38 protein-coding genes are annotated in these 53145 nt (G+C 42.0%); 22 read left to right on the forward strand and 16 right to left on the reverse strand.

What is annotated here, in order from left to right:
• The first annotated feature begins 221 nt into the window (after positions 1-221).
• Entirely contained in the window at positions 222-644 is a 423-nt protein-coding gene (locus tag HUJ21_RS03550; RefSeq protein WP_291367362.1) for a Dabb family protein, read from the forward strand.
• A 111-nt stretch (positions 645-755) separates the two neighbouring features.
• Here the strand turns inward: HUJ21_RS03550 and HUJ21_RS03555 are convergent, their stop codons facing one another.
• From HUJ21_RS03555 to HUJ21_RS03580, 6 genes are all read right to left on the reverse strand, one after another.
• Entirely contained in the window at positions 756-2486 is a 1731-nt protein-coding gene (locus HUJ21_RS03555) for a capsule assembly Wzi family protein (protein ID WP_291367364.1), read from the reverse strand.
• An 11-nt stretch (positions 2487-2497) separates the two neighbouring features.
• Positions 2498-2788, reverse strand: a complete 291-nt coding sequence (locus HUJ21_RS03560; protein ID WP_291367366.1) for a thiamine-binding protein — start codon at positions 2786-2788, stop codon at positions 2498-2500.
• 3 nt (positions 2789-2791) lie between these two features.
• Positions 2792-3352, reverse strand: coding sequence for an aminoacyl-tRNA hydrolase (gene pth, locus HUJ21_RS03565; RefSeq protein ID WP_291367368.1), 561 nt, complete (start codon positions 3350-3352; stop codon positions 2792-2794).
• 142 nt (positions 3353-3494) lie between these two features.
• Complete coding sequence (locus HUJ21_RS03570; RefSeq protein WP_291367370.1) at positions 3495-4085, reverse strand: 50S ribosomal protein L25/general stress protein Ctc; 591 nt, start codon at positions 4083-4085, stop codon at positions 3495-3497.
• A gap of 27 nt (positions 4086-4112) precedes the next feature.
• Positions 4113-5042: a ribose-phosphate pyrophosphokinase gene (locus HUJ21_RS03575; protein ID WP_291367372.1), complete on the reverse strand. Its 930-nt coding sequence runs from the start codon at positions 5040-5042 to the stop codon at positions 4113-4115.
• Between the two features lie 119 nt (positions 5043-5161).
• Positions 5162-9175, reverse strand: coding sequence for a response regulator (locus tag HUJ21_RS03580; RefSeq protein WP_291367374.1), 4014 nt, complete (start codon positions 9173-9175; stop codon positions 5162-5164).
• A 402-nt stretch (positions 9176-9577) separates the two neighbouring features.
• Between HUJ21_RS03580 and HUJ21_RS03585 the strand changes: the two genes are divergently transcribed.
• From HUJ21_RS03585 to HUJ21_RS03600, 4 genes are all read left to right on the forward strand, one after another.
• Positions 9578-10381, forward strand: coding sequence for an endonuclease/exonuclease/phosphatase family protein (locus tag HUJ21_RS03585; RefSeq protein ID WP_291367376.1), 804 nt, complete (start codon positions 9578-9580; stop codon positions 10379-10381).
• A gap of 76 nt (positions 10382-10457) precedes the next feature.
• Positions 10458-11417, forward strand: a complete 960-nt coding sequence (locus HUJ21_RS03590; RefSeq protein ID WP_291367378.1) for a glycosyl hydrolase family 18 protein — start codon at positions 10458-10460, stop codon at positions 11415-11417.
• Between the two features lie 49 nt (positions 11418-11466).
• On the forward strand, positions 11467-12426 hold the full coding sequence (locus HUJ21_RS03595; RefSeq protein ID WP_291367380.1) for a nitrilase family protein: 960 nt from the start codon (positions 11467-11469) through the stop codon (positions 12424-12426).
• Between the two features lie 4 nt (positions 12427-12430).
• Positions 12431-12853, forward strand: coding sequence for an NUDIX hydrolase (locus tag HUJ21_RS03600; protein WP_291367382.1), 423 nt, complete (start codon positions 12431-12433; stop codon positions 12851-12853).
• An 11-nt stretch (positions 12854-12864) separates the two neighbouring features.
• Here the strand turns inward: HUJ21_RS03600 and rocF are convergent, their stop codons facing one another.
• Positions 12865-13815 (reverse strand): arginase, encoded by a 951-nt coding sequence (gene rocF, locus HUJ21_RS03605; RefSeq protein ID WP_291367384.1) that lies wholly within the window; start codon positions 13813-13815, stop codon positions 12865-12867.
• 215 nt (positions 13816-14030) lie between these two features.
• Between rocF and HUJ21_RS03610 the strand changes: the two genes are divergently transcribed.
• The 3 genes from HUJ21_RS03610 to HUJ21_RS03620 all read left to right on the forward strand — a co-directional run bounded on the left by HUJ21_RS03610 (position 14031) and on the right by HUJ21_RS03620 (position 18795).
• On the forward strand, positions 14031-15365 hold the full coding sequence (locus HUJ21_RS03610) for an aminotransferase class V-fold PLP-dependent enzyme (protein ID WP_291367386.1): 1335 nt from the start codon (positions 14031-14033) through the stop codon (positions 15363-15365).
• Complete coding sequence (locus tag HUJ21_RS03615) at positions 15365-16786, forward strand: NAD(P)/FAD-dependent oxidoreductase (protein ID WP_291367388.1); 1422 nt, start codon at positions 15365-15367, stop codon at positions 16784-16786. The genes HUJ21_RS03610 and HUJ21_RS03615 overlap by 1 nt, the downstream gene beginning before the upstream one ends.
• A 134-nt stretch (positions 16787-16920) precedes the next feature.
• The gene (locus HUJ21_RS03620) at positions 16921-18795 is read left to right on the forward strand and encodes a tetratricopeptide repeat-containing sensor histidine kinase (RefSeq protein WP_291367390.1); all 1875 of its coding nucleotides are present in this window, start codon (positions 16921-16923) and stop codon (positions 18793-18795) included.
• A 176-nt stretch (positions 18796-18971) separates the two neighbouring features.
• On the opposite strand, the gene HUJ21_RS03625 is transcribed toward HUJ21_RS03620, so the two are convergent.
• The 3 genes from HUJ21_RS03625 to HUJ21_RS03635 are packed head-to-tail and all read right to left on the reverse strand — an operon-like array spanning position 18972 to position 23999.
• Positions 18972-20273, reverse strand: coding sequence for an acetyl-CoA hydrolase/transferase C-terminal domain-containing protein (locus HUJ21_RS03625; protein ID WP_291367392.1), 1302 nt, complete (start codon positions 20271-20273; stop codon positions 18972-18974).
• The gene (locus tag HUJ21_RS03630) at positions 20263-22923 is read right to left on the reverse strand and encodes an HAD-IC family P-type ATPase (RefSeq protein ID WP_291367394.1); all 2661 of its coding nucleotides are present in this window, start codon (positions 22921-22923) and stop codon (positions 20263-20265) included. The genes HUJ21_RS03625 and HUJ21_RS03630 overlap by 11 nt, the downstream gene beginning before the upstream one ends.
• On the reverse strand, positions 22920-23999 hold the full coding sequence (locus tag HUJ21_RS03635; protein ID WP_291367396.1) for a site-2 protease family protein: 1080 nt from the start codon (positions 23997-23999) through the stop codon (positions 22920-22922). Before HUJ21_RS03635 ends, HUJ21_RS03630 begins: the two co-directional genes overlap by 4 nt.
• Positions 24000-24243: 244 nt before the next feature.
• Here HUJ21_RS03635 and HUJ21_RS03640 point away from each other — a divergent pair, with 244 nt between their 5' ends.
• The 4 genes from HUJ21_RS03640 to HUJ21_RS03655 are packed head-to-tail and all read left to right on the forward strand — an operon-like array spanning position 24244 to position 28805.
• Positions 24244-24660, forward strand: a complete 417-nt coding sequence (locus HUJ21_RS03640; protein WP_166151693.1) for an OsmC family protein — start codon at positions 24244-24246, stop codon at positions 24658-24660.
• The gene (locus HUJ21_RS03645) at positions 24657-24896 is read left to right on the forward strand and encodes a hypothetical protein (RefSeq protein WP_291367399.1); all 240 of its coding nucleotides are present in this window, start codon (positions 24657-24659) and stop codon (positions 24894-24896) included. The genes HUJ21_RS03640 and HUJ21_RS03645 overlap by 4 nt, the downstream gene beginning before the upstream one ends.
• 26 nt (positions 24897-24922) lie before the next feature.
• The gene (locus HUJ21_RS03650; protein WP_291367401.1) at positions 24923-25924 is read left to right on the forward strand and encodes a cache domain-containing protein; all 1002 of its coding nucleotides are present in this window, start codon (positions 24923-24925) and stop codon (positions 25922-25924) included.
• Positions 25917-28805 carry a PAS domain-containing hybrid sensor histidine kinase/response regulator gene (locus HUJ21_RS03655; protein ID WP_291367403.1) on the forward strand — a complete coding sequence of 963 codons (2889 nt, stop codon included), beginning with the start codon at positions 25917-25919 and terminating at the stop codon, positions 28803-28805. Before HUJ21_RS03650 ends, HUJ21_RS03655 begins: the two co-directional genes overlap by 8 nt.
• A gap of 133 nt (positions 28806-28938) precedes the next feature.
• Here the strand turns inward: HUJ21_RS03655 and HUJ21_RS03660 are convergent, their stop codons facing one another.
• The 6 genes from HUJ21_RS03660 to serA all read right to left on the reverse strand — a co-directional run bounded on the left by HUJ21_RS03660 (position 28939) and on the right by serA (position 36726).
• Positions 28939-30234, reverse strand: a complete 1296-nt coding sequence (locus tag HUJ21_RS03660) for a dihydrolipoamide acetyltransferase family protein (RefSeq protein ID WP_291367405.1) — start codon at positions 30232-30234, stop codon at positions 28939-28941.
• A gap of 83 nt (positions 30235-30317) precedes the next feature.
• Positions 30318-31577 carry a competence/damage-inducible protein A gene (locus HUJ21_RS03665; protein ID WP_291367407.1) on the reverse strand — a complete coding sequence of 420 codons (1260 nt, stop codon included), beginning with the start codon at positions 31575-31577 and terminating at the stop codon, positions 30318-30320.
• Between the two features lie 102 nt (positions 31578-31679).
• The gene (locus HUJ21_RS03670) at positions 31680-32180 is read right to left on the reverse strand and encodes a dihydrofolate reductase (RefSeq protein WP_291367409.1); all 501 of its coding nucleotides are present in this window, start codon (positions 32178-32180) and stop codon (positions 31680-31682) included.
• Positions 32181-32199: 19 nt separating this feature from the next.
• Positions 32200-33144, reverse strand: coding sequence for a DUF4412 domain-containing protein (locus HUJ21_RS03675; protein WP_291367411.1), 945 nt, complete (start codon positions 33142-33144; stop codon positions 32200-32202).
• Positions 33145-33228: 84 nt separating this feature from the next.
• A complete protein-coding gene (locus HUJ21_RS03680) occupies positions 33229-34152 on the reverse strand; it encodes a universal stress protein (RefSeq protein ID WP_291367412.1) in 924 nt (307 codons plus the stop codon).
• A 681-nt stretch (positions 34153-34833) separates the two neighbouring features.
• A complete protein-coding gene (serA, locus tag HUJ21_RS03685) occupies positions 34834-36726 on the reverse strand; it encodes a phosphoglycerate dehydrogenase (RefSeq protein WP_291367414.1) in 1893 nt (630 codons plus the stop codon).
• A gap of 424 nt (positions 36727-37150) precedes the next feature.
• Here serA and HUJ21_RS03690 point away from each other — a divergent pair, with 424 nt between their 5' ends.
• The 10 genes from HUJ21_RS03690 to HUJ21_RS03735 all read left to right on the forward strand — a co-directional run.
• Positions 37151-37354, forward strand: a complete 204-nt coding sequence (locus tag HUJ21_RS03690; RefSeq protein WP_166151874.1) for a hypothetical protein — start codon at positions 37151-37153, stop codon at positions 37352-37354.
• Between the two features lie 12 nt (positions 37355-37366).
• On the forward strand, positions 37367-37750 hold the full coding sequence (locus tag HUJ21_RS03695) for a DUF983 domain-containing protein (protein WP_291367417.1): 384 nt from the start codon (positions 37367-37369) through the stop codon (positions 37748-37750).
• Positions 37751-37870: 120 nt separating this feature from the next.
• Positions 37871-38548: a TetR/AcrR family transcriptional regulator gene (locus HUJ21_RS03700; RefSeq protein ID WP_291367419.1), complete on the forward strand. Its 678-nt coding sequence runs from the start codon at positions 37871-37873 to the stop codon at positions 38546-38548.
• Entirely contained in the window at positions 38541-40253 is a 1713-nt protein-coding gene (locus HUJ21_RS03705) for an ATP-binding cassette domain-containing protein (protein WP_291367421.1), read from the forward strand. The genes HUJ21_RS03700 and HUJ21_RS03705 overlap by 8 nt, the downstream gene beginning before the upstream one ends.
• Positions 40254-40258: 5 nt before the next feature.
• On the forward strand, positions 40259-41614 hold the full coding sequence (locus HUJ21_RS03710) for an HlyD family efflux transporter periplasmic adaptor subunit (RefSeq protein ID WP_291367423.1): 1356 nt from the start codon (positions 40259-40261) through the stop codon (positions 41612-41614).
• 220 nt (positions 41615-41834) lie between these two features.
• A complete protein-coding gene (locus tag HUJ21_RS03715) occupies positions 41835-43229 on the forward strand; it encodes a TolC family protein (protein ID WP_291367425.1) in 1395 nt (464 codons plus the stop codon).
• 167 nt (positions 43230-43396) lie between these two features.
• Positions 43397-44440, forward strand: a complete 1044-nt coding sequence (locus HUJ21_RS03720) for a phosphatase domain-containing protein (RefSeq protein WP_291367427.1) — start codon at positions 43397-43399, stop codon at positions 44438-44440.
• 384 nt (positions 44441-44824) lie between these two features.
• On the forward strand, positions 44825-46024 hold the full coding sequence (locus HUJ21_RS03725) for a helix-turn-helix domain-containing protein (protein WP_291367429.1): 1200 nt from the start codon (positions 44825-44827) through the stop codon (positions 46022-46024).
• Between the two features lie 593 nt (positions 46025-46617).
• The gene (locus tag HUJ21_RS03730; protein ID WP_291367431.1) at positions 46618-46818 is read left to right on the forward strand and encodes a hypothetical protein; all 201 of its coding nucleotides are present in this window, start codon (positions 46618-46620) and stop codon (positions 46816-46818) included.
• A 496-nt stretch (positions 46819-47314) separates the two neighbouring features.
• A partial coding sequence (locus tag HUJ21_RS03735; protein WP_291367432.1) for an MBG domain-containing protein occupies positions 47315-53145 on the forward strand: 5831 nt, incomplete at its 3' end.

Below are 53145 nucleotides of genomic sequence, written 5' to 3' on the forward strand. Positions count from 1 at the left end.
TAAATAAATTTTTTATAAAAGTAGCATAAAAAATTGAATATGACTTAAATTAAAACAAGAAAGCCAAGCTTTAAAAAATCAAGATTTCACCTAATCATCAAGGTTTTTCAAAAATAGACAGCCACCAAAGGAACAATTAAGATGGTTGTTTGCATTAAAATGATTTTTTTTCATTTATTTTACTGATTAATCGTTCAATTGATAACCAAAATAAAAAAACCATGAACAAATTTTTTCCAATCGCCATACTGGTATTGTTGGCTTCAGCCTGTCAATCCGGAAACACATCTAATGAAACAGAAGAAAAAGTCATAGAAATGGAGCAAAATGTAACCGAGAAAGCCATGTTGAGACATGTGGTGCTGTTGTCCTTTAAGGAGGATTCCAGTCAGGAAGATATCAAAAAGGTGGAAGATGCATTTATCGCCTTAAAAGATAAAATACCTCAGATCAGGGACTTTGAATGGGGAACAAATAATAGTCCTGAGGGCTTGAATAAGGGATTGACGCATTGTTTTTTAGTAAGCTTTGAAAGTGAAGAAGACCGGGAAATTTATCTGCCACACCCCGACCATAAGGCTTTTGTGGAAGTGTTAAGTCCACATATGAAGGATGTAACCGTAGTGGATTATTGGGCAGAATGAACATTGAAAAGCAGGCTTTCCTGGGTGAAAGCCTGCGTATTTTTCACGATGAAAGGATTAGCACCCACCATTCCAATTGTTTTTAAATCCAAGGGTATTACCTAATTGAGTTTAAAATAGGTAGGCCAAATTGATTCTGGAATGAAAATTTAGCCGCTTCTCTCCAATGACTCCCAGGGAGTTGCTTTGCTTGATCCCATAATTGTAATTGTGAGAACGAATTAGCCGTGCCCTGCCTGAAAAAAGAAAATGCCCCACTTTTTTTTCCCAATGGGCACCCAGGCTTAAATCTACCCAGGGAAGCAGCTCCAGCCCGTTGGCCTGATTGAAATTATAGAAATTATTGTCTCTGGACAGCCGTTCCAGGGAGAATCCCCAGGTGTTAAGGCCATTTACCTTGCTGACAGTAAAGCTGGCACTGTTGCCGCTGTGCCCAAGGCCGGATCCGATTATTTGTCCTTTATGGGTCAGGCCATGGACCACCTGAAAATTCTCGTAAAGCCCCAGCCCACCATGATTAAAATTAAAATTGCTGCCTTCGTATTTTACCAGGTTGTTGATACTGTTTTCGGTTTGGGTCATTTCGAGGTTGATAAAAACCTGTTTTTTTTCCCGAAGGGGCACTATTTTGCTGAACCCCAGGGTATAGCCCCGTGCATGTTCAGGGTTGAGTATCAGTTCTCGCCAGTTTAAGGCGTGATCTGTCCGGATAAATTCTCCATAAATTTCCATTTTCACTTTTGGTAAAACCCAACGTCCAAAAGCAGAAAAGTGCTGGTCTGTTTCACGGGCTCTAGATGCATTCAGCCCGACACGTTCTTTTTGCAGACCTTCAAAAACAGGAAACCAGGCAGCCCAGCCATTTTCAGCCAGTTTTCTGCTGTACATCATAAAAGTTCTCCCCACACCAATGGATAAGCCATTCACCCATTTTGGGGAATAGTTTAGTGTAATTCCCGTAAAATAGCGCCAATCATCCGGAAATGTTCTAAACCGTTCAAAACTGCTGTCGCTATAGTAGGGTAAGTGGGAATTTTCCAATTTGCCCATAAAATATTGACCTTCAAAGTGGCCTATGGCGGTCCTGGCAGGCTTTCGTGTATGGATGGTGGCATGGGGAAAGCCTTCTGCATTGTCGCTGATTAGCAAAGCCTGTTGTATTCCCGGGCCCCACCAGAGGTTTTCCGTAGATATTCCTGCTGCAAAAGCACCGAAATTAACTTTTAAATGAGAATTACCCGGCAAAGACCGGCGAATGGGTCGGTTGCCGTGTCTTACCGGAATATCCAGCCGGCCGATAAAATTGCTTATCCGAATAAAAAAGATCTCGGGAAGGGAGGTGTCATATTCCTGGAATGGCAGGTTTTGTGCATGGAAAAATTGGGGGTATAGCTGCAGGCTAACAGGGCCAAAATTGGCCTGAAAACCTACTTCGAGTAAATGCTGAAAGCCCCTTGCGGGCAGTACGGGACCTTCTCCCCAACCATAGGGGTAAGCAGCATTGAAATTTTGGCTGAGTAGCAGCGGCAAAAGACGAAACTGGATTCCGCTTTTTCCAGGTAATAAGGGTTTGGCAAATCCCAGGTTGGTGTTGCTGTCTGCTAAAATGGGTAGTTTTTCATTAAATTCGGCTTGCAGGGGTAAAAGCTGAAAACTATGTTCAATAGGAAATTCCCCGGCAATTTGTTGTCTTCTCAGGTAGTCCTGATACAAGGGAAAGTTTACGGGCAGACTTTGTCCAGATAGATCAGCGTAGCATAAAAACAAAAAAAACACCAACACCGGCCGCTCCATCCATTTTAATGGATTGATGCATGGCTTTTTCTTGGCTTGCCGGGTCATAACTGGAAAGTTTATCGATGAGGACTGGTTTTTTCCTCCATACTAACGTCACTGTCAGGTCGAATCTGCATGCGGTAATAAACCAATATTTCATCAGCGCCTGCAGCAAGTACTGCTTCCTGAGCCTGTTTGGCTATTGCCATCAATTGATCCTCAGGGCCTTCCATTACTGTTTCGAAAGGGGTTACTTCGTATTTGACACCCGAAGCAGCAATGACGGCAATGGCTTTGTCTACTAAGGGATAGCTTTCCATTGTTTTGCTTTTTGGGACTATCTGTATCCCGAGATTGATGTGAGGCATGCTTTATTGGTTGTATTTATTCATGGTTTTTTCAAGCCCGATAGTGCAAAAGGCAATAATCATCTCTGTTGCCCTATCCATGGCTTCTGGCAAAAAATCTATCTCTTGTTGAGACCACCTGCCCAGAACATAATCAATTTGGCGACCTGCGGAGAAATTGTTGCCAATACCAAATCTAAGTCTGGCGTAATTTTGTCCTCCAGTGAGTTCGGCGATATTTTTCAATCCGTTATGGCCTGCATCAGATCCTTTTGACTTCATCCGCAATTTACCAAAAGGTAAGGCAATATCATCAACCACCACCAAAACATTTTCTTTGGGGATTTTCAATTCCTTCATCCAGTAATTGACCGCCTTGCCACTGAGATTCATATAGGTGGTCGGTTTTATAAAATGGATTTGCCTTCCCTTGTGCTTTAAAAGTGAAGTGAAGGCCAGGCGGTTACTTTCCCAGTTTAGTTTTTCCTTGTCCGCAAGTCTATCCAATATCAGGAAGCCTACATTGTGGCGGGTCAATTCATATTCCGGTCCGATATTTCCCAGGCCTGCGATAAGGTATTTCATTTTTTAAGTCTATTGCTTTTCTCTAAGATTTATTTGTACAGTGTACCAAATGTTTTCCGATACCAAATGGTTTAGCAAGAAAAAATCCTGCTCTGTGAAAAAACAGGGCAGGATTGGGAATGTTTTGCAAAGAATAAAAGGATTAAACTTCTCCTTCTTCCTCTTCACCTTTTTTGCCTCTCAATGCTCTTGGAATACCAACAGTTGCGATGGTCACATTGGGACTATTCAGCAACTCAAACTTTTCTACATTCAGATCGGCTACTTTCACTGATTTACCCAGTTCAAGAGAAGAAATATCTACTGGAATTTCATCGGGCAGGTCATTGGCCAAACCTTTAACCAAAAGGGTACGGGTTTTTATTTCCAATTTACCACCTTTGATGATACCGGGAGAATTCCCGAATGGTTTAACGGGTATTTCCATTTTGATGGCTTTATCACTACTGAAAGCCAAAAAATCGGCGTGTAGCAATACCTCACTCACCGGGTGAAACTGCGCCTCTCTGAGGATGGCTTTTATGGTAGTGCCTTCAATGTTTAGGTCTACCATGTGAACTTCCGGGGTATAGATCAAGTCCCTGAATAAAATTGCAGGTGAATGAAAATGTATCTGCTCTTTGATACCGGGGCCATATACTACACAGGGGACATTGCCTTCATCCCGAAGGACATCCAGGGATTTTTTGTCGAGATTTGCTCTTTTAAACCCTATAATCTCAATTGATTTCATGAATATATTTGGTTAGAATTAAAATTATTACTGAATAAATAATGAACTGATTGAAGTGTTTCCCGTGACTGCATGTATGGCCTGGGCGAATAAATCCGACACAGAAAGCACTTTGATTTTTGAAGACTCCTGTTTAGCCGGAATAGTATCTGTAATGACCAATTCCGACAACTGAGAATTTTCTATGTTTTCGTATGCATTCCCTGAAAGTACACCGTGTGTGGAGATGGCTCTAACGGAATTGGCTCCTTTGTCTAAAAGGATATTAGCAGCTTTACACATAGTGCCGGCCGTATCTACCAGGTCATCGATTAAAACCACATCTTTTCCATCTACATCTCCGATCACCTGCATGGAAGCCACTTCATTGGCCCTCTTTCTGTGCTTGTCACAGACGACCATATCTACTTCAAAATGTTTGGCATAAGCCCTGGTTCTTCCTACCCCGCCTACATCAGGTGAAGCAAAAATCAGGTTGCCTAAATCCAGGCTTTTCAAATAGGGCACAAATATAGCTGAACCGTTTAAATGATCCAAAGGAATATCAAAAAATCCCTGGATTTGCCCTGCGTGTAAATCGCAGGTCATTATCCTGTCAGCACCTGCAGAAGTTAGCATATTGGCAATTAACTTGGCCGCAATGCTAACCCTGGGACGGTCCTTGCGGTCCTGTCGGGCGTATCCAAAATAGGGAATAACTGCGCAAACCTTATAGGCACTTGCCCGTTTGGCTGCATCGATCATGAGGCAAAGTTCAAGGAGATTGTCAGCTGAAGGGTTTGTAGACTGAATGAGGAATACATTGCAACCTCTGATAGATTCGTTATAACTGGGAGACATTTCTCCATCACTAAACTTGGCAAGGGTCAGGTCGCCGAGGGTTTGGCCGTAGGCTTTGGCAATGCTTTTGGCCAAATAGAGAGTATTTGAACCTGAGAAAATTTTGGTCTCGGGCATAATTGGATTTTTTTGTGGTTTGTTTTTTAAGAGCACCAAAGGTAAGAAAAAATGGCGGTTCTCTTTTCGCCCTACCTAAAAGGATTTAAAGCAGTATTTTTACCTTAGCCGGATTTTGGTTACAACGTGAAATCGCTATAATGTTCCAGCAAGTAATCCAACTCCTTCTCTATCTGTTGGCCCAATTCAAAAAGTTCCTGATTCTTTCCTGAATCAGCTCTTTTTTCCAATTGATCTGTTAAAGGAAGTAACCTAAAGAATCCGGCAGTTGCTGCCGATCCTTTTAGTTTGTGACCTACTTCCAGCAGGATTTTTTCATCTTTACTTTGAAGTGCCTCTCTGAGTTTCTCACTGCTTTCCTCTAAAGTGGATCTGGCAATTTTCAGCAGTTCTCTTCCTATGGCTTTTTCACCATCAAACAGGCTAAGCAGATGGATTTTATCGAAATGTTTGCTCCTGAAGTCCTGAAATTCTTCCGTTTGTTTTTTTTCCTTAACAGATTGCTGTTCGGGTAGCAGCCATTTCATAATCATGGTGGTTAGACTATTTTGCACGAGTGGCTTGCTTAGGTAGTCATCCATACCAGCTTCCAGGCACCGCTCCTTTTCTCCTTTGACGGTGCCGGCTGTAAGTGCAATAATGGGGAGGTCTTTGCCGTTTTTGACTGACCGTATGGCTTTGGCCGTTTCATATCCGTTCATAATAGGCATCTGCACATCCATCAATACCAAATCCGGCCTTTGTCGGATGACATATTCGTAGGCCTTTAGCCCATTGTCTGCTTCCACGATTTGAATAGTGGGACTGATTTTAGACAGTATGATCTTGGATAGTTTCATGTTGATCGGATTGTCCTCGGCGATCAGCACAACATGTTTTTTGTTGGCCAGAAGGTTTTGCTGTACCTGAAGATCTTCTTCCATTATTACTTCATCTCCTTCTGAAGATTGGGTGATTTTCCTGAGCACCTGCGCAATCTGCTGGATTTTTATTGGTTTTAAAATGCGGTGCTGGATTTTTAAAGTTTCCATTTTACCCCGATCCAAGGCATCATCACTGGAGCTGCTGAGCAAAACTACTGGCAAACCGGACAATTTAGGGTGTCTTAATTTCCTGATTTTTTCTGTTACCTCGATACCGTCCAGAAAGGGCATGCGCAAATCCATAAATACAAGGTCAATATTTTTTTTCGTCTCAAGAAGTTGTAAGGCTACCATCCCGTTAGGAGCTTGATGACAGGATATATTCCTGGATTCCATGATTTCCCGAATCAGATTGCGGTTGGTGCCATTGTCATCTACTACCAGTACCTCTTCTATATGGTGATTATCAGGCCACTGCTCTTCTTCCCCTTTTTCGGCCATGAGATGGATATCAAAAAAGAAAAGGCTTCCTTTTCCAGGCTCGCTTTCGAGTTGCAATTGACTGCCCATCAATTCCAATAACTTATTGGATATGGTCAGTCCCAGCCCGGTACCCCCAAACTTTCGTGTAGTGCTGGCATCCTCCTGAGAGAAGGCTTCAAATATTTTTCTTTGCTTTTCATAAGGTATTCCCATTCCTGTATCCCTTACAGAAAACCTAAACAAAGTTGGAGAACTTTCACTGTTGCCTTTATCCTTCATCTCAACCTTTAGCTCTACTTCTCCCAATTCCGTAAATTTTATTGCGTTGGTCAGTAAGTTCACTAAAATCTGCCTAAGTCGAACATCATCGGCGAAAATGAATCGAGGTAAAGCGGGAGAAAGATTGACCAGTAGCTCCAGCCCTTTGGAATGGGCCTGATATTTAGTAATATCTGCAACCTGTGTGCCCAATTCATAAAGGTCCGATCGCTCAATGGACAGTTCCATTTTGCCTGCTTCTATTTTAGAAAAATCAAGAATGTCATTGATCAGATCCAAAAGGGAATGAGCGGATTGATAAACTGTATTCATGTATTGCAACTGGGTGTCTGAAAGGGGGGTCTTCATCAGCAAGTCAGTGAAGCCTATGACACCGTTCAAAGGAGTGCGTATTTCGTGGCTCATGTTGGCCAGGAATTCAGATTTTGCTTTGTTGGCATTTTCAGCACTATGTTTTGCCTCTTTAAGTTGGTTTTCTATTTCTTTCCTGGAACTGATGTCCTGATGTGTTCCGTACATCAGTGAAGGTTTTCCGGTTTTTGCATCCCAGGTAAAAACCTTGCCCCGATCCTGAATCCAAACCCAGTGGCCGGTTTTGTGCCGTAGACGTATTTCACTTTGATAATGGTCAGTTTTTTTGTCAAAATGTTTTTGCAGTAGATGCTCCCGGTGAAGGAAATCATCCGGGTGGCAAAGTTCATTCCACTGTTTGGAAGTGAATTCCAAAAGCTCATCTGGGGTATATCCTAGCATTCCTGCATACCTCTCATTGATGATGATTTCATCTGTTTTGATATTCCATTCCCAGGTGCCTGCATGAGTTCCCTTAATGATGGCATCGAGTCTTCTGCTTTTTTCCAATAAGGCGATTTCTGCCTTTTTTCTTTCACTGATATCATGGGTAAGGCCGACCATGCCCATAATTGTGCCTGAATCGTCTTTCAAAGGTATTTTTGATATCAGACAATATCTTTTCTTTCCGTTTTTTTGTTCCTGGACTACTTCCTTATTGATAATGATCTGGCCGGAAGAAATGACAGACTCGTCTTCTTCCTGGGCTTCTTTGGCACTCGCATCGGTAAAGAGCATCTTATCCGTAGATCCCAAAACTTCTTTATCGTCCTTGAATCCCAAATAGTCCAGCTCAGCTTTATTTACCAGTGTTTTTTCATATCGGGTGTTTTTTACATAAATATTGGTGGGAATGTTATCTATAATGGTGCGAAGCAAAGCCCTTTCTTCAGAGATGGCCCTGGCAGCTTCCTCCAGCTCATCATGAACCTTATAATACGCAGACATGTCCAGACCATTGCCTAAAATATAGGATTCTCCAATTTGCGATTCAAAAAGCACATTGTTGAAATGAAAGGTTATGGGTGTGCCTTTTTTTGATACCAACCTTCTTTTGCCGTTGAATTTTTTTTCCTTGAGTATTTCTGCAAGGTATTGCTCAAATAATTCAGGTCTTTCAATGAGGTTTTTCATGTTTAAGCCCAATACCTCTTCTGAAGTATATCCCAGCATGGCAGCACCCTCCTTACTAACCTGTAGGATTTTTCCCTGCAAATCATGTTTGAACATCATTCCCTGAGCCTGCTCAAAAAATTCTTTAAACTCTTTTTCCTGATCTTTTATCTTTAATTCCTGCTGCTTTTTTGGACTAATTAAGTTAATAATACATAACACCTCTTTTTTGTCTTTGAAAAGGGGTTCGCAAGTAAATTCATACCACTCCCTTTTTCCGCGAACATCAAGAGAATATTCATTGTAAAGTTTTTGCCCTTTTGAAAATACCTCTTCGAGCATGCTTTCGAACAATCCCACAAGGTTTTCAGATAATCCGGAATTTTTGATGGTTTTATTCAAAAAACCCTCAGAGGGAAACATCAAATGGTTGTTTTTAATGGAGAAATATTCCCGGATCACGAAATCATGATCAATCAGAAGTACCAGGTCCCCAACATTTGTCAGAACTTTTTCCAGTTTGCGGTTCAACTTTTTAAGTTTGATTCGCTCTACCTTCAATTGTATCAGTGTCTCTATTTCAAGAGAAAGGGTTTTAAGAGCCTTTACTTGTTTGTCCGTCAGTGTTCTGGGTTTTTTATCCAATACACAAAGGGTGCCCAAATTCATACCCGTTTCAGATTTTATGGGGAATCCGGCATAAAACCTGAATTTTTCTTCGCCTTTAACGTATGGGTTTTTTTCGAACCGCGGGTCTTTTGAAGCGTCTTCTACCAAAAAAACGTCATCTTGCATAATGGTATACTGGCAAAATGAATCTGACCTTTTGGTTTCATAAATATCCAGACCTACTTTGGATTTGAACCACTGCCTTTCCTGATCCACAAGGGTAACCAGAGCTATGGGTGTTTGGCAGATTTCTGCGGCTAACTCTGTTAATTTGTCAAAGGAAGATTCAGGTAGGGAATCCAGAAGTTGGGTGGCGTATAAAGCTTTTAATCTTTCGCTTTCATTTTCCGGAATGTGGGCAGCACTGCTGTTCATCTTTGATTTATAACTGTGAAATTGAGGTTGATTTTAATTAAAAAAGTACCCATATCCTAAAAATAATCATGCAATTTTCCCTTGAATTACTTTAAAAAAGCTAAAACAATATGTAAAAATCAAAAAATAATGTTTAAAATTCATTTTTTAACAGATAAATGGTTTAGCCTGAAAGTCTTATTCTTAATATGGGCTGCCTTTTGATTCAATATTTTGCAATCTTAAAATTGCCTGAGCCCATTTGTAATATAAAATTGATAAATCATGAGGTAGCACAAATTTTTTGGGCAGGTACTTGTAAGGGTATTATTTTAGGAAGTAAATTGAAAGCTAAACAAAAACTATATTTTAAAACCGATTTCCTATCTTTAAATTTTATTAAATTTCTGAACACATTATCCTATGAAAATTATCTTTTTTGTCTCCTGTCATTTTCTGTATTGCCTGTTGTTTTGCCTGTCAATCTTCGGGCATTCTACTCCCGTATTTGGCCAAAGTGAAGTGAAAGTTTTGGCTTATAACATTCACCATGCCAACCCACCATCTATTCCGGATTCTATAGATCTTCCGGCCATAGCCAAAGTAATCAAAAATAGCGGGGCTGATTTAGTGGCCTTGCAAGAAGTGGATGTGTATACCCAACGCTCAGGTTCCGGGCTGCACCAGGCCAAAATGCTTGCCGAAATGACCGGGATGTATTTTTATTTTGAAAGATCTATTTCTTTCCAGGGAGGTGAATATGGAAATGCCATTCTGTCCCGGTTTCCCATCGAGGAAAAAGAAAAATTACAATTGTCCTCAGCAGAGAATACTGAACCCAGGGCTATGCTTGTAGTGCAGGTTACCTTACCTGACGGAGAGAAACTAAAATTTGCCTCTACCCACCTGGATTTTAGCAGCAATACCAATGCGGCCAATCAGGCAAGGGACATTACCGCTTATTTTGAAAAGGAAACCTTGCCGGTTATCATGGGAGGTGATTTCAATGCGGTAATTGGATCAGAGGCCATTAATCAATTGGACCGTCATTTTACCAGGACTTGTCAGGAAGATTGCCCACCTACCATTCCAGTGATAGATCCCAAAAAGGCCATAGATTTTATATTTTACAGACCAGACACTGAGATTTCGGTAAAGGACCACCGGGTGATCCCAGAAACCTATGCCTCAGATCATTTGCCAGTGGTCGCTTCCCTGGTTTGGTAAAAAAGAAAATTTCCTGCTGAATTATTGTTATTTGAAGGATGAACATTAAATTGTTACATCAAACAATACGCACGACATGATGATTCGCCTGATAATTACATTTATCGGATTCTTTTCCTGTTCCATTGCACCTATGGAAGTAATGGTTTCTGATCCGGATTTCAAAGTATTGGGTTACCTGTATAGTGAAGATGACTGGGAGCAGGGGCTTAGAGAAGTTGATTGGTCTGTTTACACTGATATCAACCTGGCTTTTATTCAGCCGGACCATCAGGGCAATTTTGAAGGAAATGAAGCTTATGAAAAGTTAGTAAAAAAGGCAAGGGAACATGGCGTTCGGATTTTTATTTCTATTGGAGGTGGTGGGCCCCCTGAGTATCTGGCCGATTTGATAAAGCCTGACAAAAGAAACCACTGGGTGGAGGAGATTGTGAAGTTGGTATTGACTTATGATTTTGATGGCGTAGATGTGGATTTGGAAAATAACCTGATCAATGAAAATTATGCCCCTTTTGTTAAGGCTTTGTCCACAGAACTGAAGCGTTCCGAAAAATTAATGACGGCAGCATTGGCCACCTGGAATGGTGATAAGGTCCCAGATGAAGTATTGGCTCTCTATGACCAAATAAATATCATGTCCTATGACGCCACCGGGCCATGGGATCTGGACCTGCCAGGGCAGCATTCTCCCTATGAAATGGCAGAGGAGGATATTCATTATTACCATGTACAAAGAGGAATACCTGCGGATAAATTGCTCCTTGGTTTGCCATTTTTTGGATATGGTTTTGGACCAGGCGCTCACAGGGGTTTATGGTACAAACAGATTATAGAAGCTTTCCCCACTGCATACCTGCAGGACAGTGTGGTCTATCCGGATGGAGGGATATTGTATTATAATAGTCGGGAACTCATCAAGCGAAAAACCGCCCTGGCAAAAGCAAGAGGATTGGGAGGCGTGATGGTCTGGCATGTTCAGGCAGACAGCCAAGATGAATTTTCATTGTTATCCGCTATAAAAGAAGAATTGCGTTAACAGCCCTGGGGTCTATATTTTGCCCAATAAATTTCACTGGATTTTGATTATGGAAGAGTTAACGGTAGCAACCGCACAATTTGAACACAGAAGTGGAGATAAAACGTATAATCTGGAGATTATTGAAAGTTTAAGCCATAAGGCTGCCAGCCAGGGAGCAAAGGTAATTGCTTTTCATGAATGTTCCATCACCGGGTATACATTTGCCCGCAAATTAAACCGTGAACAAATGTTGGGTTTGGCTGAATTTGTTCCAAACGGCCCCAGTGTTGAAAGGCTGATCCAAATAGCCCGGCGGTATGAAATTACCATTTTGGCAGGGCTTTTTGAAAAGGATAAAGATGAACGGATGTACAAATGCTATGTCTGTGTGGATGGAGACGGACTGAAAGCCAGGCACCACAAGCTTCACCCATTTATCAATCCCCACCTCACTCCTGGATCTGCATATACTGTTTTTGATATACAAGGTTGGAAATGTGGTATACTGATTTGCTACGACAACAACATTATAGAAAATGTAAGAGCTACCAGCCTATTGGGTGCAGATGTGATTTTCATGCCGCATGTAACCATGTGTACCCCTTCTTCCAGGCCTGGGGCGGGATTTGTGGATCCCTTCCTTTGGAAAAACAGGCACAAAGACCCTACTTCCCTGAGGATTGAATTTGATGGGATGAAGGGCCGCCAATGGCTCATGAAATGGCTCCCGGCAAGGGCCTATGATAATGCCATATATGCTGTTTTTTCCAATCCAATTGGCATGGATGATAATCAGTTGAAAAATGGGTGTTCGATGGTGATTGACCCTTTTGGAGATATCATCACAGAATGCCGGAAATTGGATGATGATTTTGCCCTTGCTACCCTAAACCCGGAAAAGCTAGAGCAGGCGGGTGGGTTTAGGTACAAAAATGCACGCAGACCGGAACTTTACAGAGATATCCTGGGTCGTGAACATGTGCCCGTCCAGAAAGTTGCCTGGCTCTCAAACCAGAAAAATAACTGAATTCATGAAATTGGAAATACCGGAATGTTTTTACCGTGTAAGTGTAAAAGCACTCATCCTGGATGAGACCCAACGTTTTCTTTTGGTCAAAGAGGACAATGGCATATGGGAGCTGCCCGGTGGAGGATTGGACCATGGAGAATCTGCTCAGGAGGGAATCAAAAGGGAGATATGGGAAGAGATGCAACTCAAAACAAGTGCAATCGCTGATCAACCTTGTTTTTTTTTCACGGTAAAAAACCATAAAGGGATTTATATTGCCAATGTCATATACCTTACGGAACTGGAACACCTGCGCTTCGTCCCTTCACCTGAATGTTGTGAAGTCCGCTTTTTTTCTGCCGTTGAAGTGCTCGAAGAAACCAGCATGTATCCTAATGTTACAGCATTCGCCAGGATATTTATGGAAAAGCATCCGGGATTATAAATTTTGGCAACTTAGAAGTTTTGTACCAGGGACCTGGTGGTAGATTCCAATATCTCGAAGGCATTTTCAGCCATGGCATTTTCTGTATCCAGCGTAGGATTAACCTCTACAATTTCCCAGGCACACACCCTTTTATCTTTGATCAATGCTTCATTGAGTTGCACAGCTTCAGATAAAGTCAATCCGTCGGGCACGGGTGTGCCGGTTCCTTTCGAAATAGAAGTGTCCAGGCTGTCTACATCAAAGGAAATGTAAATTTGATCGCAGGCTTTCAGCCTATCCAAAACTTTGGATGCTGCTGCAGGGATGCCGGAAGTGCGCAATTCTGCCACGGAAATATTGGTGATTCCGTACTTTTCTATAAGGTAGTTTTCCGGATATTCAGTATCCCTTACGCCGATAAATACAATGTCTTCGGCTGAAATTTTTGGTTTTTCTCCTCCTATGTTTTTGAGTTTATCCCAATAGGCTACAGTTCCCGGAAGGGGATCGTTTAGTTTTTGTTCCAGATTATCAATTCCCAGGCACATGGCCAATGGCATGCCGTGCATGTTTCCGGAAGGGCTTGTGAAAGGTGAATGCAGGTCTGCATGTGCGTCTATCCAGATTACTCCAAGTTTTCTTTCGGGATGGGCAGCTTTAATACCCATTATCGTGCCTGCAGCGGTGGAATGATCTCCGGCAAGGACAATCGGAAATTTTCTTTTTTCTCGCAAGTCCCGGATGGTGGTATAGACGTTATGAATTACCTCATAAACTCCATCGATATACTTTGCATAGGGATGTTCATTGCCCCGCCAAAGGTAATCATTGGCATCTTTTACATTGACAGGATCGAATTTGGTGAAAAAGTCGGATTTCTTATCCAAGCTGGCTACTTTAAGGGCATCAATTCCCATGCTGGCCCCCCTGGTTCCAGCGGCTAATTCCGATCTGACTTCCACCAATTTAATGTCTCTCATCCTCTTATTGTTTGAATTCCAAAATTCCGATAAATTGACACCAGAAGCAAATTTTTTCTCAGGATGAAGCAGGAGATGTAAATGCAGACAATCAGAAAAAACCGATAAATTTGATTATTTTCGCAAAAGTCGATGTCGGCTCCTTATAAAACCAGGAAGATTATTACCTTTTATTTTCATTTATTAACATCAACCACTAACTAAAATCATTTAAAATGAAACCTGAAACCAATAGAAGAGAATTCTTCAGAAAAGCAGCGGTTCTTACCGGAGCCTTTTCTGTCAATAGCCTGTGTCAGCAGGTGTTTGCTGCAGATTTAGCAGCAAAAAGCCAATTATACAAGAATGTGTCTCCGGGAAGAATGGCAGAGAATGAGGATTTTTGGGCCTTCATCCAACAAGGCTATCCAGCCAGCTCATCTCCGGTTTTGAACCTGAACAATGGAGGTGTTTCTCCTAGTCCACAGCTGGTTTTAGATGCGGTGGAGCGGTATAACCAAATGTCCAATCAAGCTCCATCTTATTACATGTGGAGAATCCTGGATCAGGGAAGGGAGCCTTTGAGAGAAAAATTGGCCCTACTGGGCGGCTGTGACCCGGAAGAATTGGCTATCAACCGCAATGCAACAGAAGCCCTGAACACCATTATATATGGTTTGGACCTAGAAAAGGGTGATGAGGTTATAGGTTGCAAGCAAGATTATCCCAACATGATGCAGGCCTGGAGCCAAAGGGAGCAAAGAGAAGGAATTGTTTACAAGCAGATTTCATTTGATTTCCCTATAGAGGATGATGAAACAATAGTAAACGCCTACCGGCAGGCCATTACTCCCAGGACAAAAATCATCCATGTCACTCATGTAATCAACTGGGTGGGGCAGATCATGCCTGTAAAGAAAATTTGCCAAATGGCACATGATAAAGGTCTGGAAGTGATCGTGGACGGTGCACATTCTTTTGGTTTGTTGGATTTTGACATTCCGGATCTGGAAGCGGATTATTTCGGTACCAGCCTGCACAAATACCTTTCTGCTCCTATCGGAACAGGCATGCTTTGGGTTAAAAAAGACAAAATTTCCAAAGTTTGGCCATTGCTTTGTAACGGTGATCCCAGGAGTGCTGATATCCGGAAATTTGAAACTTTGGGTACCCGAAGTTTTCCTTTGGAACAAGGCATAGGGGAAGCCTTGAATTTTCACAATGGGATTGGTGCCAAAAGAAAAGAGGAAAGGGTTCGGTACCTGAAAAATTACTGGGCAGAAAAGGCCCTGACCATTCCCGGTGTGAAAATACATACTTCTCTCAAAGCTGCCTATAGTTGCGCCATTGCAGGTGTATCGGTGACGGGGTTGACGCCACAGGAACTGGGACAACAACTACTGAGTAAATATAAAATACATACCACCTCTATAAGTTACGGCAATATTAACTGTGTTCGGGTTTCGCCTCATGTGTATACCCGTACCGCCGATTTGGATAGATTTGTGCTGGCCTTGTCCAGGCTGGCCACCGAAAATGGAAACCAGAATATAGAATCGAAAGGAGCTTAATGCCTGAAAAAGTTTATGATGCAGTAGTAGTTGGTTCCGGACCTAATGGTCTTGGAGCAGCGATCGTATTGGTCCAACATGGATTAAAAGTTTTATTGATTGAAGGCAAAGACAAGGTGGGAGGGGGGATGCGCACCAGTGAACTGACCTTGCCTGGTTTTCACCACGATATCTGCTCTGCCATACATCCGATGGCAGTGGCGGCCCCGTTTTTTAAAAGCCTTCCCCTTGCCGAACACGGATTGGAGTTTCTTCATCCGAAAGTTCTTGCAGCCCATCCCATGCCCGATGGTTCGGCTGTTTCGCTGTACCCATCTTTGGAGAAAACAGCCAATCATTTGGGAACTGATGCAAAGCGTTACCAGAACCTGATGCAGCCAATTAAGGACCATTGGGAGGATTTGACATATGATTTTTTAGCCCCATTAAAAATCCCTAAAAATCCTCTCCAGCTAGCCTCCTTCGGGCTTAGTGCCCTGCAACCCCTTACATGGCTTGCCAAATCCTTCCGCGAAGAAAAAACCAGGGCATTGTTTGCCGGAATGTCAGCGCATGGGATTCAACCACTAAGCAATTTGGCTACTTCAGCCATTGGACTGGTGCTGATGGGCGCGGGACATTTTGGTGGATGGCCTGTGGTTAAGGGTGGTTCCCAGGCTTTGGCCAATGCACTTCTTTCTTATTTTTTGGATATAGGGGGGGAATTTAAAACTGGTTGGATGGTAAGGGATATAGGTGAAATTCCTCCGGCAAAGGCCATATTGTTTGATACCAGCCCTAAAAAATTATTGGAGATCGCAGGGGGCAGCCTATCCCGTATCTATAAATGGCAGCTCAACCGATACCGTTATGGCATGGGGGTATTTAAGATGGATTTTGCGCTCGAAGGCCCCATTCCCTGGATCTCTCCGGAAGCCAGGCTCGCAGGAACAGTACATCTGGGCGGTACTATGCCTGAAATCGTACAAGCAGAAGCCGCCATATGGAAGGGGCTTTATCCAACCAACCCATATGTGCTGGTAGCCCAGCAATCACTGGTAGATCCAGGCCGGGCTCCTGAGGGCAAACACACTGCCTGGGCCTATTGCCATGTGCCTGCAGGAAGCACCCGGGATATTTCAGATTTAATAATCAATCAGATTGAAAAGTCCGCACCAGGCTTTGGCAAAATTATCCTGGCAAAGAGGTATATGAATGCCATGGATTTTCAAGCTTATAATCCCAATTATATTGGAGGAGATATCAATGTAGGGGTCCAGGACATTACTCAGATTTTCACCAGGCCGGCTCTCAGACTTTCTCCCTATAGGACTTCAGCAAAAGGGGTTTACCTGTGTTCCTCTGCAACCCCTCCCGGAGGAGGGGTTCACGGAATGTGCGGTTTTCATGCAGCCAATAGGGTGTTGAAAGATTTATTCTAATAGCGTTTTTTTGCCGATAAAATACTTTTATAAGGTTAAATTAATTTTATAGAAATTATATTTGTTTAAAATATTAATTTAACTATTTTTGTTTGTGTATTTTTAATTATTGTATAAATGTCAATATTGATTTCATGCCCTGCAGATGCATCTTTTTTATTCTTCGTGTAGCGATTTGCTTTTCGGTATCATTGGCCCAGGCCTCGGATAGGATTGACTCATTGTTAGAAAAAGCGAGTGCCATACAATACGACCAAAAGGAGGAGTCACTGGCTTTGGTGAAGCAGGCATTAAGCCTGGGAATAGCTACCGATGATCCCTTGCTTTTGGCCAGGATCCATAACCAGGCAGGAAGGGTTCATTATATTTCTGGAGGCTATAACAAAGCCCTTGAACATTTTGCAGTGGCAAAGAACTTTGGAGATCAGGCCAATGCTATAAAAGAGTCTCTCTATGCAACCAATGGAAGGGCACTAATCCAGATGGTGGATAAAGAATATGAGGAAGCCATTCAGCTTTTGAAAGAATGTTTGGAGGGCAATACCTCCCTCGGAGATAGTTTGGGAGTAGCCAAAAATCTTTTCAATTTAGGAATTGCCTACGATGAGTTGGGTGATTTAAAACTTTCTATGGACCATTTAGAAAGAGCGATGGTGTTTTTGGAGGCAGATAGAAAGTCAGTGCTTAACCTCATGGTAAAAAACCGAATGGCCAGGGTATATCATGAAAGGGGAGTTCTGGACCGGGCAGAGGAGTTGTATTTGGAAGTTTTGTATGACGATTTGTTGTTAACCAACTGGGAAAAGTCATTTGCCCTGACGGGTTTAGCGGCAATTCACTTTGACAAAGGGGATATAGAATATGCCCTGGAACTGGGTAAACAGGCTTTGGAGATTGCAGAATCCCATGGGGCACATTGGGATTTGCAACAAATCACGGGATTGCTAAGCCGGATTTATAGTGAACTGGCTATTTTTGATAAAGCCTTTTTTCATTTGCAGGCGCATAAGGCCTACAGCGATAGCCTTTATGATGCCGCCAAAAACCGGCAAATGGCCAGGCTGCAGCTAAACCTGACTCAGACAGATAATCAGCGACTGAGAGCAGAAAAAGAAAGGGACAACACCTTGATACAACAACACTACAAACTGATGGGTTTTTTGGTGGTCTTAGTTGTGTTGCTGGCTGGGATGCTTTATTTTTTCGCAAAGCATTTGCGGTTAAAGGAACATTTCAACCGCTCTTTGGAGAAGAAAAATAATGCTATCAGACAGCAAAAGGATTTGATTACGCAACAAAATCAATCTTTAAAGGAGTTAAACCATGTAAGGACAAGGTTATTGTCTATTATTTCCCATGATTTGAGGTCACCGATCAATGCCATCAAGCAACTACTTGAGATGAAGGGAAAGGGATATTTTAGCGAAAAGGAGGAGCAGGATGTTTTTGCGCTTTTATCCGGACAGGTCCAAAATACGGAAGGTTTGTTAAATGACTTGCTGGAATGGGCGAATACCCAAATGGACGGCATGGATGCCAAACCTACAGGGGTGGATGTGACAGAGATGGTGGATAGGGTATTGGAGCATTTAAATTTTCAGGTAAGAACCAAATTCCTGGAGATCCGGCATCAGGGAGCCTCAGGCCTGCCAGGTCTTGCTTTGGTGGATAAAAACCACCTTAAAATCATTATCCAAAACCTGATCGGTAATGCGATCAAATTCACCCCGGAATATGGCCGGATAAGTATTTTTTATGAGGAAGATGAACGTTTTGTCTATTGTCACATTAAAGACTCTGGAGTTGGCATAGATGAGGTCCATCAAAACCTGATCAATGGAGAGGATGAAGGCCGTATACCCTCCATGGTGGGCACAGCAAACGAGAAAGGCACTGGTTTAGGTTTGCTTTTGGTCAAGCAATTTCTGACCCTTAATGGTGGCAGGATGGATGTGCAAAGCCTTTCAGGTTTGGGGACGCAATTCACCCTTCAGTTAAAAAAAGCATAAATATCCCATGAAATCGAGCATGACGCGTACGTCACACACTGAGATGATTATTAAGCATACGAGATTCCCATTCTGCCGACAGGCAGGCATGTGACCATTAAGAAACAATTATAAACACATGAAATCAGCTGGATGAGTTAATTCAATTCGCTACAGCCAATTCCATGGGTTGTATTTTATTGGAGAGGGTAGGTGAAATTCCCAAACCTTTCAAAGATGGCTTTGTCCAATTCTTCCTGGTGTTCCGGAGCGGCGATTTTTTTAAGTTCGTAGGCACGCTGGCGCAGGTTTTTGCCATAGAGGTAAGCAGCACCAAATTCTGTGACCACATAATGCATGTGGGCCCTGGTAGTCACCACTCCGGCACCCTCTTTTAGAAAGGGAACGATTTTTGATTTTCCTTTTTTGGTACTGGCCCTCAGTGCCATAATGGGTTTGCCATCTTCTGAAAGGGCGGCACCTCTCATAAAATCCATTTGTCCCCCCACTCCGGAATAGTGGTAACTCCCTATGGAGTCTGCGCAGACCTGGCCCGTGAGGTCAATCTCTACACATGAATTTATAGATATGACTTTGGGGTTTTTTCTGATTACAGCCGTATCATTGACATAGGCCGCCTCATGAAAAGAAAAAGCCGGGTTATCATGAATACTGTCATAGACCTTTTGGGTGCCGATGACAAATGAGGAAACCACTTTTCCGGGATGTTTCTTTTTAAAACGGTTGGTTATCGCTCCGCTTTCAAACAGGTCTATAACTCCGTCAGAAAACATTTCGGTGTGTATACCCAGGTCCTTGTGTTGCCCAAGGGATTTTAAAACGGCATCGGGAATACCCCCGATACCCAATTGCAGGGTGGAGCCGTCATCAATCATTTCTGCTATGTAGTTGCCTATTTTATAATCTGCCTCATTGAGTTTAGCGGAATAATCCACCTGGGGAAGGGGCTCATTTACTTCTATCGCCACATCTATATTATTGACGTGGATCTGGCCATCTCCCAATGTTCTGGGCATCTGATGATTTACCTGTGCTATAATATAACGGGCAGTATCTACTGCGGGCCTGGCCACATCTACCGAAGTTCCAAGGGAGCAATACCCATGATTATCCGGAGGAGATACTTGGACCAAGGCTACATCGATAGGTAATATCTGCTTTCTGAAGAGGCGGCCTATTTCACTCAAAAAAATGGGAACATAACCACCTTGCTCGCTGTTCACCGCTTTTCTGACGTTTTCAGAAACAAAAAGAGAATTGATAAAAAAGCTTCCTTTACAAGATTCAGTAGCCAGGGGCATTTCACCTAAAGTGGTGATGGACACAATTTCAACATCTTTTAATTCCTCTTTTCTTTTGGCCAGGGCTTGTAATAATACAGTAGGGGTGGCGGCACTTCCATGCACAAATACCCTTTGGTGACTTTTAATATTTTTTACCGCCTCATCTGGACTTGCTGTATTTAATTTAAATTTCATTTTTAATAAATATAAGTTTATATAATTCATTGATCCACAATACAAAGGAGGATAAGAAGGCCCAACTTAGCAATTCCAAAAAGGAAATACTTTGGAATTCAAAAAGACCCGCAAAATAAGGGACTTCGATAATCAGCACCTGTATGGATATCGAAATGAGCAAAGCATAATTTACCCATTTATTAGAGAATAATCCAACTTTAAAGGCAGAACCTTTTAGGTTTCGCATATTGAATACATTGAAAAGTTGGGTAAATGCCAAAATGATAAAAACAATCGTCCTTGCTTTATTAAGGCCCTGAGGCAAATAAACCATAAAACCGATAAGGGCCAAACCTGTCATAAAAATGGTATTGAGAATCAAGGAAGGAAATACTTCTTTATTGATGATATTTTCTCCGGGGTTCACAGGCGGCTTTTTCAATTCATTTCCTACACCTGCTTCAGTGGCAAGTGCCTTATCACAAAACCCATCTGTGACCAGATTGATCCAAAGGATTTGAGTAGCAGTAAGGGGCAGGGGATATCCCGTTCCAATGGCGACTATTAGCGTAAGAATTTCTGCCAGGTTGGTTGTGACAAGAAAAAAACTTGTTCTTCTGGCATTGTTAAAAACAATTCTCCCTTGTTCTACAGCTTTGACAATGGTGGCGAAATTATCGTCTGCCAAGACTACCAATGAGGCCTCCCGGGCCACATCTGTGCCCATGATTCCCATGGACACACCCACATTGGCCTGTTTTAAGGCGGGGGCATCATTGACCCCATCTCCGGTCATGGCTACCAATTCACCCTGATCTTGCAGGGATTTTGCAATCCGGAGTTTCATTATTGGGCTAAGGCGTGAAAAAATATCTACTTCTTGTATGGCCTTGCCAAAATCCTCTCCTTTTAGTTGCAGCAGGTCTGCTTCTGAGAGCACCTGCTCCCTTCCTGGTAAAACAATACCCACTTCTTTTCCTATGGCCAATGCTGTCTGGGCATGGTCTCCTGTAGCCATAATCACCCTGATTCCGGCTTCGTGACAGGCCTTTACTGCTTCAGGTACTTCCGGGCGTGGTGGGTCAATCATGGCAGCAAGTCCACAAAATATCATTTCACCTTCTTCTTCCTCTTCTTCAGACTTATTTTCATTTAAAGGTTTAAATGCCAAACCCAAAACCCTATAGCTTTTTTTTGACCAATCATCCAGTTTTTTGTGGCTTAATGCCAACTCATTTGCCTCAAGTGGATGATAACCTTCCTTACCCATGAACTGGGTTGAATTTAATAGAATAATCTCAGGTGCGCCAATAAATAGCTTATAAAGACCAGCGGGTTTTTCAATTATGGAAGACCGGTATTTTAATTTTGAACTGAAGGGGAAATCTTCCAGGATTGGCAGTTTTTTTTCTACACCAGCTTTTTTGGCCAGCACAGCAAATGCAGCCTCCGTAGGGTCTCCTGAAATTTGATATTTGCCGCTATCACTGAGGGATACGGTAGCATTATTGCAATGGGCAGCTATCTCCAATAATTGATCCATGGCGGCTATATCCTCCAAACTACCAGTAATTTCCCCTTTGTGTTCCCAACCTTCACCTGAAACAGAAACCTCAGCCCCTCCGATTTGCCAAAGGGTATTGATGGTCATGGTGTTTTGGGTCAAGGTGCCTGTTTTGTCTGTGACGATAGTACTTACTGTACCCAAGCTTTCAGTTGCTGAAATTTCCCGGATAATGGCATTTTTTTTAGACATTCTGTAAGAACCGATGGCCAGTACAATCGAAAGTACGGCAGGTAATCCTTCAGGAATGGCTGATACCAATGCTGCTATGGATATAAGTAACAGCTCATTTACAGGGATTTCCTGAAAAAAGTATCCGGCAAAAAATAAGATAAGTGAGCTTAAAATAGCCACGATGGCCATCTGTTTGGCCAACATGTCGGATTTTTTCTTAAAATTTGAATCTTTGGGAGGGATGGTGTATATGCTGTCTGCAATCAGGCCAAGCTGGGTTTTTAGTCCTGTAGCCGTAACCCAGGCAAGCGTTTCACCACTGGTAAGAAAGGTGCCTTTCCAGACCATGTTTTTTCGGTCGGCTACAAGGCTTGCCTCCGGCCCCGGGGTGGCATTTTTTTCCACGGGAACAGCTTCCCCTGTCAGGGAGGCCTCCATGGCCTGGGCATCATGGGTTTGGAAGATTACACCATCAGCCGGTATCAAGTCACCTGCTGATAAACTCATCAAATCCCCAGGGACGAGTTCTTTTGAAGGGATGGTCGATAATTTTCCTTCCCGGATGACTTTGCATTGCGGAACCATAAAACCTTTTAGGGACTGCATGGCACTTTCCGCTTTATATTCCTGAATAAAACCTATGGCAATATTAATACCTACGATCACAAGAATTACAATCACATCTACCTGATGTCCGGTAAGAAAGGAAATAAAGGCAGCCACCAACAGAATATACACCATGATGTTTCGAAACTGTTTAAATAAAATGCTCCAGAGGGATTTTTTGCTCCTGTCAGGGATTTCATTTAGTCCAAATTGGCGTTTTCTTTGTTCTGCCGAAGCCTGCGATATTCCGGACTCAGAGGTTTCCAGGGCTTTTTTTATTTCTACATGATGGATGCTATGTGGGTGATCAGGTATTTGGATCATCGGGTGATGGCATTTTTTACCATGATAAATTCGGAAATATTTTCCTGATCCAGGATACCTATGAAATGTTGTGCCTCGTAAACCAGTGCGACTTTTTTGTTTTCAGCGGCCATTTTCTTTAGTGCTTCCTCAAGAGGCAAAGTTATTTCAAACTTCAGGGGATTTATGTCAGTGACTTTTTCAATGGATATCTGCGCATTTTGTTCTTGCAGGCCCTGTACGATACCCTCACGGCTAAGGATGCCTATTGGGGAGTCTTCCTTCACCACAACAAAATGGGTTGCCTGACCATCCAAAAGCTTGTCAACTGCCTTCTGCAGGGGTGAATTATATGCCAAAACCGGGAATTTGCTCATCAGCGCATCTCCAACATTAAATCCTTCCAGAAAGGAATGTTGTTTGGTTTGATTGACTTCGGCCTGGGCTCCAAGAAAAATAAAGATGCCGATCAAGACCAAAAGCGGATTGTTAAAAAGCCCGAAAAATACAAATAGGATGGCCATGATCTGACCGGTGCCTCCTGCTATTTCTGTAGCTTTTACCCTGGACATTCTGAAAGATAGCAAAGCCCTTAATACCCTGCCACCATCCATAGGAAAGGCGGGCAGCAGGTTGAAAACCGCCAGGAAAAAATTGGCCGAAGCCAGAAAAAGCCATATACTTGAACCGTTCAGCTTTGGTGCTTCCAACAAATTAAAGTCAAAACCGGTAAAAAATAAAATAACGGATAAGAGTAAAAATAATACCAGGTTTACCAGCGGTCCCGCCAGAGCTACCTTAAGTTCCTCCTTTGGATCTTCCGGTAATTTTTCCAATCTGGCCAGCCCGCCAATTGGTAACAAAATAATATCACGGGTATGGATCCCATATTTTTGAGCCGTGAGTGCATGACCAAACTCATGTAAAATCACACATAAAAAAATCAAAAGAACAAATAAAATTGTCCATCCTGTGTCTAATATTGGCGTTCCGGAGCGGGTGTTGGCTATAATAATCCATAATAAAAGAAGCGAAAAGGTCCAGTGGATGAATACTTTGATGCCACTATATTTGCCTAAATAAAAGGAGAATTTCATTTTTATACTTCTGGTTTACAAATGGTAAAGATCAGTCAATGGTTTTTGTAAAAATAGGATATTGCTCATGTTTTCCAAGTTATACCGGTCGAAATGATAGCTACGTTTATCAGCCAAAGTCTTAGTAAAGACAGTATGGTAATGCTTTCTGTTTTTTCCTTTTCAATGCTTATCTTTGCAAAAGATCAAGTTTTGGTCATAAATTGGTGTCAAACAACCAATTTATGTTATCTTAAAGTTAATCATGAATAAAAAGACAATCACCTTAAAAATGATTGCTGACCATGAATACGAGTCAGTAAATGCCACTGGGAATAAGGTCCATATTGACATGTATGCCGGAGAAGATAAAAAGTACCAGTCACCCATGGAACTTCTGCTTTCAGGATTGGCAGGGTGTTCAGCTGTTGATACCGTCCTGATGATGAAAAAGAAGCGAAAGCAGGTAACAGATTTTAAAATTGAGGCAGAGGGGATCAGGAATGATGGTGTCCCTTCTTTTTATACCTCAATCCACCTGTTATTTGTCCTGACCTCTCCGGATGCCACCCAAGCCGAATTCGAAAAAGTGGTCAGGCTTGCTGTTGATAAATATTGTTCTGTTGCTTCATCTCTCAAGTCGGAGATCGTTTATACCGCAAAAGTAATAAGGCCGGAATGAGGGTAGTTCGAGAAATCAGCAAAGAGGGTATTAGGATCAGTCTTTTTGATTGGAACAATAAGTACCTGCTTAAATTTGACTCCGGTATGGTAGAGCAAACTTTCAAAGTCCCTGCCATGGATGTATTGGATGAAAAGGACCTGGATCAGCTATTGGAAGGGAGTTTTTTTGATAAAGTCAAAGAAAGATTCGATGAAATGCAACAATCCCTTCATATTGCTATGGAAAATATTTAAATTTGAATATATTTAAATATTCAAAGATGAAATATTTATTTTTTATACCCGTTTTGGTTTTATTGATTTCTTTTGCCTGTCAATCGGATAGAAAGATGGAGAGTGAAGACCATTTTTTGCTTTTGGATACCTTGATTCATAAAGCGGAAGCGGACTTAATACCACTTGAGGAGGAGATATCCCAGTTAGCTGTTTTTTCATCAGGATTGTTTGAAAAATCCGATAGCCTGGCTGCACTTGTCAATGCTGATAAATTCCAAACAGATGACAATGGTTTTTTTTACAGCAGGAATAATGAAGATGAAGGGAGTACCGTTTTTATATCCTTGTTAGCTGAAAACAAAAAGCGTTCTGTGAAGGAGGTTTTCGCTACGGAATTAATGGATGTGGAATTCCGGGAAATTACTGAAAACAGGCCGATGGTCAGTCAGGTTTACTTCAATTCGTCCAGTAATTTTAGCAGGTTATACCCTCCTTATGATTTGTTAAATTCCATTGAGCCTGATATTGATATCACAGCTTTCAATTTTTTTTACCTGGCAGATGAAGACAGAAATCCTAACAGGGAATCTGTCTGGGTAGAGGAAGTTTATATTGACCCGGTAGGCAGAGGTTGGATTTTATCCCTGATTCATCCGGTATATCATAATAATGAATTGAAAGGGGTGTTGGGCTTTGATATTACCTTATCGGACCTAATGGATTCATTTCTGGATAAATATGATAAAAAGCTCATGTTGATCGACAACCAGGGTACCGTTGTAGCGGGTAAGGCAGCGGCAATCGAAGCTTTAAGTTTGCCTCCTTTGAAGAATCACGCTTACATTCAAACCATTCATTCAGATAGCTTTAGGAGAGAGGATTTTAACCTTTTCAAAAGCAAGAGCAAGGAAGTCAGGAGAATGGCATCCAAATTTTTACTTGAGAAAGAAAGTATTCACAGTTTTGAAATGGCGGGAAGGCGTTTTATGGCCTATTGCAGAAAGATGAATATTATGGACTGGTACTTATTGGATATCCATGACTAGGAAGACAGAAAGCAAGTTGGATAAATGCAAAAAGGATACCAGGAAGTTTTGGTGGCTTATTGGTCTGAGCATAGTGGCGATTTTATTTACAATCATGCTGGCATTTTTCTTTTACCGCTCCTTGTCGGAAAACCTCATTGAAAACAGGAAGGTTTTCTTAAGTAGGCAGGTAGAACTTGCGGCCAATGAAGCCCAAAGAAATTTCAATAACCTGAATGAAGACCTGATTTTTTACGCCAATAATCAGGAAAAACCATTGAATTATAATCCATCCCTTGATGAAAAGCCGGTTGATGAAACAAGGGTACGTAGACTTTTAAACAATTACATCAACCTTATTGATACGTTAATCATAGAGAAGGGGGAGTTTAGGAAAAAATACCATGTATCCGACGCCAATTATTTTTCGATCATTGAATCCTCAATACCAGTAGGTAAAGAAACCTGCCAGCATTGCTTCAGAATCAGGTCGAGCAGGGGAAATGTGACTATACTGGTCAAGCTTAGCCTGGAAAAATACTTTATCAATCACCTCGCCAATTACTATTTGGGGGCTGATACCCATAAACTCATTTTTATGGACGGTGTATTTTTTGATCTGGCGGAGGATGAGGTCAGGAAGCTAGTTTTGCTGGATGAACCGCTTGAGGGTGTCATAGCCAGGGAAATTGAAGGAGGCCTTAGAGGTGAATATGAGGGCTGGGTAAAGTATGGTGAAGTTGAAAATAAAAGAATAAATTTAATCATACAATATCCTTTTTCCCTAATTAATTTAGATACTTCTTTGGCTTTCGTTTTTTCTCAGGATAAGGCTACCATTGTATCCGGGATTTTTGGAACTTACTTTTACTTTTTTCTTTCGCTTTTTGCTTTGCTTTTATTGTTTGTATTCTTTTTATCGAGGTATTTCCAGGTGACAAGCGAAAACAACCAATTATTAGAAAAGAAATCCAAGGATTTGGATAAACTTTTAAAGCAACAAACTATATTATTGCAGCAGTCCAAGGGATTTATTTATTATCATGATGAAAAATTGATCCCTTATCAGGTGAGTGATAATGTGAAGGAGGTCTTGGGTTACACCCCAGAGGAATTTTTAGCACTTAGCCCTTTTCATTTGATGGAGGAAGATGCAGACGCTTTTTTACTTACTAAAAACAAGGCCATCAAGGAGGAAAAAGATTTTTATTACTTTGAAGCGACCATGACCCGAAATACCGGAAGCCCCGTAAGGGTAAAAATATTTGAAAAATTGATTTACAGTCCGACAGGCCAATTTTTAGGGGATGTGGGCATATGCTCTGATATTCATGATAAATATATCGCTGATCAGGAATTGATCCGAAGTGAGAATAGGCTGAGATCTGTTTTAAACAGTCTTCCTGATATCATTTTTATTTACAATAATCAAGGTGATTTCCTGGATTATTATGTTCAGAATGATGAATTTTTGTTACAGCCTCCTCAGAAATCCCTTGGCAAAAACATCAATGAAGTCCTTTCCGGAGATTCAGGGGATAAGGCCATGAGGGCTTTCAAAAGGGCTGTAATGACCGGTAAAATGCAAACGGAAGAGTTGGATCTGTTGCTGGACATTGGCAGGAGATTTTTTGAGGTCAGGTTTTTTAAACTGGATGAAGGGAGGATGATGTCTGTGGCCAGGGATATTACAGGGCAGAAGCTTTGGGAGAAAGGATTAAGGGATGCAAAAGAAAAAGCTGAAATTGCCAATAAAGAAAAATCTAATTTTTTGGCCAATATGAGTCATGAAATAAGGACACCGCTAAATGGTTTGCTGGGCATCACTGGTTTGCTGAACAAAACCAAGCTATCGGAAGAACAAAAAGAATTACTTTCAATAATTGGTGATTCCGGCGAGTCCCTGCTCCATATTGTTAATGACATTCTGGATTATTCAAAGATTGAAGCGGGTAGGATGGAGCTGTATCCTGTGCTGTTTAATTTGAAACAGGAAATGGAACGGATCATCAATATTTTTTCAGGAATGGTGAAGGAAAAAGCTTTACAAATTCAATTGGAAATAGATGAATCACTGCCAGATGCCATTGTTTTGGATAAGGATAAATTGGCTCAAATCTTTTTCAATATTATCGGCAATGCGGTTAAGTATTCTCAAAAAAGAGGAAAGATTCACATTTCACTGAAAGGAGAAAAATTATTTTCCAATAATCTCATTTTATCCTGCGCAGTACAGGATGATGGAGTGGGGATTGATCAGAAAAAGTTACCCGAACTCACCAAGCCATTTACCCAGGTCGGGGCTGCTTCAAACGGGGAGTACCAGGGTACTGGTCTGGGCCTGGCAATAGCCAATAAACTAATTGAATTGATGGGAGGTGCTTTACAAATAGAGAGTGAACTGGGAGTAGGTTCCCTGTTTTCTTTCACCCTTATCTCCCATATCAATGGAGAGGAAAATACCACTTTACATGTAATGTCAGGTACGGAAGAGGTAACTGACTTTGAAACCCTGGCTGAAGACCATCCCTTAAAAATCCTTGTCGTAGAGGATAATGAGATTAATCTCAAGTTTATGATCATGCTTCTGGAGCAAATGGGATATACCCCTGAAATAGCGATGAATGGTATGGAAGCCGTGAAAATAGTCGAAGGAAAAAAATTCGACCTGATTTTTATGGACAACCAAATGCCAGGAATGAATGGGATGGAAGCTACAAAAGTGATCAGAACCCTTCCATATGGAAAATCAGTAAGTATTGTAGGTTTATCTGCCGGTGTTTTTAAAGAAGATGTGGATGAGGCTTTGAGGATAGGGATGACCGACTACCTTACCAAACCGGTAAAAATCCAACAGATAATAGATAAAATCAAGGCTTGCTCACTGGCCATGTCCAGATAGGCAGTATGATAGCTTTAGGTCCAGCCTAAACTTTCGGATATTCCGGTACACGTATGTGTAATTATCCAGCCTTACTATAAGCCTCTCCTGTTTGTCGGACTTATTGTATCCCGACCTAACTCAAATACATCGCTCATTCAAGCGTTGACAGGACATTGGTATCCATGTCGAAGTTTTCGAGGTAATCTGCTACCTTTTTCACAAACATGCCTCCCAGAGCCCCATCTACCACCCGATGATCATAAGAATGGGATAAAATCATCTTGTGTCTGATACCTATCATGTCCCCGGTAGGGGTTTCAACGACCGCTGGTTTCTTGGTGATGGTTCCTACTGCCAGAATAGCTACCTGTGGCTGAACAATGATAGGAGTGCCCATGATATTTCCAAAAGAACCTATATTCGAGAGCGTATATGTTCCCCCTTTAAGTTCTTCTGCGTGCAGCTTATTTTCCCTTGCACGGATGGCCAGGTCATTGATTTTTTTCGAAAGTCCTTTAAGGTTGTATTGATCTGCATTTTTAATCACTGGTACGATCAGGTTACCATTAGCAAGGGCCACGGCTATTCCTATATTAATGTTGTGTTTTTTGATGATCGTATCTCCTTCAACGGAAATATTGATCATAGGGAATTCCTTTAGTGCCTTTGCGATGGCCATTACAAAGAAGGGGGTGAAAGTAATTCCTTCCCCTTCTTTTTTTCTGAACTCCTCTTTGATTTTGTTTCTAAAAAGTACAACCTTGGTAAGGTCTGCTTCTACAAAAGAGGTAACATGGGCGGAAATGTTTTTGGAATCCAGCATGCGCTGGGCGATCATTTTCCGCATCCTGTCCATTTCAATAATTTCCTCAGTGCCTGATCCAATGGCAGCGGAGGTTTGGCGGAGATCTGAGGGGGATGTTTTTCTTTCACCCACGAAAGCGAGTACATCGTTTTTGGTTAGCCTGCCGTTTTTACCAGTGCCTGGAATTTTTGCCAATTCTTCCGCACTGATTCCCTCTGCTTTAGCGATGCTTTGCACCAGGGGAGAATAAAATCTTTTGTCTCCTGTTTTTTCTTTGGAAGATTCGGATCCAAGGATCAGGGAGGTTAAGGCTGGTACATCCTGCAAAATTTCCTGTTCCGGAGAAGGCTGCTCAGTAATAGGTGCTGCCGCATCTTTTATGCTATCATCTTCCTGGCTATCATTAATTTCAATAAGGGCGATTGGTTTCCCTACCTCTACCACTTCACCTTCCCTGGCAAGAATAGATTTGAGTGTACCGGCATGGGTGGCAGGGACTTCTGTGTCTACTTTATCCGTAGCCACCTCAAGAACAGATTCATCCTGTTCGATAAGGTCCCCTTCCTTTTTTAGCCAGGAAAGTATAGTGCCTTCCATAATGCTTTCCCCCATTTTGGGCATCACCATTTCTACTGTTGCCATAGCTTTTTACATTCTAGTTGAATTCTCCTCAAATATAAAACTAAATTTAAGTCCTTATTTTGCAAAAGGAATCGATTTAAATTTTAATTCGATTCCTGTATCACTGTCTCTCTCAATAAGTTTAATGCAGCTATAGCTGTCAGGTGTATATTTACAGTTCGGTCTTGGGTAAGTTGTAGTTTTCGGGTCTTGCAGGATTTGCCGTCATCACAGGCGATCCAAACCAAGCCCACGGGTTTTGATGCGGTGCCACCCCCGGGTCCTGCCACCCCACTGGAAGACAAACCGTAATCAGCATTAAATTTTAGGCGAACTTGTTTTGCCATTTCCTTAACTGTTTCCTCACTGACGGCTCCATGGCTGACAAGTGTTGTTTCCAAAACCCCTAATATTGATTCCTTAAAAACATTGTGGTAGGGAACCACCGCACCATTAAAATATTCACTTGATCCGGGAATTCCGGTGATCAAATGTGAAATGTATCCTCCGGAACAACTTTCTGCCAAGGCTAGGGTTTTTCCTTTTTGAACAAGTAAATGCCCAATTGCGGAGGACAATGTGTCATTATTGTATCCGTAGACGTACGGCTCAATTAGTGGGAGTAAGCTGCCTATCTGTTCATCGATCTCCCTGGTTATGGCTTCCTGATTTTCTCCAAATCCAGTAAGCCTCAGCTTTACCTCTCCAAGAGAGGGGAGGTATGCCAACCTGATATGTGAAGGCAATTGATCCTCCCAGGTACCAATGATATCGGAAAGCCAACTTTCACCTATTCCTACTGTCTTAACCAGTTTATGATAGATTACAGGCAGTGGGAATTTTTCTTTTAACCGTGGGATCACGGTTTTTTCCATCAGGTGTTTCATTTCATGCGGCACTCCAGGCATAGACATCCATAAAGTTCCCTTTTCCTCAAACCACATCCCAGGGGCAGTGCCTACTTGATTGTGAATATATTGGCAGTTGGAAGGCAGGTATGCCTGAGCACGGTTGGTATCGGACAATTCCCGGCCCCTGCTTTCAAACAATCTTTTGACATCTTCCAACGCCCGCGGGAATAATACCAACTGGGATCCAAAAAATTCTGCCAGAACATTTTTAGTCAGGTCGTCTTTTGTGGGCCCCAAACCGCCGGTCATCAGAACAATATCCACTTTTTCAGAAGCGGCAACAAAAGCCTGTCGCATGGATTCCTTGTTATCCCCTACGGTGGTTTTCCTTACAACCCGAATCCCTATTTTATCCATTTCTTCGCTCAGCCACTTGCTATTGGTGTCGAGAATCTGGCCATAGAGCAGCTCGTCACCTATTGAAATGATTTCGGCAGTTACAGGTTGATACATGGGGTAGGGTTTTTACTAGTGTGGACCAAAATTAAAAAGTTTCCGTTTAGGGAAGGGGAATTTTCAGCTTTATTTCTCCACAAGGGGAATAAATTCCTGATGTTAGCTTCCAATGCGTTTGTAAGTTACAAAGGCATGATCGAATTTGTTTTTGTCATCTTTTTCAATGGTTTCCTTTTGGACAATTTGCCACTCCTTGGAATCGAATTTTGGAAAAAAGGTGTCGGCTTCCGGGCAGGCATCAATTTCAGTGATGATCATTTCATCAGTAAACGGAAGTGCCAGTTTGTAAATTTCTGCTCCACCCAAAATAAATAGTTTTTCAAGTTCCTTTGACCTCCCTATTTGCAGGGCTTCCTCTATGCTGTGTGCCACATAATGCCCCTCCGGAACTTCAAAGCTGGTATTACTGGTAACCACAATATGCGGTCTGCCAGGAAGTGGTTTTCCCAATGAAACAAATGTTTTTCTTCCCATCACCACATGATGGCCTTTGGTAGTATTTTTAAAATGTCTGAGGTCTGATGGTAGATACCAGGGCAATTTCCCATTAATGCCTATGGCATCATTGGATGCCCTGGCTACAATAATTGAAACTATCAATACAACTTTTTTTATAAGGTTATTTGGCAGCTTTCATCGCATTAGGATATTCTGCCAGATCAAAGTTACTCGTTTTGTTGGTGTCAATCTCAATCATTTTCATTTGGGTCCTGCTTTGATCCTCCTTACTTGTAAAATCCATTTCCAGAATGTTCCCTTCCGGTAAATTACTAAAATATTCCTGATTTTCTTCTTTCATCTTTTTGGTGATGAAGGGGCTGTTTTTACTCCAAAATGATTCCATTCCTACTATTGGAGACTGGCTTAACCAATAACTACCTTCCATTTCATCGCTCATCACCCGATACTCGTCACAGGTATATCCCAGAATATCTTTGGTATTTCCTGTTTTTTCAAAGGAAAAATCTTCAGTATTCGGGGATGTTTCGTCCTCTTCCAAATCTACGCCATCCATCATGCCTTGCCAGTCAATGGAAAAGGCCATGCTAGATTTACCATCTTCATTGTCCATCAGCATCACTGTTGCCTGGTTTTTATGGTCCATGATGATAACCGCTTTTTCTGAGGCATTTTTACTTTCTGGATCTATAAATTCCATCCCAAAATAATCTGGATTTTCTGATAAAAAAGAGTTGAAGAGAATAGGGTCCTGGGTTTTACCCTTTTCATCTGTACTGTTTATTTCCATCACGGCCAATCCGGAAAAGCTATAGGAACTTTCTGTTTCCACATCCATATTGATGGAGCCCATGATCTTGCTAAAATCATAATTTCCTTCGGGAGAACCATTCTCCCCACTCCCCATATCCCCGTAAAGGTTACTGAAAGCTTTTTCTAATTGCCTTTGCGTGGCTTTTGCTACTTCTTTTTCCACGGTTCTTTCCACAGCCCTGGAAACTCCCTCAGAAGCTGCTCTTTTTATCCGCTTGAGCAGTTGTGATTGGGCATTCCAACTGATCAATGACAGCAAAATAATGAGTAAAAAGGAGGTCCTTGATTTCATGATTAAATTAATTTTGATTCAAAATTGAAGTTATGAAATATATTTATAAAGTCCTAAAACATGTTTTTCTGTATGTGAAATGATTTATATTTCAAGAATGTACTCAATAATCCCGGCATTTTTCCCTTTTGGACGTGTCACTAAAAGCGGTACCTTGTCATTCATTTGTATCAATCTTTCTGCCATGCTCCCTATAAAAAGAGCTGTGGCCGCAGTTCTTCCCTTGGCACCAATGATGATCATGTCGGCCTTTATCTCCTGGGCTTTGCTTATAATATCCACCACCAGATCATCATCTTCGTCTTTGGTATATAGCGGCTTGATCTTGACAGATTTACTATCGATTTTTCTGATAAACTTCTTGTAGTTTACCTCCGCATTTTTCAGCATGATTTGACTAAATTCTTCATAAGATTTTCCTGTAAAATGGTACCCTGATGGGACTGAATAAACATTTTGACAAAAAACTTCTGATTTACCCTCATTTTTTTCTGCTATTTCAATGGCTTCCTCCAGGGCATCCTTCGAATAATCGGAAAAGTCACTTGGGACCAGCAGTTTTTTTATTTTTGGGAGGCTGTTTTCAGGAACGATCAGCAGGGAGCAGGAGGCCCTTCTGGCCAGGCGTTGGGATATCACACCAGAACCCGGTAATTTTGTTTTTCGCCCTACCAATATCAGGTCTGCGGACTTTTCATTGGCTAACTTCAGGATTTTTTTGGAAAGTTGACCCTCCTTTACAATGAAGGAGGTACTTACTTTAAGATTAGGGTCAAAGTTATCAGCTACTACCTTTTTCATTTGATTCTCCCGCTCTTCTACCATATTGCTGATCAGGTTGGGAAATTCATTCAAAATATCCTTTGGAATAGAAAGGTTGCGGATTACATTCGTAAAATAAATTTTTTTGGATTGGTTGGTCTTTGCTATAAATGCGGCAAATTTCACCAGTGTCTTGTCCATTTCACTCTGATCCAGACAAACAATGATCTTTTTGATTTGATACATTATCAATAGTTAAATTAATGGATTCCTTCAGTTAAAATTTGTCAGGCCCGCTACAAATTATTTTAAAATCAGTAAAATTTAAATTAGTAAAATTAAACTTTAAAACAATCTAAAGTTTGCTGTTTTTGATGGCAATTTACATGAAATTTTTCCAGATTGTTTTTTTCAGGCCAACCATTTATTTCTGATCCCGCGCTAATCTGCTCCTGATTTGAGGTTTGCTGGAATAGGTTGTATATTTGATCAAAGGTTCGGGTCAGCGACATGTTCAAACTTCACAAGTTGATTAAAATGCCGAGTGAAGCACCGCTTCAAAACCAGGCCTCATCTTTCCTTTGGAAAGACCTCGTATTCCTTTTGGATGCAGGTTAACAGTGGAAGGTTGCGGAGATGGTGCAGCTCAAATCCTGTCATATCGGAGGTTTGTAACACTCCATGATCCGGACCCTATTTAAAGGGAGACCGCTCTGCGGCCTCCCTTTTGATGTTTTTTAAGCAGTGAAAAAGAAAATTTACCAAAAAAATGAGGGTAAGGGGCATTTGGCAATGAGTCCCACATTTAGTGTCAACCTTCGTTTCTGGATGACATTTTCATTGCCAGGCAACGCTACAGCTATTCTCGTTTTTTGTGCCATGACCTATATCAAAAAATAAACCGCTCATTCATGCATCGATAGGATTCTAATACAGGACCCTGAAACGTATGGTGCCATTTATGGCCTTCAGTTCATCGATTACTTTGCTGCTGTAGGCCTTGTCTATATCAGTGATCACGTAGCCTATTTTTTCGTTGGTCTTCAGGTATTGACCAACAATGTTGATTTCATAATCTGCCAACACTTTGTTGATCCTTGCCATGATCCCCGGCTCGTTGAGATGGATGTGGATCAGCCGATGTGCATCCTGGAGAAAAGGCAATTGGATGTTGGGAAAGTTGACACTGTTGTAGGTGTTACCGGTGTTGATATATTCAATGATTTTACCAGGTACAAACCGGGCAATGTTTTGCTGGGCTTCCAGGGTGCTGCCACCGATATGGGGGGTAAGGATGGTATTGGGCATTCCTATCAGCTCGGAGACAAAAGGTTCTGAATTGTTTTTGGGCTCACTTGGAAAAACATCTATACTGGCACCTGCCAGATGGCCGCTCTCCAAAGCGTCACGCAAGGCAGGTACATCCACCACGTGTCCCCTGCTCAGGTTGATCAGGTAGGACCCTTTTTTCATCAATGCCAGCTTTTCCTTGTCAATGAGCATTTCATTGCTCTTTCTTCCGTCTACATGTAAGGTGATGACATCACAGGTACTGAGCAACTCATCCAGGGAATCGGCCTTGGTGGCGTTACCCAATGCCAACCTTTCTACCACATCATAATAATAGACATCCAGTCCCATGTTTTCTGCCAAAACAGAAAGTTGAGAACCGATATTTCCATAGCCAATAATGCCCAGTTTTTTGCCCCTGATTTCAAAACTACCTGAGGCACTTTTGTCCCATATGCCCTGGTGCATGCTGCTGGTTTTGTCAACCAACCTGCGCATTAAAAAGATGATTTCTGCTATGGCCAGTTCCACCACTGAACGGGTGTTGCTAAAGGGTGCATTGAATACTGCAATGCCTTTTTCCTGACAGGTCTCCAGGTCAATCTGGTTGGTGCCAATACAAAAAGCACCGATGGCAATCAGGCGATTGGCATTTTCCAGCACTTTGGAAGTTACTTGTGTTTTTGACCGGATACCCAACACGGATACTTTCTTTATCTTTTCTGCCAGTTCTTCTTCGGAAAGGGCAGAGCTGATTACTTCCACATTGTAACCTTCTTCCTTCATCAGCTCAATGCCGATGGGATGAACATTTTCCAATAACAGGACATTGATCCGACTTTTGGGGTAGGAAAACTTTTTATTCATTTTATTTACATATAATATTTCATCCAGACTAGGTGCAATATGATCCGCTTTGGAAGAAACGGAAGGTCTGTGTACATTTTCGGTAAAAGCGTAGAATTTATTGGCCACTCCGGAGGCTTTTATTTCATAGTCAGTATAGCCATCTCCAATCACATAAATATCTCCCTCCAAATTCAACTTTCTGATTGTTTCAGGTTTCCCGTTATTTTTAGAAAGCGGATTTTCTTCGTTAAACCCAGCTATTTTGCCCGAGTCCGCATATACAAATTCATTGGCAAATACATTCTCAGGCCTGATACCATACTCGGTTACTATGGGCACCACGAAATCTTTGAATCCATTGGAGATGATAAAAATATCAGCAGCATTTTCCTTTAAAAATTCTTTGTTTCTTTGGAATGAATCCGAAACTTTTCTCTTCAGGGAGGCAATCAATTCAGAAATCTGGTCTTTATTGGCATCCAATATGTTCAGCCGCTGTACCAGACTTTCCCTGAATGTTAGTTTTCCCTCCATACCCTGGTCGGTTATGTCCTTGATTGCCTGAAGTTTTTTGGCTTTTTCAGGATCATCCTTAAGGCTTATTTCACCTAAAATATCCAGGGCTTCCACCTTCGTAAAAGTACTGTCAAAATCAATGATGAATTTTTTTGTGACGGTCATTTTCAGCATTTTTTTAAATGAGTTGCAAAATTAACAGATTCTGGGCGAAATTGAAGTTATTGCCGCAAAATAACTTTTAGGATTAGGAGGTAGCATTAAATAAGAAATGATGATAACTTTGTCATCTCAGGACCAGGATTAAAATTCCCCGGAACATTTTAGCTTGTGGAGGAATCTGACTTTCCTGTTTTCATCCCTTACAGGCATAAGGCGGAATACCCGGATGAGGTCCTTGAAACCAATAGGTCTCCTCTGAAATTATAAACCTGTTTTGTCAACCTAAACATGCATTGTAAACACCAGGGCGGTTTGTTAGAAAATTTAAAAAAGGAAGGAACAATTTTTCTTTTTTGCTGTTGGCCAGTTAATATCAAAGGATTTTATTCCCGGGCTTTTACAGTGATAATCATTTAATTTAAAGCAAATGCCATTAGCCATAGACAATATCAGGGTGGGCCGGGTATACCGGCTGGTCAATTATGGAGAAATCCGGATGCTGGAGATTATGGAGCGAACCGGGAGGGAGAATTTCAGGGTTAAAGACCTGGACACCCTGGAATACTATGAATTAGAAGAACTGTTGCGCTGGGGTAAAGGCAAAGATTATGACCTGGATGAAATCCGCTAATTGAATAGATGAATGAAAAAAGAAGCAAGTCTGACAACAGCCATACTTAAAGGTAAATGTCCCAGGTGCAGAAAGGGGAATGTTTTTCCTGTGCCCCTGATGAGTTTTAAAAAACTAACAGCGGTAAATCAAACCTGTCCCAACTGTGGGGTAGAACTGGTCCCTGAACCTGATTTTTATTATGGGGCAATGTACATCAGTTATGCACTATCGGTAGCCCTTTTTATCACCGTGATGGTTGTCCTTAATTTTTTGTTTAACGATCCTGAATTGATGGTCTACATTGTATCGGTACTTTTTTTCAACCTGATACTACTCCCCTTGATGTTGCGAATTTCCAAGGTATTATACCTTTATGGTTTGGGTAAAATTAGTTACGAACCGGATAAGGGTTGATTCGATTTTGGTCTCAATTGAATTTTCTTTGAAAAAAAGTAAAACTTTTTATTAGTAAGTAAAACTTACTTTTAGTCTGTTCGTATATTGCTCCATAAAGTTTTACTATTAATCATTCTAATGGAACAGATATTAACCGGTTTTGTTGTTCCGGTAAACAGCGAGATTTTTCTGAAGGATCCGCTTAGTTCAGACCTGGGAAAAAAGATTATTCGAGAAAGCCCCCACCTTATTGTTACTTTGGGCATGGAAAGTTTTAATTTTAAGAGGTTATCAGAAAGTGTAGGCAGTACTGAAGCAGCGATTTACCGGTATTTCGAAAACAAGCATAAACTATTGGTTTATCTCACCAATTGGTATTGGGGATGGTTGGAGCATAACCTGGTATTTGCTACCTCAAATTTGCATGATCCGCTGGACAGGATGAAGGTAGCTATTCGATTACTTGTAGAAGGACCGGTGTATGAAAAAAACAAATACATGGATATACAGAAATTACGGTTGTTGGTCACGCAGGAATCCTACAAGGCTTTTTTGACCAAGGAGGTAGATGAGGAAAATAATAGTGGGTTTTTTAAACAGTTTTACCGGTTTACAGACCGGATAGCTGCCATTGTCAGTGAAATTAATCCCAAATACAATTACCCGAAAACCCTGGTATCCACTTTAGTGGAGTCTACTTTACTCCATGCCTTTTTCTTAAAGCATATGCCAAAAATGACCGAATCCGGCCTTGTCGGAGAGCAAAAACTTGGTTTCTATTTCGATTGGGTGTTTAAAACTTTAAAAGATGAGTGAAAATCTAATAAATACGCCATTAAAAAGATTTTTCAGCCTGCTCAAAGATGAGAAGAAAGAAATCTATGCGATCTATTTTTATGCGGTACTCAATGGTTTGGTTTCTTTGTCCCTGCCTCTGGGTATTCAGGCCATCCTGAATTTTATTCTTGGGGGAAGGATGACATCTTCCTGGGTATTGCTGGTAGTCATTGTAGCCTTAGGGGTTATCTTTGGAGGCTATCTTCAAATCAGCCAGCTGTATCTGACGGAAAAATTGCAGCAGCGGGTGTTTGGAAAATCGGCCATGGAGTTTGCTTATAGAATCCCCAGGATCAAAACAGAAGCCTTCAGGGGAAAATTTCCTCCGGAGCTTGTCAACAGGTTTTTTGATACCATTGTTTTGCAAAAGGGACTGTCAAAACTATTGATTGATTTTAGTACCGCCTCTCTTCAGGTATTCTTTGGCCTGATTTTACTATCGATATACCATCCATTTTTCATTATTTTCTCTTTCGCATTGGTGTTTATCCTTTACTTGATTTTTAAATTGACCAGTCCGAAGGGCATGAAAGAAAGTTTAAAAGAATCTACGGCAAAATACGAGGTAGCTTACTGGCTGGAAGAGATAGCCAGAACTTTGGGTACCTTCAAATTATCCGGTTTCTCACCCCTTCCCTTTAAAAAGGTAGATCAATTGGTTGGCAAGTACGTAGGGTTCAGAAACTCTCATTTTGCAGTACTGATTTTACAATACAAAGTGATGATCGGCTTTAAAGCTGCCATTATAGTCACCTTATTGGTAGCAGGAAGTATTTTATTGATGAATAACGAGATCAGTATTGGTCAGTTTGTGGCCGCAGAAATCATTATTGTATTGATCATTAATTCGGTAGAGAAACTTATTCTAAGTTTGGAAACCGTTTATGATACCCTTACCGCTACAGAAAAATTGGGTTTGATCATGGATTTGGATCTGGAAAGGTCTGAGGGGATAGATAAGGCATTCGGTCAATCCGAGTCGGGTTTGTCCTATATATTTAGGGATATTACTTACCATCCCAAAGACAAGAAAACGCCCAATCTAATGGACATCAATTTGGAAATAGGTTCCGGAGAAAAAGTGGTCATTACGGGTAAAAGTGGTTCTGGTAAAAGTACGTTTATGCAGTTGATGGCTGGATTGATAGAAGATTACCAGGGCAATATCATTGTCAATAAATTACCCATGGATACCCTTTCTTTAGAAAAATTGAGATCCATGATCGGGGACAGTCTTTCCAGGCAATCCATTTTTCATGGTACTATAAGGGAAAATATCACGGTCGGGAATGAAGACATCCCCGAGCAAAAAATTCGTGAAATTTTAGAAGTGGTAGGATTAAAGGATTATATCTACGAGTTAAAGGACGATTTGGAAACCCAATTACTGCCTGAAGGCAAGCATTTAAGCAATGCCAATATCAGTAAAATCATTTTGGCCAGAAGCCTGTGTTTTGGCCCCAAACTCCTGCTTTTGGAGGAGGAACTCAGCTACCTAAGCGATGAGGAAGCCCAAACGCTTCTGGATTATATGTTTGCAGGCCCCTGGACCATGGTGGTAGTGTCTACGGATAAAAACTTAATGCGCAGGGCGGACAAAATTGTGGAACTAGAATCCGGTAAATTGGCCTTTCAAGGGAAAGTAGATGATTATGAGCAGTTTAAAGAGAATAACAAAAGTTAATAGCCATGCTTAATATTTCCAAAAACTCCATAAAAGGGAATATCAATCCCTTTTTGTTTGATAGTTACCGCATGACCATTCCCAGCGATCAGAGCAGAAAGCGGGTCAGGGTGCTTTTGTATATATTGTTGGCAGGATTTGTCTTTTTGTTTTTACCCTGGACGCAGAATTTTCGATCTCAGGGAATGGTAACGGCTTTAAAGCCAGAACACCGGCCCCAGACGATTCATTCCGTGATACCCGGAAGGATTGAATCGTGGTATGTGCAGGAAGGGGATTTTGTTCAAAAGGGGGATACGATTCTATTCATCTCGGAGGTGAAGGAACAGTACATGGATCCCCAATTACTGGACAGGACGAGACTTCAGGTAAATGCCAAAGAACTTTCCGTGAAGTCGTATGAAGAAAAGATCAAAGCCCAGGATCGGCAATTGCAGGCACTAAGCCAAAACAACAAGCTAAGAAAAGAACAAGCCCAGAACAAGTTGCAGCAAGCCAATTTAAGCGTGGAGTCTGACAGTATCATGCTGGAGGCGGAAAAAGTAAACCTAATCGTGGCAGAAAGGCAATATGAAAGGATGGAAAAGCTTTATGATGAAGGCTTGAAATCATTGACCGATCTGGAAACAAGAAGGATAAAGCTGCAGGAATCACAGGCCAAGAAAATCAGTGCCGAAAACAAGCTGCTGAGCAGCAGAAATGATGTCATCACAGCCACTTTGGAACTCAATGCCATAGACAATGATTTTCAGGATAAACTGGCTAAGGTCAACTCTGAGAAATTTTCTGCCTTATCCAACCAGTATGATGCCGAAGCCACGGTAACCAAATTGCGCAATGAGCTATCCAATTATACCGTGAGGTCAGGCATGTATTACGTATTGGCGCCCCAATCAGGTTATGTGACAAAGGCCATACAGGTGGGGCTGGGAGAGACGATCAAGGAAGGGGCAGAGATAGTAAGTATCATGCCGCAAAATTATTCACTGGCAGTAGAAATGTACATTGATCCCATAGACTTGCCCCTGGTGGATGTGGGCAATAAGATCCGGTTTATTTTTGACGGATGGCCAGCCATTGTTTTTTCAGGTTGGCCACAGCTCTCTAATGGCACCTTTGGTGGGAGGGTGTATGCCATTGATAATTTCACCAGTACCAATAACCAATACCGCTTATTGGTAGTACCAGACCCGGATGAGGAGCCATGGCCAGAGGCCTTACGTATCGGTTCCGGAGCGGATGGTATAGCCTTGTTGAATGATGTGCCGGTTTGGTATGAGATATGGAGACAAATGAATGGTTTCCCACCTGACTATTATACCCTAAAAGAGGTCAGGGAAATGAAAAATCAAACAAAATGAAATCGAGCTTAAAGGAGACGATACATGGATGGGTGCCCCGATAACCCCGATTACTATATGGAGGAAACATGCGAGATTCATGTCTGCCGATAGGCAGGCATGTGGCAAATAAAAAACAATTATGAGCAGATGAAATCGAGCATGACGAGAACGTCACACAGAGGGATGATTATTAAGCATGCGAGATTCCATGTGGCCTATAAAAACAAATTATAAACACATGAAATATGGATTAATTGTATTCAGTTTTCTTTGGATGGGCGCAGCCGTGCCCCTGCAGGCCCAGGAAACCTTGAACTATACTGATTTTCTGGTTTGGGTATTGGATTACCATCCGGTGGCCAGACAGGCTGATCTTAACCTGGAATTGGGAAGGCAGGAAATACGGATGGCCAGGGGAGGGTTTGACCCCAAATTGTACGGGAATATAGATGAAAAACAATATCAGGGTACAGCATATTACAACAAACAGGAGGCTGGCATTGTAGTACCCACATTCGGCGGAGTTGAGCTTCAGGGTATGGTAGAACGCAATACCGGAACTTATTTGAGTTCGGAAAATACCGTGCCTGAAAATGGACTGTTGGCCGTTGGGGCTGCAGTGAATGTTGGCAAAGGTCTATTTATTGATGAACGGAGAGCTGCCTTACAACAGGCGAAAATTTATGCCCTGGCCAGAGAGGAAGAAAGAAAACAAACCTTAAACGATTTGTACCTGGATGCTACAGATGTCTATTGGAGCTGGGCGGGGGCCTATGCCAACTTAAAGGTCAGGGAGGAGGGTTTACGCCTGGCCTCTATCAGGTTTGAAGGTATCAAATCCAGTTTTGAACAAGGAGATTTACCAGCTATTGATACGGTGGAGTCTTACACGCAAGTACTAAACCGATCCATACAGGTACAGGAAGCCGAAAATGTTTTCTTCGCCCGGACCCAGGAGTTGAATGTATATCTTTGGGACAATAATCAGAATCCGCTGTATTTGGAACCTGGTATTTTTCCTCAGTTTTTGGGCGAATATGCCCCGGGCTTACCGGACATGGAAGATTTCAGAGAATTGATCCCCACTCATCCTGAGCTGAGACTGCTGGATTATGACCTCAATTACCTGGAGATTGACAGGAGGTATAAAGCGGAACAACTAAAGCCTGAGGTTTTACTCAAATACAACTTCCTTACCGAGTCCTTTGGTGGGCTCGAAGGCATGGGCTTTTTGGAAAACAACTATAAATTCGGGGTTAAGATTTCCACACCATTGCTTTTAAGGAAAGAAAGAGGAGGACTGGGATTGGCCAAAGCCAAAATCAATATGGTCACTTACAAAAGGGATCTCAAATACCAACAGCTCAGGGCCAAACTGGAGCAGGAGTACAATGCCTATCTGGTTTTGAATAACCAACTTGCCACATTCCGGAATAATATAAATGGTTTGGAAAGGTTGGTGGAAGGGGAAAGAACCAAGTTTGAAATGGGCGAGAGTTCGTTGTTTTTAATCAATGCCAGGGAAACCAGCTTATTTGATGCACTATTGGTCAAAAACTCCCTGTTTGTAAAGAAATACATTGGCTTTTCTAAAGTCAGGAATGCAGCTGGCCTGGGTTTTGAGGTACCCTGAGTATGAAGTCAAGACTGCCTCTGGAAGACAGGCTTGTCGAAAGGGATACACAGAGGGATAATTATCCTTGCTGGAATCCCCCGATCCCAGAAGTTACCGGGAAGGGTAAGGCTATCCCGACCTTAGGTACGGGAAAAGTTATGCCCCTAAAAAAACGATTGTAACACATGAAACAAATATTTGTTTTCAGGTGGCTCACCTGGCCTTTTCGGTATACCCTTTCCAAAATCAAAAGAAAAATAGGAAAACTGGATGAGCTCCGTATTGAAGTATTTTTGGTGTTGAGCAATAGTTCCCATGTTTTCCTGAAAGGTCGTGTCGTGGAGGCCTATACCCAGAGTCGTCCATCTGAGAAAAAAAGTGCTTTGCAAAATATATTGGCAACTATTCGGAGATATTCCAATAGCAGCGTACCCGATGCCAGGTTATTGCTTCAAATTGGAGATCAGCAGTTGGAGCTGCAAACGGATTCAGAGGGGATCTTTGAGAAGATGATTCCCTTGTCGGGTCCTGATCATCAGCGGCCGGAGCACATTGGCTTGAGCCTGATAACGGATGAAAACCTGGAGACTCACACAGGAAAGGTGGAAAAAAGCATTCAATATATCTCCAAAACCTATCCAAGAGCACTGATTTCTGATATTGACGATACGATTATTGTTTCCAAAGCGACCAACCTGGGAAAAAAGTTATGGTTATCCGTTTCCAAAAATGCCTACACCAGAAGGCCTTTTCCAGGCGTCAGCGATTTCTACAGGATGCTCACGGCCCAGGGAGACTATCCTGTATTTTATGTATCCAGCAGTGATTGGAGTCTTTTTGACCTGATACGTGACTTTTTGAGGTACCGAAAAATCCCATTGGGCCCCATTTTACTTAAGGACAGCCATGTAAACCTGAAAAATATCTGGAAATCCGGTGGTGGGAATCACGACCATAAACTAGAAAAAATCAGGTTTCTCATGGACTTTTTTCCAGAACAACGATTTTTATTAATCGGAGACAGTGGGCAGCACGATCCGGAATTGTACGCAGAGATAATAAGGCAGTATCCTAAGCGGGTGGAGGCGGTTTTCATACGAAGAATAGGGAAAGCGGATCTCGAAAGGGAGCAGCAGCTCACCGAATTATTGCCCGATAATAAAGTAGCTTGGGTGAAAACCACTCAGGAAGCCATGCGCCATGCCAGGGAGTATTTGCATCTTTCCTGATTTTGAGTTTGCCCGTTGCAATGACTTATTGGTAGGAAGGCTTTTCAATAGTCCGAGATAATGTAAAGGGATTGGCTTCATTTTCTCCCTGAGTCGTTTCTCATTTTGGTTTTGTTTCCTTCAAGTTGAAGCGGCTAAAATGAAGTTGGTCCCTAAGGGGTGACAGGCCCATGCGATTAGGTTTATTGCAAAGTATAAACTACAAATCTATTTATTATTTTTATTTTTTTTAAATACTAGCTATTTTGTACCCTAAAATCAACAGTTTGTACTTACTTATGTTTGATTTGCACTATTTTTGTATTAAACCCTGAGAGATAAAGTCATACCTGTTTGGCTTTTATATCTTGCACTGAATTAGATAAAGGAGGACGCTCAATTAGCATGGAGGTAAGCTTACTATTATTTATTAATATTTTGTTTTTGGCAACTGTCAATGCTATCGTTTTGATCGTCATTAGTTACAGAATGGGTACCAGGACCTATCTTCTCGGTTGGTCTTTACTTTTTTACAGCTTGTTTTTTCTGGTTTATTTTCTATGGTTTCATGCCGGATGGATTTTACGCTTTCCCCATTTCATGCGGACGGTAAATCCACTGATGTTCTTGACTGCTCCATTTTTCTATTTTTATATCCGAAATTCCCTTTTCGACAGGAATAGCTTGGTTCTAAAGGATACCGTTCATTTTATTCCTGCGGTATTGCATGTGTTGGATTTAATGCCATTTTACTTGCTAAGCCATGAGCGTAAGCTGGAATTAGCTAAAATGTTTGTTGCGGATCCCAAGACATTAAATTTGTATGCAGACGGATTTGTCCCCACCTATGCGGTGGACAGCTTCCGGATACTACTGATGTCCGCTTACCTGGCTTACTCACTTTGGCTCATGTACCGGTACCAACCGAACTGGATCAACCCCCTGAATAGAGAAGCGCTGAGACACCCCCTTTCCATTGCTACCTTTTTATTTGTGCTGATTACTTTCGGGTACTTTTCTTACCATACCTTCTGGATTATTGAAGCGCTGGCCGGTTTTCAATTGCCCGGTTTGCTGTCATTTTTTACCTGGGTTACGTTGATGGGCATTGCCTTTCTGAGCATTTATCTTCACCTTAATCCCGAAAAATTATATGGCCTGGAGCGAAATCAAATGGCAGACCCGCCAGATACACTACCGGATAGTACCGATTTGAAGCTGGATGAGAAAGCAACTCCTGATGCGCAAAGCAAGGGTACGATCAGGCGGATAAATGATTTATTGGTCCAGAAGCAGGTTTTTCTCCAACAGGATTTAAAAGTGGGTGACTTTGCTGCTATGGCAGGTGTGAATAGCAGGGACCTCAGTATTCTGATTCAGAACGAATTCCACAAAGGCTTTAGAGAACTGATCAATCACTACCGGGTGGCATACGCCATTGACAAATTGGAAGAAGGGTATCTGGATAGCCGCACGCTTGATGCTTTAAGCAGGGATAGCGGCTTCAACAGCAGGGTTACTTTTTTTAATGCTTTCAAAAAGGAAATGGGTGTAAGTCCCAGTGAATATTGGTCCCATTATCAATCCGGGGAAAACAACTCCTGAAATCGAGCATGTCGGAGGCGACACAGGGAGGAATGATTATCCAACATGCGAGATTCCATGTGGCAACTTAAAGACAATTATAATCACATGAAAGCCTAAATTATTTACCCTGGAAGGATGAAGGGAAATGAAAATTTTCACCTGCTATAGGATCAAATGAACAGAATCCCATGGCGGAATTTTCCCCATTTTTGAACCAAAGACTACCCAATTTTGAAAATTTCACAAAACTTTATCTTTTTCAAAAAATTAACACAAGCCTTTCCTGAGTCGTAAATTGTATTTCCTGTTCTGTAAAATGGACTTTTTTGACTAGGTGTTTAGAAAACTGCTTTTGGGAGATTTTTTCAAAGCATAATTCTCTAAACCCACCTATCTTTCCGACCTGAATATTAAGTTATTTTTAAAATTTTAGCATACAGCAATGAACCGCACTCTTTCCAAAAAGCCAATAAGCAGGCCTAGCCAATAGCTGGATATTAGCATAATAGTACTTTTCCAATTTCTGCAGGTTTTCCCTTTTTCATCGGGTTAGGGAAATCAAGACTTTGGACTTTTTATAAAACACGATTCTTTTTATAAACCATACAGCAATGAAAAAATCAATACCCTTTTTAAACCTTAAAAAAATTTTGACTGAGGGCCTTACAGCCTTGCTGATGTTTAGCTTTATCATTTCTGGGAGCATTTCAGATGGTATAGGTCAAATCAATGCCGATCCGGACTTTTATGCGCTCTCATTGGTATCAGGTTTTCCGTGGGTGGGAATTTCTGTGCAGTCAGACATATCGTAACAAAAACAGGGCTTAAGGCTTTCGGGTCTGTCTGTCCATTCCGTTTCATTAAAATCAAAAAAAGACCTTTATGAAAAATATTACTCAACTTTTATTATTCATTATTTTATCTCTTTCTTTATTTCGGGTCGATGCTCAGTCTTTTAAACAGTTTAGAGGGCTAGGGCCTGATGATTCTGCGGAGCCTGGTTTCAAAACAATTTCAACAAATTCTGTTTTAGTGGTTAGTAATAATGCTACTGGAACTACTGGCTCAAAAGTGGGGTCAGAATTATTTTCAAAACTAACAACTCCAGCAGGTACTGATGTAATTACGCTGAAGGCTGATGGCGTAAATGCCGTTTCTTTTGACGTAAACGATTTAAGTATTTTTAATTATTTAGATCCTGCTTCTGCTGCAGATTACACAACAAACACAAAGGTTGTTTTTAGAAATGCTGTAGGAACAGTTATTCGGACCATGACATTGAATGGCACAAAATCGCTTACATCTTCAATGTCTGGAGTGTCAATAGGTGATTTTTTTGATAATAACGCCTCATTGCCGGTAACAGGAGTCTCAGAAATTGAAATAACAATTAATCCAAGTACCGTTTCTGTAGATGCTTTTACAATAGAAAATATAACATTAAGCAATATAGTTTCCGGTGCAGTGCCTTCAGGGCCTGGGATACTTGATTTTAATGCTTTGAATATTACGAATACTATTTCTAATATCTTAGGTAAGTCAACTGCTATTGGGCCTCTGAATTTTGAAATAAACGCTCCGGCCGCAAACGATTTGATAACTTTTAAATCAAACGAAGGAGCCGCGGGTACTGGAGCTCTTTATGACAATAATTTTGATATAGGAGGTATTACAAAATGGACTATTAGCAGGCATGATGGCAGTGAATTTACATTGTCTAGCATATACTTGCAGGAAGCAGGTGTAGGAGCAAGCACCAGCGGAACGTTAAAAGCACGTAGAAATGGGGTTCAAGTAGGTAGTACGGTAAATGTGACTTTTAATGGACTTATAGATGTCTCGGCAAACCCCGACTTCACGAATATTGATGAAGTATGGATCGAAGCTGCAGATATAAATTTTTATTTGGATAATGTAGCTTATATTATCCCATCCTCTGTCGTAACGCCAACCGTAACCACCTTAGCTGCATCCTCCATAACCTCCTCCGGCGCCAACTTCAGCGGAAATGTAACCGATGACGGTGGCGATGCCGTAACCGAGCGTGGGTTTGTGTATGGGATAAGTTCAGGTCCAACGACCTCCGATACCAAAGTACAGGATGGCACTGGAACGGGAACCTTTGAAGAAGCTATAACCGGACTTACTGCCGGAACTACTTACTATGTACGCGCCTACGCCATCAACGGAGAAGGAACAAGTTATGGTGCAGAGGAGAGTTTTACGACTACTGCCGCATCAAGTGCTGAAACGATCTTGGAATTTACCGGGGGGTTTACCACGATTGCTTCCTTTGGCTCATCACCACGTACGGGTAACCTTACCATGTCAGAAGATGGAATTAATTACACGTTTGAATCAGTAGGAGGAGGGAGCGGTATTATTACCCGAAATACATCCGGTGATGGTGATGCTATTACATTCACAATGAATTCACCGCATTCATACTATAGCTTTAAACGGACAGATGGCACCAACTTCCAGCTTGACAATATATCCATAGAGTTTAATATCAGCAATACTACAAGTGCCACGTTGACTGGATATGATAATGGTTCGGCAGTAAGCGGAGCGACCAAAGCGATTACATTCACTCAAAACACCATTCAAAATGTGGATGTTTCTGGTAACACTAATTTTGATTCTATAGATGAGTTTAGGATCACCTTTTCCGGAAGTCCTGACAATAATGCTACCACGGTATTAAGTGACGTAACGTATTCACCTGCGACAGCTTCTACCAATAGTGCCCCATCTGTCACCACCGTCGTTGCCTCAGGTATCGGGGCTACCGAAGCTACCTTCAGCGGGGAAGTGACGGATAATGGCGGAGCAACAGTAGACGAACGTGGTTTTGTATATGCTACATCTGACAATACCCCGACCATTGGAGAAAGTGGTGTAACCAAAATTTCGGATGGCAGTGGCACCGGAACTTTTGAGGAAAGTGTTTCCGGTTTAAACCCGTCCACTAATTACCATTTTCAGGCCTATGCAACCAATAGTGCGGGAACAAGTTATGGGGGAGTGGAGAGTTTTACCACCCTGGCATCACAATTAGTGGATTTTTCATGGTCTGCAGATAACCTTGCTGCAGGTGCTACAGGGGTTACGTATACCTTCAGTTATGAGATTGTTACAGCAAACCCCACCAGTTTATTGTATGCGATTAATAGCAATGGATGGGAACTACCGTTTTTGGGCTTAAGTGGTAATGGCTATTACATTACCGATCTTGAGAAGGAAGATGTAACCATAAAAATCAATAATGTAGAGATTGACAGGGTGAATTTTGGTGTTCGAAATTGGAGCAAGTCATTGATCGATATTAGATTAGTGGATCCAACTTTGCCTTCCGGGTCTCAGGTAGAAATAATAATCGAAAATGTAACCAATAAAAATGAAGGATCCTCGGCATGGACCTGGATTAGAACAGCAACAAGTGGTGGACATGAGTTGGATGGAGCATCAAATCCCGACCCTATTGTACTGGGTCCTCCATCTGCAATCGGTGCGATAACAATTACCAATGATCCCAGTGATCCTGCTACTGATTGGTTGTTAAGTGGCGGAACTTTAATTCCACTGGTTGATGGGGCTAAGGTCAATATAAGCGAAGTTACCAATGCTTTGGCTTCAGGTGATCTCACCATTGAGGCGGAAACTGATGTATTTATTGAGGCAACGGTTGCACCTGCTTTGGCAGCAGCGAGAAGCCTTACTTTACAAGCAGGTGGTAATGTAGTTCTTAGACCTGGAAGTGAGATCACTGCTACCGGAAATCCCCTTAATCTGATCCTTTGGGCAGATGCCGATGGTGATGAGAATGGGGTGGTTTGGTCTGATTGGAACACTACTTCACAAGGCGCATCTATCCAAACCAATGGAGGTCATCTTTGGATGGGCGGTGGATCCGGCTCTACTACCTGGAATGGCCTGACTGTCGGTGATGGAGTAGCAAGAGGAAATGCGACCAACTCGAATGGAATCACATTGGTCAAGACGGACATTCAAACCAACGGTGGAAACCTGGCATTCTATGGTAGAGGACGGACCGGTGCTACGGTACTCGTTGCTGTTCCTGCCAATGAATCCGGTACAAGTTCGGGTACGACAAGCAACATAAACGGAATTCGAATCCTGGGAGGTACCCAGATCAACAGTGGAACAGGCACGATATACATGTATGGCTATGCAGATGCCACTTCCGGAAACGCCAACGGAATCGAAATGAGTCAGGCACCTGGCGGACCGGGTCTGATCACCAATGCCAATACCACCGAAGAAGCCATTATTCTGGAAGGTTATGCAGAAAACAATCCTCTGGCTTCTAATTCCTGGGGTGTATACACCCATTATTCTACAGTACAAAATACAGCAAATGGCACCATACATATCAAAGGTGGAGGAGCCAAACAATCCGGTGTCACCATCGCTGCAGGTGGAGCCGTTTTATCTCAATCAGGCAAAATTATTCTTGAAGGTACAGCAGCCGGTACAGGAAGCCCCTACCCGGTTTTGATTCAGGGAGCAGTTGGGCAAAAAGTTGGTTCGGATGTTACCGCATCCACTGCAGCTATTGAAATCATTGGTGATAAACTCAATATCAGTGGTTCAGCTCCGGATGGGAGAATAGCTTCTTCCGGAATTTTAGCGATCAAGCCCCTAACAGCAGGTACAACGATTGGAATCGGTGGGACAACAGGCACGCTTCAATTGCCTGCGGTAATGTTTAACACTCATTTCGAAGATGGGTTTTCGGAAATCACAGTAGGCGACGATAGGGCAGGATTGATCACGGTAGAAGGCACGCTAGTTTATCAGGATCCACTTACTTTGAAAACAAATGGGAGTATTGTTTTTGGCTCGGATGCCAATGTAAGCAGTACTGCTGCCAATGCGTTTACACTTTGGAGCAGGGCGAGTGGAGATAACCCGGCCAATGACACCAATTATGGAACGATATGGATGATGCAAGGCGCTTCCATAAACACCAATGGTGGAGATGTGACCATGGGGGGTGGTTCTGATCCCAAAGTGGGATTTGCATTTGGCGATACCAGTGTACCTTCAAATGCTGAAAATAATGCGCGCACTCGGGGCGTGGCCATGAATGGTGCTGTTAATGCAGATGGGGGTAATATCATTATAAATGGTAAAGCAACAAGTATTGTAACACATGCCAGAGGAGTAAATATTGCAGGACCGGTAACAACAAATGGAGCCGGAACCATTTCAGTAAGAGGAGTAGGAAATGGTTCTTCAGATGCTATCGCTTTGGGAGATAGTTATTTCACTCCTGATGCCATAGGTATTTTGGAATCTGGGGCGGGTACCATCAGTTTGGATGCTACGCCATCAGGCTCCACCCGGAATGGGCTAAACATTTCAACGTCCGGTTCTTACATTAAGACAGAGGGAAATTTTTCTGTCAGCACGACTGGTAGACTCACTGCCACCGCAGGTGCTTTGGAAATTGGAGGAAGTACCAATCTGGAAGCCATGGATAATATTGTATTGACTAATGTCAGCAATGATTTTGGAGGTAGTTTATCCGTGAACAATGCGGCTGATGTCCAGATAATAGATCAAAATGAACTGGCACTGGGAGCCATAAACGCAAGCGGACTGATTGATATTACCACACTCAGTGGAAACCTTACACTGTCTGGAAATCTGACCACGAGCTCAACGTCAACAGATGCTATTGTACTTAATGCTGGTAAAAATGAATCCATCGGTGCAGAGACTGGTGGAGATATTATCGTGTCCGATTCTCCGATCATTTCGACTGGTGCTAACGGCATTGTCAAGCTGTTCAGTGGTTCTGAACCTACAAGTACAGGGCTTACAGCTTTGGCGGGAGGTTCGACCAATGTCCGCAAAGAAGTGGATGAAATGACGACAACCTTTGAACCTGTTTTGGAAGCTGGAAACACCTATGCCTTATACCGTTACCAGGATATTATCCAATTGACGATTGATAGCCAGGATTTAGTTGTCTCAAAAACCTATGACGGAGACAATAGTGCTGTTGTTTCGGATATCCTGCTTTCCGGAATTCGATCAGGAGACGAAGTTATCGTGTCGGGAGAAGCCACTTATGATAACCCCTCTGTAGGTGTTGGAAAGACAATTTCGGTGGTATATACACTTGGAGGTGCTGATGCCGGCAGCTATGCAGCTCCTGAAAACAAAGTTTTTAGCACTGGAGAAATTGTGGCCAAAGCGTTGACCGTTTCAGGTTTGACAGGAGAGAATAAAGTCTATGACGGGAATACAGCTGCTACCCTCAGTGGAACTGCGATGTTGAACGGTGTAGTATCCGGAGATGATGTTGATCTGGTTGGTACACCTACAGCTACTTTTGCTGATGCCAATGTGGGACCGGGAATCGCCATCACCGCTTCAGGTTACACGATCAGTGGGCCCGATACAGGAAATTATACCTTAGCGCAACCTATCGGATTAAGTGCGGCGATTACACCAAGACCTCTGGAAATTACAGCGGACAGCAATACTAAGGTTTATGACGGTACTGCCTTGACTGATAACGGCTATAGCATAACATCTGGGGAACTGGTATCAGGGCATTCGGTAATTGCATTGCTGGTAGATGGAAGTCAGACCAATGTAGGAACACGTGCCAATACGATTGTTTTTGCTGCATTTATTGATGCTTCAGATGATGACCCTAAACCCAATTACGATATTACTTATGTGAATGGGATCCTTGAGGTAACCCCAGCCCCTTTAACCATCACTGCGGATAACAAATCCAAAGTATATGGCGAAGCGAATCCAGAATTGACCTTCACCTATTCCGGTCTGGTAAACGGTGATACTGAAGTCAGCGATAAGCCAGCCATCAGCACTACTGCTACAGCAAGCTCAAACGTAGGAACGTATCCGGTAACTTTAACCGGTGGCTCGGACGACAACTATGCCATCACGCTGGTAGCCGGCGAACTGGAAGTTACGCAAGCAGCATTGACCATCACAGCGGATAACAAATCCAAAGTATATGGCGAAGCGAATCCAGAATTGACCTTCACCTATTCCGGTCTGGTAAACGGTGATACTGAAGTCAGCGATAAGCCAGCCATCAGCACTACTGCTACAGCAAGCTCAAACGTAGG

Source organism: Cyclobacterium sp. (genome assembly GCF_014762705.1).
GTDB lineage: Bacteria > Bacteroidota > Bacteroidia > Cytophagales > Cyclobacteriaceae > Cyclobacterium.

What these genes read in the sequence shown, in the direction of transcription:
- HUJ21_RS03550 (WP_291367362.1), top strand. Translation starts at nt 222, where the DNA reads ATGAACAAATTTTTTCCAATCGCCATACTGGTATTGTTGGCTTCAGCC.
- HUJ21_RS03555 (WP_291367364.1), bottom strand. Translation starts at nt 2,486, where the DNA reads ATGACCCGGCAAGCCAAGAAAAAGCCATGCATCAATCCATTAAAATGG.
- HUJ21_RS03560 (WP_291367366.1), bottom strand. Translation starts at nt 2,788, where the DNA reads ATGCCTCACATCAATCTCGGGATACAGATAGTCCCAAAAAGCAAAACA.
- pth (WP_291367368.1), bottom strand. Translation starts at nt 3,352, where the DNA reads ATGAAATACCTTATCGCAGGCCTGGGAAATATCGGACCGGAATATGAA.
- HUJ21_RS03570 (WP_291367370.1), bottom strand. Translation starts at nt 4,085, where the DNA reads ATGAAATCAATTGAGATTATAGGGTTTAAAAGAGCAAATCTCGACAAA.
- HUJ21_RS03575 (WP_291367372.1), bottom strand. Translation starts at nt 5,042, where the DNA reads ATGCCCGAGACCAAAATTTTCTCAGGTTCAAATACTCTCTATTTGGCC.
- HUJ21_RS03580 (WP_291367374.1), bottom strand. Translation starts at nt 9,175, where the DNA reads ATGAACAGCAGTGCTGCCCACATTCCGGAAAATGAAAGCGAAAGATTA.
- HUJ21_RS03585 (WP_291367376.1), top strand. Translation starts at nt 9,578, where the DNA reads ATGAAAATTATCTTTTTTGTCTCCTGTCATTTTCTGTATTGCCTGTTG.
- HUJ21_RS03590 (WP_291367378.1), top strand. Translation starts at nt 10,458, where the DNA reads ATGATGATTCGCCTGATAATTACATTTATCGGATTCTTTTCCTGTTCC.
- HUJ21_RS03595 (WP_291367380.1), top strand. Translation starts at nt 11,467, where the DNA reads ATGGAAGAGTTAACGGTAGCAACCGCACAATTTGAACACAGAAGTGGA.
- HUJ21_RS03600 (WP_291367382.1), top strand. Translation starts at nt 12,431, where the DNA reads ATGAAATTGGAAATACCGGAATGTTTTTACCGTGTAAGTGTAAAAGCA.
- rocF (WP_291367384.1), bottom strand. Translation starts at nt 13,815, where the DNA reads ATGAGAGACATTAAATTGGTGGAAGTCAGATCGGAATTAGCCGCTGGA.
- HUJ21_RS03610 (WP_291367386.1), top strand. Translation starts at nt 14,031, where the DNA reads ATGAAACCTGAAACCAATAGAAGAGAATTCTTCAGAAAAGCAGCGGTT.
- HUJ21_RS03615 (WP_291367388.1), top strand. Translation starts at nt 15,365, where the DNA reads ATGCCTGAAAAAGTTTATGATGCAGTAGTAGTTGGTTCCGGACCTAAT.
- HUJ21_RS03620 (WP_291367390.1), top strand. Translation starts at nt 16,921, where the DNA reads ATGCCCTGCAGATGCATCTTTTTTATTCTTCGTGTAGCGATTTGCTTT.
- HUJ21_RS03625 (WP_291367392.1), bottom strand. Translation starts at nt 20,273, where the DNA reads ATGAAATTTAAATTAAATACAGCAAGTCCAGATGAGGCGGTAAAAAAT.
- HUJ21_RS03630 (WP_291367394.1), bottom strand. Translation starts at nt 22,923, where the DNA reads ATGATCCAAATACCTGATCACCCACATAGCATCCATCATGTAGAAATA.
- HUJ21_RS03635 (WP_291367396.1), bottom strand. Translation starts at nt 23,999, where the DNA reads ATGAAATTCTCCTTTTATTTAGGCAAATATAGTGGCATCAAAGTATTC.
- HUJ21_RS03640 (WP_166151693.1), top strand. Translation starts at nt 24,244, where the DNA reads ATGAATAAAAAGACAATCACCTTAAAAATGATTGCTGACCATGAATAC.
- HUJ21_RS03645 (WP_291367399.1), top strand. Translation starts at nt 24,657, where the DNA reads ATGAGGGTAGTTCGAGAAATCAGCAAAGAGGGTATTAGGATCAGTCTT.
- HUJ21_RS03650 (WP_291367401.1), top strand. Translation starts at nt 24,923, where the DNA reads ATGAAATATTTATTTTTTATACCCGTTTTGGTTTTATTGATTTCTTTT.
- HUJ21_RS03655 (WP_291367403.1), top strand. Translation starts at nt 25,917, where the DNA reads ATGACTAGGAAGACAGAAAGCAAGTTGGATAAATGCAAAAAGGATACC.
- HUJ21_RS03660 (WP_291367405.1), bottom strand. Translation starts at nt 30,234, where the DNA reads ATGGCAACAGTAGAAATGGTGATGCCCAAAATGGGGGAAAGCATTATG.
- HUJ21_RS03665 (WP_291367407.1), bottom strand. Translation starts at nt 31,577, where the DNA reads ATGTATCAACCTGTAACTGCCGAAATCATTTCAATAGGTGACGAGCTG.
- HUJ21_RS03675 (WP_291367411.1), bottom strand. Translation starts at nt 33,144, where the DNA reads ATGAAATCAAGGACCTCCTTTTTACTCATTATTTTGCTGTCATTGATC.
- HUJ21_RS03680 (WP_291367412.1), bottom strand. Translation starts at nt 34,152, where the DNA reads ATGTATCAAATCAAAAAGATCATTGTTTGTCTGGATCAGAGTGAAATG.
- serA (WP_291367414.1), bottom strand. Translation starts at nt 36,726, where the DNA reads ATGACCGTCACAAAAAAATTCATCATTGATTTTGACAGTACTTTTACG.
- HUJ21_RS03690 (WP_166151874.1), top strand. Translation starts at nt 37,151, where the DNA reads ATGCCATTAGCCATAGACAATATCAGGGTGGGCCGGGTATACCGGCTG.
- HUJ21_RS03695 (WP_291367417.1), top strand. Translation starts at nt 37,367, where the DNA reads ATGAAAAAAGAAGCAAGTCTGACAACAGCCATACTTAAAGGTAAATGT.
- HUJ21_RS03700 (WP_291367419.1), top strand. Translation starts at nt 37,871, where the DNA reads ATGGAACAGATATTAACCGGTTTTGTTGTTCCGGTAAACAGCGAGATT.
- HUJ21_RS03705 (WP_291367421.1), top strand. Translation starts at nt 38,541, where the DNA reads ATGAGTGAAAATCTAATAAATACGCCATTAAAAAGATTTTTCAGCCTG.
- HUJ21_RS03710 (WP_291367423.1), top strand. Translation starts at nt 40,259, where the DNA reads ATGCTTAATATTTCCAAAAACTCCATAAAAGGGAATATCAATCCCTTT.
- HUJ21_RS03715 (WP_291367425.1), top strand. Translation starts at nt 41,835, where the DNA reads ATGAAATATGGATTAATTGTATTCAGTTTTCTTTGGATGGGCGCAGCC.
- HUJ21_RS03720 (WP_291367427.1), top strand. Translation starts at nt 43,397, where the DNA reads ATGAAACAAATATTTGTTTTCAGGTGGCTCACCTGGCCTTTTCGGTAT.
- HUJ21_RS03725 (WP_291367429.1), top strand. Translation starts at nt 44,825, where the DNA reads ATGGAGGTAAGCTTACTATTATTTATTAATATTTTGTTTTTGGCAACT.
- HUJ21_RS03730 (WP_291367431.1), top strand. Translation starts at nt 46,618, where the DNA reads ATGAAAAAATCAATACCCTTTTTAAACCTTAAAAAAATTTTGACTGAG.